The sequence below is a fragment of the Burkholderia sp. Se-20373 genome, assembly GCF_017104705.1.
Lineage (GTDB): Bacteria > Pseudomonadota > Gammaproteobacteria > Burkholderiales > Burkholderiaceae > Burkholderia.
In genome coordinates this window covers 1-57476 of the sequence record NZ_JAAGPH010000029.1, presented here as the reverse complement: position 1 = coordinate 57476, position 57476 = coordinate 1, and the positions used below count along the sequence as shown (strand labels likewise).

The 57476-nt window shown below is 66.4% G+C and carries 50 protein-coding genes and 2 pseudogenes (1 of these 52 running past the window's edge); 26 read left to right on the top strand and 26 right to left on the bottom strand.

Translation table 11 applies throughout. From position 1 onward, the window contains the following. The 10 genes and pseudogenes from G3N96_RS12820 to G3N96_RS12775 all read left to right on the top strand — a co-directional run. Window positions 1-715: the 3' portion of a cyclopropane-fatty-acyl-phospholipid synthase family protein gene (locus G3N96_RS12820; RefSeq protein ID WP_206137445.1), read on the top strand. The gene continues 386 nt to the left of window position 1, outside the view; 715 of the gene's 1101 nt are visible here — the last part of the coding sequence; the start codon falls outside the window, past its left edge; its stop codon occupies window positions 713-715. Beyond that, the gene (locus G3N96_RS12815) at window positions 712-1338 is read left to right on the top strand and encodes a lipocalin family protein (RefSeq protein WP_206137444.1); all 627 of its coding nucleotides are present in this window, start codon (window positions 712-714) and stop codon (window positions 1336-1338) included. Before G3N96_RS12820 ends, G3N96_RS12815 begins: the two co-directional genes overlap by 4 nt. A 92-nt stretch (window positions 1339-1430) precedes the next feature. Continuing rightward, on the top strand, window positions 1431-2735 hold the full coding sequence (locus tag G3N96_RS12810; protein ID WP_206137443.1) for an FAD-dependent oxidoreductase: 1305 nt from the start codon (window positions 1431-1433) through the stop codon (window positions 2733-2735). Further along, on the top strand, window positions 2732-3586 hold the full coding sequence (locus G3N96_RS12805; protein WP_206137442.1) for a DUF1365 domain-containing protein: 855 nt from the start codon (window positions 2732-2734) through the stop codon (window positions 3584-3586). The genes G3N96_RS12810 and G3N96_RS12805 overlap by 4 nt, the downstream gene beginning before the upstream one ends. Then, a complete protein-coding gene (locus G3N96_RS12800; RefSeq protein WP_206137441.1) occupies window positions 3583-4800 on the top strand; it encodes a cyclopropane-fatty-acyl-phospholipid synthase family protein in 1218 nt (405 codons plus the stop codon). Before G3N96_RS12805 ends, G3N96_RS12800 begins: the two co-directional genes overlap by 4 nt. Window position 4801: 1 nt before the next feature. Then, window positions 4802-5335, top strand: a complete 534-nt coding sequence (locus G3N96_RS12795) for a chalcone isomerase family protein (RefSeq protein ID WP_206137440.1) — start codon at window positions 4802-4804, stop codon at window positions 5333-5335. Window positions 5336-5433: 98 nt separating this feature from the next. Next, window positions 5434-5565 (top strand): annotated as a pseudogene (locus G3N96_RS39190) (DUF2256 domain-containing protein); the annotation flags it as partial. Window positions 5566-5990: 425 nt separating this feature from the next. Further along, entirely contained in the window at window positions 5991-6992 is a 1002-nt protein-coding gene (locus G3N96_RS12785) for a hypothetical protein (protein ID WP_241022618.1), read from the top strand. A gap of 133 nt (window positions 6993-7125) precedes the next feature. Beyond that, entirely contained in the window at window positions 7126-7857 is a 732-nt protein-coding gene (locus G3N96_RS12780; RefSeq protein ID WP_124581233.1) for a GTP cyclohydrolase I, read from the top strand. A gap of 115 nt (window positions 7858-7972) precedes the next feature. Next, entirely contained in the window at window positions 7973-8677 is a 705-nt protein-coding gene (locus G3N96_RS12775; RefSeq protein WP_206137439.1) for a sigma-70 family RNA polymerase sigma factor, read from the top strand. Between the two features lie 102 nt (window positions 8678-8779). Here the strand turns inward: G3N96_RS12775 and G3N96_RS12770 are convergent, their stop codons facing one another. Next, a complete protein-coding gene (locus G3N96_RS12770; protein WP_206137438.1) occupies window positions 8780-10309 on the bottom strand; it encodes a cryptochrome/photolyase family protein in 1530 nt (509 codons plus the stop codon). Between the two features lie 213 nt (window positions 10310-10522). Here G3N96_RS12770 and G3N96_RS12765 point away from each other — a divergent pair, with 213 nt between their 5' ends. Then, window positions 10523-11494, top strand: a complete 972-nt coding sequence (locus G3N96_RS12765; RefSeq protein ID WP_206137437.1) for a MerR family transcriptional regulator — start codon at window positions 10523-10525, stop codon at window positions 11492-11494. A gap of 85 nt (window positions 11495-11579) precedes the next feature. Here the strand turns inward: G3N96_RS12765 and G3N96_RS12760 are convergent, their stop codons facing one another. Beyond that, window positions 11580-12539, bottom strand: coding sequence for an alpha/beta hydrolase (locus G3N96_RS12760; RefSeq protein WP_206137436.1), 960 nt, complete (start codon window positions 12537-12539; stop codon window positions 11580-11582). Between the two features lie 360 nt (window positions 12540-12899). On the opposite strand from G3N96_RS12760, the gene G3N96_RS12755 reads away from it, so the two are divergent. The 4 genes from G3N96_RS12755 (at window position 12900) to G3N96_RS12740 (ending at window position 15656) form a co-directional block, all read left to right on the top strand. Then, window positions 12900-13517 (top strand): DUF2878 domain-containing protein, encoded by a 618-nt coding sequence (locus tag G3N96_RS12755; protein WP_206137435.1) that lies wholly within the window; start codon window positions 12900-12902, stop codon window positions 13515-13517. A 266-nt stretch (window positions 13518-13783) separates the two neighbouring features. Beyond that, window positions 13784-14473: a hypothetical protein gene (locus G3N96_RS12750; RefSeq protein WP_206137434.1), complete on the top strand. Its 690-nt coding sequence runs from the start codon at window positions 13784-13786 to the stop codon at window positions 14471-14473. After that, a complete protein-coding gene (locus tag G3N96_RS12745) occupies window positions 14461-15162 on the top strand; it encodes a hypothetical protein (protein ID WP_124581219.1) in 702 nt (233 codons plus the stop codon). Before G3N96_RS12750 ends, G3N96_RS12745 begins: the two co-directional genes overlap by 13 nt. A 179-nt stretch (window positions 15163-15341) precedes the next feature. Further along, window positions 15342-15656 (top strand): hypothetical protein, encoded by a 315-nt coding sequence (locus G3N96_RS12740; RefSeq protein WP_046546935.1) that lies wholly within the window; start codon window positions 15342-15344, stop codon window positions 15654-15656. A 184-nt stretch (window positions 15657-15840) separates the two neighbouring features. Here the strand turns inward: G3N96_RS12740 and G3N96_RS12735 are convergent, their stop codons facing one another. From G3N96_RS12735 to G3N96_RS12725, 3 genes are all read right to left on the bottom strand, one after another. Then, on the bottom strand, window positions 15841-16080 hold the full coding sequence (locus tag G3N96_RS12735) for a hypothetical protein (RefSeq protein ID WP_241022617.1): 240 nt from the start codon (window positions 16078-16080) through the stop codon (window positions 15841-15843). Between the two features lie 385 nt (window positions 16081-16465). Continuing rightward, complete coding sequence (locus G3N96_RS12730; protein WP_206137433.1) at window positions 16466-17758, bottom strand: divalent metal cation transporter; 1293 nt, start codon at window positions 17756-17758, stop codon at window positions 16466-16468. A 103-nt stretch (window positions 17759-17861) separates the two neighbouring features. After that, on the bottom strand, window positions 17862-18245 hold the full coding sequence (locus G3N96_RS12725) for a hypothetical protein (RefSeq protein ID WP_206137432.1): 384 nt from the start codon (window positions 18243-18245) through the stop codon (window positions 17862-17864). Window positions 18246-18497: 252 nt separating this feature from the next. On the opposite strand from G3N96_RS12725, the gene G3N96_RS12720 reads away from it, so the two are divergent. From G3N96_RS12720 to G3N96_RS12710, 3 genes are all read left to right on the top strand, one after another. Next, window positions 18498-18938, top strand: coding sequence for an Hsp20/alpha crystallin family protein (locus tag G3N96_RS12720; protein ID WP_124581215.1), 441 nt, complete (start codon window positions 18498-18500; stop codon window positions 18936-18938). Between the two features lie 15 nt (window positions 18939-18953). Beyond that, a complete protein-coding gene (locus G3N96_RS12715; RefSeq protein WP_089459410.1) occupies window positions 18954-19361 on the top strand; it encodes an Hsp20/alpha crystallin family protein in 408 nt (135 codons plus the stop codon). 190 nt (window positions 19362-19551) lie between these two features. Then, window positions 19552-20115 carry an Hsp20/alpha crystallin family protein gene (locus G3N96_RS12710; RefSeq protein WP_206137431.1) on the top strand — a complete coding sequence of 188 codons (564 nt, stop codon included), beginning with the start codon at window positions 19552-19554 and terminating at the stop codon, window positions 20113-20115. 161 nt (window positions 20116-20276) lie between these two features. On the opposite strand, the gene G3N96_RS12705 is transcribed toward G3N96_RS12710, so the two are convergent. From G3N96_RS12705 to G3N96_RS12680, 6 genes and pseudogenes are all read right to left on the bottom strand, one after another. Further along, complete coding sequence (locus G3N96_RS12705) at window positions 20277-20531, bottom strand: hypothetical protein (RefSeq protein WP_206137430.1); 255 nt, start codon at window positions 20529-20531, stop codon at window positions 20277-20279. A 47-nt stretch (window positions 20532-20578) separates the two neighbouring features. After that, a pseudogene (locus G3N96_RS12700) lies at window positions 20579-20707 on the bottom strand (hypothetical protein); the annotation flags it as partial. Beyond that, complete coding sequence (locus G3N96_RS12695) at window positions 20704-23034, bottom strand: EAL domain-containing protein (protein ID WP_206137429.1); 2331 nt, start codon at window positions 23032-23034, stop codon at window positions 20704-20706. The gene G3N96_RS12695 and the pseudogene G3N96_RS12700, both read right to left, overlap by 4 nt. A gap of 53 nt (window positions 23035-23087) precedes the next feature. Then, window positions 23088-25187, bottom strand: a complete 2100-nt coding sequence (locus tag G3N96_RS12690) for an EAL domain-containing protein (protein ID WP_346778891.1) — start codon at window positions 25185-25187, stop codon at window positions 23088-23090. A 77-nt stretch (window positions 25188-25264) separates the two neighbouring features. Continuing rightward, complete coding sequence (locus G3N96_RS12685) at window positions 25265-25591, bottom strand: hypothetical protein (protein ID WP_206137427.1); 327 nt, start codon at window positions 25589-25591, stop codon at window positions 25265-25267. 113 nt (window positions 25592-25704) lie between these two features. Then, window positions 25705-27402 (bottom strand): M4 family metallopeptidase, encoded by a 1698-nt coding sequence (locus G3N96_RS12680; protein WP_124581207.1) that lies wholly within the window; start codon window positions 27400-27402, stop codon window positions 25705-25707. A gap of 676 nt (window positions 27403-28078) precedes the next feature. Here G3N96_RS12680 and G3N96_RS12675 point away from each other — a divergent pair. After that, window positions 28079-28609 (top strand): toxin, encoded by a 531-nt coding sequence (locus G3N96_RS12675; protein ID WP_124581205.1) that lies wholly within the window; start codon window positions 28079-28081, stop codon window positions 28607-28609. A 23-nt stretch (window positions 28610-28632) separates the two neighbouring features. Here the strand turns inward: G3N96_RS12675 and G3N96_RS12670 are convergent, their stop codons facing one another. After that, window positions 28633-29040 carry a VOC family protein gene (locus G3N96_RS12670; protein WP_206137451.1) on the bottom strand — a complete coding sequence of 136 codons (408 nt, stop codon included), beginning with the start codon at window positions 29038-29040 and terminating at the stop codon, window positions 28633-28635. A 422-nt stretch (window positions 29041-29462) separates the two neighbouring features. Continuing rightward, complete coding sequence (locus tag G3N96_RS12665; protein WP_206137426.1) at window positions 29463-33077, bottom strand: YadA-like family protein; 3615 nt, start codon at window positions 33075-33077, stop codon at window positions 29463-29465. A 1133-nt stretch (window positions 33078-34210) separates the two neighbouring features. Here G3N96_RS12665 and G3N96_RS12660 point away from each other — a divergent pair. Then, entirely contained in the window at window positions 34211-35017 is an 807-nt protein-coding gene (locus tag G3N96_RS12660; RefSeq protein WP_124581199.1) for a response regulator, read from the top strand. Window positions 35018-35038: 21 nt separating this feature from the next. Here G3N96_RS12660 and G3N96_RS12655 read toward each other — a convergent pair whose 3' ends face one another. Continuing rightward, complete coding sequence (locus G3N96_RS12655) at window positions 35039-37231, bottom strand: TonB-dependent siderophore receptor (protein WP_206137425.1); 2193 nt, start codon at window positions 37229-37231, stop codon at window positions 35039-35041. A 443-nt stretch (window positions 37232-37674) separates the two neighbouring features. On the opposite strand from G3N96_RS12655, the gene G3N96_RS12650 reads away from it, so the two are divergent. Then, window positions 37675-38631, top strand: a complete 957-nt coding sequence (locus G3N96_RS12650; RefSeq protein ID WP_206137424.1) for a mannuronate-specific alginate lyase — start codon at window positions 37675-37677, stop codon at window positions 38629-38631. Between the two features lie 31 nt (window positions 38632-38662). On the opposite strand, the gene G3N96_RS12645 is transcribed toward G3N96_RS12650, so the two are convergent. Further along, a complete protein-coding gene (locus tag G3N96_RS12645; protein ID WP_206137423.1) occupies window positions 38663-39688 on the bottom strand; it encodes an AraC family transcriptional regulator in 1026 nt (341 codons plus the stop codon). A 353-nt stretch (window positions 39689-40041) separates the two neighbouring features. Between G3N96_RS12645 and G3N96_RS12640 the strand changes: the two genes are divergently transcribed. The 5 genes from G3N96_RS12640 to G3N96_RS12620 all read left to right on the top strand — a co-directional run bounded on the left by G3N96_RS12640 (window position 40042) and on the right by G3N96_RS12620 (window position 44954). Further along, the gene (locus G3N96_RS12640; protein ID WP_206137422.1) at window positions 40042-41289 is read left to right on the top strand and encodes a dienelactone hydrolase family protein; all 1248 of its coding nucleotides are present in this window, start codon (window positions 40042-40044) and stop codon (window positions 41287-41289) included. 41 nt (window positions 41290-41330) lie between these two features. Then, complete coding sequence (locus G3N96_RS12635; RefSeq protein WP_089429707.1) at window positions 41331-42119, top strand: SDR family oxidoreductase; 789 nt, start codon at window positions 41331-41333, stop codon at window positions 42117-42119. A gap of 70 nt (window positions 42120-42189) precedes the next feature. Next, the gene (locus G3N96_RS12630) at window positions 42190-43428 is read left to right on the top strand and encodes a styrene monooxygenase/indole monooxygenase family protein (RefSeq protein WP_206137421.1); all 1239 of its coding nucleotides are present in this window, start codon (window positions 42190-42192) and stop codon (window positions 43426-43428) included. A 5-nt stretch (window positions 43429-43433) separates the two neighbouring features. Beyond that, entirely contained in the window at window positions 43434-43961 is a 528-nt protein-coding gene (locus G3N96_RS12625) for a flavin reductase family protein (RefSeq protein ID WP_206137420.1), read from the top strand. Window positions 43962-43997: 36 nt separating this feature from the next. Continuing rightward, window positions 43998-44954: a transporter gene (locus G3N96_RS12620; protein ID WP_206137419.1), complete on the top strand. Its 957-nt coding sequence runs from the start codon at window positions 43998-44000 to the stop codon at window positions 44952-44954. Between the two features lie 49 nt (window positions 44955-45003). Here G3N96_RS12620 and G3N96_RS12615 read toward each other — a convergent pair whose 3' ends face one another. The 11 genes from G3N96_RS12615 to G3N96_RS12565 all read right to left on the bottom strand — a co-directional run bounded on the left by G3N96_RS12615 (window position 45004) and on the right by G3N96_RS12565 (window position 57290). Beyond that, the gene (locus G3N96_RS12615) at window positions 45004-45978 is read right to left on the bottom strand and encodes a hypothetical protein (protein ID WP_206137418.1); all 975 of its coding nucleotides are present in this window, start codon (window positions 45976-45978) and stop codon (window positions 45004-45006) included. Beyond that, entirely contained in the window at window positions 45975-46493 is a 519-nt protein-coding gene (locus G3N96_RS12610; protein ID WP_206137417.1) for a (2Fe-2S)-binding protein, read from the bottom strand. The genes G3N96_RS12615 and G3N96_RS12610 overlap by 4 nt, the downstream gene beginning before the upstream one ends. Next, entirely contained in the window at window positions 46490-49225 is a 2736-nt protein-coding gene (locus G3N96_RS12605; protein WP_124581165.1) for a molybdopterin cofactor-binding domain-containing protein, read from the bottom strand. The genes G3N96_RS12610 and G3N96_RS12605 overlap by 4 nt, the downstream gene beginning before the upstream one ends. Window positions 49226-50058: 833 nt before the next feature. Then, window positions 50059-51039 carry a type II secretion system F family protein gene (locus G3N96_RS12600; RefSeq protein ID WP_124581163.1) on the bottom strand — a complete coding sequence of 327 codons (981 nt, stop codon included), beginning with the start codon at window positions 51037-51039 and terminating at the stop codon, window positions 50059-50061. Window positions 51040-51075: 36 nt separating this feature from the next. Then, a complete protein-coding gene (locus G3N96_RS12595; RefSeq protein ID WP_124581161.1) occupies window positions 51076-52053 on the bottom strand; it encodes a type II secretion system F family protein in 978 nt (325 codons plus the stop codon). A 33-nt stretch (window positions 52054-52086) separates the two neighbouring features. Next, window positions 52087-53454, bottom strand: coding sequence for a CpaF family protein (locus G3N96_RS12590; protein ID WP_124581158.1), 1368 nt, complete (start codon window positions 53452-53454; stop codon window positions 52087-52089). A gap of 18 nt (window positions 53455-53472) precedes the next feature. Beyond that, window positions 53473-54681 carry an AAA family ATPase gene (locus G3N96_RS12585; protein WP_206137416.1) on the bottom strand — a complete coding sequence of 403 codons (1209 nt, stop codon included), beginning with the start codon at window positions 54679-54681 and terminating at the stop codon, window positions 53473-53475. Window positions 54682-54703: 22 nt separating this feature from the next. Next, the gene (locus G3N96_RS12580; RefSeq protein WP_206137415.1) at window positions 54704-55147 is read right to left on the bottom strand and encodes a TadE family protein; all 444 of its coding nucleotides are present in this window, start codon (window positions 55145-55147) and stop codon (window positions 54704-54706) included. Next, window positions 55144-55677, bottom strand: coding sequence for a TadE/TadG family type IV pilus assembly protein (locus G3N96_RS12575; protein ID WP_206137414.1), 534 nt, complete (start codon window positions 55675-55677; stop codon window positions 55144-55146). The genes G3N96_RS12580 and G3N96_RS12575 overlap by 4 nt, the downstream gene beginning before the upstream one ends. Before the next feature lie 13 nt (window positions 55678-55690). Then, window positions 55691-56962, bottom strand: coding sequence for a TadE/TadG family type IV pilus assembly protein (locus G3N96_RS12570; protein ID WP_124581151.1), 1272 nt, complete (start codon window positions 56960-56962; stop codon window positions 55691-55693). Window positions 56963-56987: 25 nt separating this feature from the next. Further along, window positions 56988-57290 (bottom strand): hypothetical protein, encoded by a 303-nt coding sequence (locus G3N96_RS12565; RefSeq protein ID WP_124581149.1) that lies wholly within the window; start codon window positions 57288-57290, stop codon window positions 56988-56990. Window positions 57291-57476: the final 186 nt, after the last annotated feature.

Genomic DNA, 57476 nt, shown 5'->3' with positions numbered 1-57476 from the left:
CGCGAGGCTGGCGGACGGCCAGCGCATTCTCGACCTCGGATGCGGCTGGGGTTCGCTGTCGCTCTGGCTCGCCGAGCGGTATCCGGCGGCGCAGATCGTCGGCCTGTCGAATTCGCACGGCCAACGCCACTTCATCGAGCGATGCGCGGCGCAGCGCGGGCTGACGAATCTGCGCATCGTGACCGGCAACGTGGTGGAGTTCGACTTCGATCCCGCGGACGCCGGTTTCGACCGCGTGCTCTCGATCGAGATGTTCGAGCACATGAAGAACTACGGGCAACTGCTCGCCAAAATCGCGCGCTGGATGCACGACGACGGCAAGCTCTTCGTGCACATCTTCGCGCACAAGCTGCTCGCCTATCACTTCGCGGTGCGCGACGACACCGACTGGATGTCGCGCCACTTCTTCACGGGCGGGACGATGCCGTCGGCCGACCTGCTGCTGCGGTTCCAGGACGACGTGCGCATCGCCCGCCAATGGTGGCTCGACGGGACGCACTACGCCCGCACGGCCAATCAGTGGCTCGCGTCGCTCGATGCGGCGCGCGACCGGATCATGCCGATTTTCGAGACGGTCCACGGCGCCGACGCCCGCCTCTGGTTCCAGCGCTGGCGGATGTTCTACATGGCGGTCGCCGAGCTGTTCGGCTATGCCGACGGGCAGGAATGGGGCGTCGCCCACTATCTGTTCGACAAGCGCCGGGTGCTCGCATGAGGGCCGCGATCGCGCATCGGGTTCTCCGCCGCGTCGCCGTCGCCGCCACGGTCGTGACGGCGCTCGCGATCGGAGCCGCCGGGTGCTCGGGCAGCCCGCCGAACCCGAATCCGCGCGCCGCCGTTCCGTTGTCGACCGTACCCGTCGACTTGCCGCGCTACATGGGCCGCTGGTACGTGATCGCGAACATCCCGTATTTCGCGGAACGCGACTACGTCGGCAGCCGGGCCGAGTGGCGCCTGCGCGACGACGGCCGGATCGACGACGCATTCGTCGGCCGCAAAGGCGGCTTCGACCAGCCCGAGAAGCGCTATCGGTTCGTCGACGCCGTGAAGCCCGGCAGCGGCGGTGGCGAATGGCGCGTGCGGCTGTTCTGGCCGGTGTATGTCACGCAACTGACGCTCTATGTCGACCCCGACTACCGGTACACGATCCTCGGCTACCCGGGCAAGACGCTCGGCTGGATCTTCTCGCGCGCGCCGACGATGGACGAGGCCACCTATCGCTCGCTGCTCGCCCGGCTCGATGCGATGGGTTACGACACGTCGCGCTTCAGGCGAGTGCCGCAAACCCCGGACCAGCTCGGCAAGCCGGGCTTCGCGTCGCCCGGCGATCGCGAATGACGGCCGCACCTGCATCCGTCGCGCGCGGTGCGACGTATATCAGCACAAGTGATTCCCGAACCTGCACTTGTGACTGACGGAGACCCTTCGCGATGCACCCGGAACTTTCAATGTCGCGGCCCGGCCGGCGGATCGCCGTCGTCGGCGCCGGCATCGCGGGCCTGGCCAGCGCGTACTTGCTGGCCCGCCGTCACCGCGTGACGCTGTTCGAGGCCGCCGACTATCTCGGCGGTCACACGCACACGGTCGACGTCGATCTCGACGGCGCGCGCCACCCCGTCGACACGGGCTTCCTCGTGTTCAACGACCGGACCTATCCGAACCTGATCGCACTGTTCGACGAACTGGGCGTGGCCGCCCATTCGACCGACATGTCGTTTTCGGTTTCGGTCGACGGCGGCCGGCTCGAATGGGCCGGCAGCAACCTGAACACGGTGTTCGCGCAACGCCGCAACCTGTTCTCGCCGACCTTTCTCGGGATGTTGCGCGACATCCTGCGCTTCAACGCGTCCGCGCACGATCACCTGGAATCGGCGAGCCGGCAGCGTCTTTCGGTCGGGGAACTGCTCACGGCCGGCGGTTACGGCGCATCGTTCCAGCATCACTACCTGCTGCCGATGGCGGCGGCGATCTGGTCGAGCGCGGCCAACGACATCCTGCGTTTTCCGGCGGCGACGTTCCTGCGCTTCTGCCTGAATCACGCGTTGTTGCAGGTCAACAACCGGCCGACCTGGCGCACCGTCGCGGGCGGCGCGCGGCAGTACGTCGAGCGCATCGCCGCGACGCTCGACGACGTGCGGGTGAATACGCCGGTGCGCGCGATACGGCGCGACGACGCGGGCGTGACGGTGGCGACCGATGCAGCCGGTCACGAGCGTTTCGACGCGGTCGTGCTCGCGTGCCATGCGCCGACCAGCCTGGGGCTGCTCGCGGATGCCAGCAAGGCCGAGCGCGACGTGCTCGGCGCCGTGCGCTACCAGCACAACGTCGCGGTGCTTCATACCGATACGGCGTTGCTGCCGCGCCGGCGGCGCGTGTGGTCGGCGTGGAACTACCTGGGCGGCCGGCCGAGGCGCACGGGCGGCGAATCGCCCGTGTGCGTGAGCTACCTGCTCAACCAGTTGCAGCCGCTGCCGTTCCGCTCGCCGGTCGTCGTCACGTTGAATCCGGTCGACGAGCCCGCGCCCGACACCCTGCTCGGCCGCTACGATTACGCACACCCGCTGCTCGACCTCGCGGCGGTGGATGCGCAGCATCGTCTGCCGATGCTGCAGGGGCGGCGCAATACGTGGTATGCGGGAGCGTGGACAGGCTACGGGTTCCATGAGGATGGACTGAAATCGGCGTTGCGCGTCGCCCGCAGCTTCGGCGTCGCGCCGGCCTGGGCTCGCCCATGAATGCGCCCTTTGCCCGCGACGGCGCGGCCGCCCGGCTGCTCGTCGGCACCGTGATGCACGAACGGCTGCGGCCGGTGCGCCATGCTTTCGCGTACCCGATATTCCAGGTCTGCTGCGACGTCGAGCGGCTGGACGAGATCGACGCCGGCTGGTTCGGCATCGATCGCTGGGCCCCGCTCGCGCTCGCTTCCCGCGACTACGGCCCGCGCGACGGCCGCGCGCTCGGCCCGTGGATGCGCGAGGTCCTCGCGCGCGCCGGCATTCCCGCCGACGGCCCGATCTGGCTGCAGACAATCCCGCGCGTCTTCGGCTACGCATTCAATCCGGTGAGCTTCTGGTACTGCTACGACCGCGCGGGCCGGCTGCGCGCGCTGTACGCCGATGTGCGCAATACGTTCGGTGCGCACCACGGCTACCTGCTGAGTGCGATGCGCCACGCGCCGATCGATGCCGATACCGTGCTGGTCTGCCGCAAGACGTTTCATGTCTCGCCGTTTTGCGACATCGTCGGGGATTACGCGTTTCGCGTGCGTCAGTGCGGCGATCATCTGAGCGTGGCGATCGACTATCGCGACGACGACGGTCTGCTGCTGCGCACGGCGATCGGCATGCGGTCCGCGCCGCTGACGGCGGCACGCGCATGGCGCGCGCTGGCCCGGCAGCCGCTGAACGCGATCAACGTCGTCATTCGCATTCATTGGCAAGCGCTGCGGCTGTGGCTCGCGCGCGTGCCGTTCCACGGCAAGACGCCCCCCGGCCGTTCCGCCGCTGCCGATTCGCCATTGTCCCGTTCGCCGGGCGCGTCGCCACACGGCCGCTCGGCGATGTCCGATCACGAGGCTCGCCCATGACCTTGCTGCGCCTGCTGTCTTCCGCCTCGCAACCGGCGATGCCGCTCTCGGCCCGGTTGTTCATCGCGCTGCTTCGGCAAATCCACGACGGTCACCTGACGCTCGTGACGCCCGAAGGCGCGCAGCATGTGTTCGGCGATCCGCACCGCCAGCCGGCCGCGACGCTGCAGGTGCGCGACTGGCGGGCGTGCCGTGCGATCCTGCGCGCGGGCGACATCGGGTTCGCGGAAGCGTATCGCGCCGGCTGGATCGACACGCCCGAACTCGTCGCGCTGCTGCGCCTCGCGATCCGCAACCAGCCGGTGATCGCGAAGACGGTGACCGGCGGCCGCCTGGCACGCCTCTGGTACGTGCTGCGTCACCGGCTGAGGATGAATACGCGGGCCGGCAGCCGCCGCAACATCCACGCGCACTACGATCTCGGCAACGACTTTTACGGATTGTGGCTCGACGACACGTGGACGTATTCGAGCGCCTGCTTCGACGGCGACGCGCAGCGTTCGCTCGCCGACGCGCAAACGGCGAAGTATCAGCGCATCGTCGATTCGCTCGGCCTGCGCGCCGGCATGCACGTGCTCGAGATCGGCTGCGGCTGGGGCGGGTTCGCCGCGCATGCCGCACGGCAAGGCATCCGCGTGCATGGCGTCACCGTCTCGCAGGCGCAATACGCGCTGGCCCGCGAGCGCATGGCGCGCGACGGGCTGTCCGATCGCGTCACGCTCGAATTGCGCGACTATCGCGACGTCGACGGCCAATACGACGCGATCGTGTCGATCGAGATGTTCGAGGCCGTGGGCGAAACGTTCTGGCCGGTGTACTTCGACACGCTCAGGCAGCGCCTGAAGCCCGGTGCGCGCGCGCTGATTCAGTCGATCACGATCATCGAGTCGCTATTCGACGCGTATCGCACGTCGAGCGACTTCATTCGCGAGTTCATCTTTCCCGGCGGGATGCTGCCGAGCCCGGAGCGTTTCGTCGATGCCGCGCGGCGCGCCGGCCTGGCCGCCGAACCGGTGTTCGCGTTCGGTGACGACTACGCGCGCACGCTGCGCACCTGGCGGGCCGCGTTCGAGGCGCGCATCGACTCGGTGCGCGCGCAACGGTTCGACGAGACGTTCATTCGCACCTGGCGCCTCTATCTCGCCTATTGCGAAGCGGGATTTGCCGAGCGTCGGACCGACGTGATGCATTTCATCGTGTCGGCGGGCGGCTGACATGAGGCGCCGGGTTGCGATGCTCGCCGCGGCGGCGGCTGCGGCGCTGGCTGCCCCCTTGTTCGCCGGCGCGAGCTGCGTCGACGACATCGCATCGGCGCGACTGATCGGATCCGGCCGGTTCTGCATCCTGGGCATCTGTCTGTACGACGCCCAGCTGTGGGCGCCCCGGCCGCCGGGCGCGTTCGACACGCCGTTTGCGTTGTCGCTGGCCTATCGTCACGACGTGAAAGGCGAGCGGCTCGTCTCGACGGGCATGGACGAGATCGAGCGCCTCGCACCCGCGCCGTTGCCGGCGACGACGCTCGAAGCATGGCGCCGCGATATCGAACGGGCATTCACCGACGTATCGCGCGGCGACGTGCTGTGCGGCGTGTATGTGCCCGAGCGCGGCGCACGTTTCTACACCAACGGCCGCCTCACGGCCGACGTGACCGACCCGGCGTTCGCGCGCGCATTCTTCGAGATCTGGCTCGACCCGCGCACGCGGGCAAAAGCGTTGCGCCGTCAGTTGCTGGGCGACGATGCGCGCTGATGCGACGGTGAGTAATGGCGACGGGTCCGGTGTATCGACGCGGCAACGTCACTCGGCCGGGCAGTTCGTCAGAGATCCGTCTCGATGCGTGATTCGCCATGGTCGACAAGATGCACTTGCCTGAGAAGATCTGCGAGACCTGCGGCTTGCCTTTCAGCTGGAGAAAGAAATGGAAAGCCGCTTGGGACGAAGTCCGATATTGCTCGGAGCGTTGCCGTCGGAATCGGCGGCCGCGTGCCCGCATGAAGACGAACGCTGCGCGTCGTCGACTTCGCATGGGTGAGCCGGTCGCGAGCAGCACGCGGGCCCGGATAGCGCTTCGATTGGGCCGAGACTGAATGTTCGCCCCTGTTTCGGGCACCGGGAATCGATCGGCACGGGTGCGCGCAGGCGTACTCGTGAGAGCGGCCCTCCCCCTCCCCGCGGCCGTCTGGATTGCTGCATGCCCGGTTGCCTCCAGACGGTTCACTCCGGCTTGTCTCAGTCGCACGACGCCTGCGTGAACGCCCGGCCATGTTCGTTGGCGCGAGCGGCCGCGGGCCGGATCCCGCCGCATCGACTCGCAAATGTGCGACACGATCGATTCATGCATCGAAATCGCACGCCTTCCGGCGTACTTTCCGGCCCATCTTGACCCATATCGGCCACCATCCCATTGACCCAGAAAGTCGTTTCGTATGTGCTGCAGACACGCAATACGCTTGTACAAATGAGCATACACGTGCTAAATGCGCAAATTACCGATGCCAAATCAGTATTTGACGCACAAACTTCCGGTACAAATTATTTCATGAATCACTTTTCCGCTTCACTTTCCGGAAAATTTGCATACAATCCAGCTGTGACGCATGAATCGACCGAGGGAGGCTCCGTGCCAGCACGCAATCACGACATCAAGCCGCGCCGGTTTCCGGCGTGTCCGGCTTCATTGATGGCGCGCGTGTCCGTCGCCCCGGCACGCAGCCCGTCACACCACGCCGGTGCGGCGCTCGACCGGCCGATTGCATCGCACCTGCGGGTCGCCGCGCAGCAGCGCGGCCAACGCTGCCGGCGCCGCTCGCCGCAGGTGACCGACCGGTGTAGAGGCGCCAGCCCGAACGGTGCACTGCCCGAACGGCGATCGAACCCCGTCACGGCTCGTGCATGTCCGACGCTGCTCGTCACCGGCGGCCTGACCGCCTCCGACGAAACGATCGAGCAAGTCGGCCTGCACGTCAGCGAGCGCGTCGAATCGGTGTCGCGGGCGCTACGACAGCCCGGCCAGGCCGTCGACGCGCTGATCGCCGAGGTTTCGTCGTTGCAGATGAATCTGGCGATTCAATTCGTGTCGCTGGCCCAGGCGCGCCATGTCCGCGCGGCCGCGATCATCTATGAGTACGGCAGCGTGCAGGCCCTCGCGTTGATCCGCCTGGCAGGGTTCCACCTGTTTCACTCGGTGGGCGGCCGCATCGACCACGCGTTCGTCCTGACCACGTTGCAACAATCCGCCGCAGTCATGCTCGCAGGCAGGCCGACGGCGAACGACTCCATGGTGCGGTTCTGCCGGGACGTCGGCGGCTGCCCCCCCGCAACGCCAGTGAGTCCGTCGTGCGGGATCAGGGCCGGATCTCCGGTGACGTTGCCGGACCGCCATGCACGTCCGCGCGCGCGCAGGTGAGCGGCACGCGGTCGACGCGTCGTCGAAATAGCGGCGGCGTTCGCCCGATTTTTACGCAACGAATACAGCCAAATCATCGCGTCGTCTCAGTCGCGATCCATCACATCCCCCCAACCTCGAGAAACGAACCGAAATGGGCAATCTGATCGACGCTCCCGAGCACACCTTGACTGCGATCGACGAGGGCATTCCTCTGTCGCACATCATCCGTCGCCGGCTCGAGAACGCGGGCGCGCGCTTCCATGCAAACGACAACATCGCCGCGCACCTGCGCGACGGCGAACTCGATGCCCTGCAGAACGAAGTTACGCAGGGAATGGAAGCCGTGCTGCGCTCGCTCGTGATCGATGTCGACAACGACCACAACACGCGGGAAACCGCGCGGCGCGTCGCGAAGATGTTCATCCGCGAAGTGTTCGCGGGCCGCTACGACGCGGCGCCGGCCGTCACCGAATTCCCGAACGTCGAGCGGCTGGACGAGCTGCTGATCGTCGGGCCGCTGCGCGTGCGCAGTGCCTGCTCGCATCATCTTTGCCCGATCATGGGACGCATCTGGATCGGCGTGCTGCCCAGCGCCGCGTCGAACCTGATCGGCCTGTCGAAGTACGGCAGGCTGGTGAACTGGGTCATGACGCGCCCGCAGATCCAGGAAGAAGCGGTCAAGCAGATCGCCGACCTCCTCGAATCGCGCATCTCGCCCGATGGGCTTGCCGTCGTCCTCGAGGCCGAGCACTTCTGCATGCATTGGCGCGGCACCAAGGACGACCAGGCAAAAATGACCAACAGCGTGATGCGCGGGAAATTTCTCGCGGACGCATCGCTTCGCCGAGAGTTTCTCGCGTTGTTGTCCGGAAAGCATGCGTAAAGCGCGCGACAGGCATTCGCGACGAATGCGCCGGCACCGTGCCCGGCCATGCGCCGCGCCGCTCGTCAGCGCGTGCGCGTAACTGCAGGAAGCGCAACGCCATACGGAGTTCCCGATGAACTGCTCGCACGACTCACTCCGCCCGTCGTCCGGCCAGGGTCGATCGACGACGACGCATTCAGGCAGGCAGCCGCGCCGGGGCGCGTCCCGCGCGCGGTCGCGTCCCGGCGGCAGAACCGAACTCACCGCCGATGCGGTCGTTCAGCCCGACGAAGCATCCGACGCGCAGGCGGAGCTCGACCAATTGCTGTCGCGCGTCGCCGCCGGCGACGAGCATGCGTTCGCACAGCTGTATCGATTGACGGCGGCGCGGCTGTACGGCGCGATCGTCCGCATGATCCGCGACCGCCACGAAGCGGAAGACCTGCTTCAGGACGTGTTCACGACGGCGTGGCGTCGCGCCGATTCATTCGACGCCGGACGCGGCACGGCGATGACATGGCTGATGACGCTCGCACGCAATCGGACCATCGACCGGATCCGGCAGCACCGCGAGCTACCGCTCGACGACGAACTGGCGCTGTCGATCCCCGACGAAAGCCCGACGCCCGATCTCGGTGCGCAGGCGAGCCAGGAGCGCCTGCGTCTGGAGCGCGGGCTCGCGCATCTGGGCGAGCGGCAGGCGTATGTACTGCGGGAAGCGTTTCATGGCGGCGCGTCCTATGCGGAGCTGGCCGAACGCATGCAGGTGCCGCTCGGCACGATGAAGAGCTGGATTCGCCGCAGCCTGATGCGACTCAAGGTGTATCTCGAGCAATGAGCGCGCGAATCGCTTCGCAATCCGAAGCGAAAGGCGAATCCACGCCGCACGCGCATGCTTCGTACGCGCCATTTTCGACGGCGGCGGCCGATGCGGAACGGCCTACAGCGAGTCGATATTCCGCACCACGCTGTCCGCCTGCATGCGAATCGCTTCGAGCGCCTCGTCATCAAAGCGCGCGAGCTGCCGATAGACCATCCCAAGCCGGTGGTTGTGCTGCAGCGCACCGCGGTGCCGGTCGAAAAAGTCCCAATACAGCGCGTTGAACGGGCATGCGCGCGCGCCGGTTCGGGCATGGCGGTCGTACGCGCAGCCCTTACAGTAATTGCTCATCCGATGGATGTACGCGGCACTGGAAACGTAGGGCTTGGTCGCCATTGCCCCGCCGTCGGCGTATTGACTCATGCCGAGCGTGTTCGGCATCTCGACCCATTCGAGCGCATCGATATAGACACCGAGATACCATTCATGCACCTCGTGCGGATCCAGCCCGGCCAGCAGTGCAAAGTTGCCGATCACCATCAGCCGCTGGATATGGTGCGCATGCGCGTCTTCGAGCGACTGCCGCAGCGCATGCGACATGCAGGCCATGCGCGTGCGACAATCCCAGAACCAATGCGGCAACGGGCGACGATGACCGAACGCATTGCTGTTTTCATAGCCCGGCATGCGTGCCCAGTACACGCCGCGCACGAACTCGCGCCAGCCCAGTATCTGCCGGATGAACCCTTCGACCGCGGCAAGCGGCGCCGCACCGCTGCGATACGCGTGCTCGGCTCGCGCGACGACTTCGCGCGGATTCAACATTTTCACGTTGAGCGCGAACGACAGCATCGAGTGGAACAGGCGCCGCGCGCTCCCGTGCATCGCGTCCTGGAACTGCCCGAAGAACGGCAGTGCGTGCAGGATGAAGGCGTCGAGGCCGGCAAGCGCTTCGGCTCGATCGATGGGCCAGCGGAAGTCGCCGGCCGACGGCTCCCCGAAGCTGCGCACGCCCGCCGCAACGATCTGTTGCCACAGCGCGCGATGATCGTGATGCGGACGCCAGTCGGCCGGTTCCGCGGGCGAGCCGGACCACGCCTGGCGGTTCTCGGCATCGTAGTTCCACTGCCCGCCTGCCGGCCGCCCTTCCCCGTCGAGCAAGACACGATGCCGCACGCGCATGCTCCGGTAGAAGCGATCCATGATCCATGATCGGCCGGCTCCGAGCACCTGCGCGACCTCGTCGCGCGTCGTATGGAAATGGCCGGTATCGACCGCGCGAACCGGCACGCTCGCCGCTGCCGCATAGGCGCTCAGTTGCTGGTCGACACGCCATTCGTCCGGCAGCAGATACTCGATGCACGCTGCGCCGTGAAGCTCGGCGACACTGTCCAGGTTGGCGGGAATGGCCTGACGATTGAGCGGGTCGTCGATCTCGATGTAGTGCACGCGATGGCCCGCATCGCGCAACAGCGTCGCGAAGCGGCGCATCGCCGCAAAGATGGCAATCAGCTTCTGGGCGTGATGGAGCGTGTAGTCGGTTTCCTGCCGAACTTCCATCAGCACGTAGATCGTTTCGGCCCGGACATCGGAAAACCAATGATGATTCGGGTCCAGCTGATCGCCGAGGACAAGCCTTAAAGTCTTCATGGGACGCTTCGCGATTGATGATCGCCGCCTGGGTTGTCGAGACACCTGCATCGCCACTTCGCGGCACCGCTGCGAAGCATTCTAGCCGGCTCGCGCTTCACGAACCACCTTTTCGGACGAAAATCCGCACGTTGAATCACTTTCCTGCTTCGTATTTCACGCAAACTGCGTACAATCCTGAGACAACGGTACGTCAACTTCAGGAGAGCAACGATGCCCCCTCGCAAGGATCGCGATACGCCCCATCGCTATCGCAGCGGCGAGGCCGCGCGCCTGGCTCGCATGCCGGCAGCCACGCTGAGAATCTGGGAACGGCGCTATGGGGTGGTTGCTCCGCCCAAAACGCCGTCCGGCCAACGGATGTACTCGGACGACGACGTCCAGCGAATTCGTTTGCTGAAGACGCTCGTCAATCAGGGCCACGCGATCGGCTCGATTGCCAGCCTGAGCCACGAGGAACTCGAGGCGCTGTCGTTGACGAATACGCGTGACGCGGCGTTTCACGAGGCAAGCGTGAGCCTCGCGGTCGTCGGCGCGCTGTCGATCCCGGAAGCCGCGATAGAGCGAATGGGAATCCGGATCGCCGCGCGAATCGACTCGCTCGACGGCGCGAGCGCGGATGCGGATACGCCAGTCGACGCCCTCATCGCGACGACCACGTCGCTCCATGAGGATGTCGTTTCGCAACTCGCTGCCGTGGCGCAACAGCTCAACGCGCACGCCGTGGCCGTCGTATACGGGTTCGGCACGGCAGAGGCGGTCGAGCTGGCGCGTCTGTCGGGGTTCGAGCTGTTCCGGTCGACGGAAGGCCAGACCAACCCGATCGCCATCATGTCGAAACTGGCACAAGCCGTCGTCAAGTCGCGCCAAGCGAATGACGCGGATCGCGGGCTCTGGCTGCGCACCCGGCGACGCTTCGACGATGCGACGCTCGCGTCGCTCAGCGGCCTGTCCACCACCGTCAAATGCGAGTGTCCGCGTCATCTGTCCGAATTGATCATGCAGCTCGGCGCGTTCGAGCGATACAGCGACGAATGCGTGTCGCGATCGCCGGCCGATGCGCTGCTGCATCGCCACCTTGGCGACGCCGCGAATCGGGCAGCCGAATTGCTCGAAACGGCGCTGGCCGTCATTCTTCGCGAAGAGGGATTGGGCGGGACGACGCCGGATCTGAAGGCGCTGTAGCACGGCGCGCGCCGCCGGCCGTTCCGGCCCGCCCACGACGACAGGCGGCGATGCGCTTTCACGTGCAATGCGGGGCTTGCCTCGATCACCGAGCCGAAACCGAAGCACGAGCCACTGCGGCAGGCGATGTCGGCGGTCCGCTCGTGGTGCCGGCATTCGACGCATTCGCGATGCGATCCACGAACGCGGAGAGATCGTCGAGCACGGGCGCCACGCCTCGCAACGGCGCGCCCAGCACACCGACGATCGACGCATGGCTCACGTTCCTGTAACGCATGACCACGACGGTATCGCCCTTGTCTTGCAGCGCGCGCGCGAAGCGGGTCGTGTTGCCGGGCTCGACCACGGTGTCGTTCTCCGCGACGGCCAGCCACATCGGCGGCTCCGTACCCTCGATGGATCGAATGGGCTGGCTCGCGGCGCGCGCTTCCTCCGGGAAGATCCTTTCAAGCGTCGCGTCACGCAGCGGCAGGAAATCGTAAGCCCCTGCCAGGCCGATCACGCCGGCGATATCGCTCTTGCGCATCTCCCGTGCCGCCAGATAGCGGCCGTCGGTCGCGAGCAACGCGGCAATCTGTGCGCCGGCAGAGTGCCCCATCAGAAACAGGCGACGTGGATCGCCGCCGAACGCAACCGCGTGCTCGCGTGCCCACGCCACCGCCTGCGCCGCATCGTCGATGAAACCGGGAAAGGTGGCCGCCGGATACGTCCTGTAGTCGGGTAAGACGGCAACAAAGCCCCGCGACGCGAGCGCCTCGCCCACGAACAGATAGTCGTTGCGCTCGCCCGACTGCCAGCTTCCGCCGTAAAAGAACACGACCACCGGCGCGCCCGCGCTCGCATCGGCCGGCCAGTGACGCAAGACGCGCGTGGGCAAGTAGACGTCGAGCACGTGGCGTTCGCCGGATCCGTACGGGATACCGGCGAACAGGCTGAACGTGTAGCTCGGCGTCAGCGCATTCAGGAGCCGCACCGGGCTGCACGCGGCGAGGAGACCGGCCGCGAGCAGCACCGACAGGACGACAAGTCCGGCTTTCATGTTCATGAAGATCCCCATCCCCGACGATTCCGGCCGCATCCGCCGCCTTGTCTGTCGTTTACGGAGCGTGCGCGCAAGCGGATGCATGCATCGCACGGCAACCGCCCCCCCCCCCGCAACGACATCCCGATCTTCCCTGCGCAAGTGCATCCGTCCGCAATGGAGAGCCGTATACGCAATGGACAAGTGAATCAACGCGGAATGCCGACAATCGCTCCCTGCGCAGCAATCGTGCGGTGGTGGATCCGCTCGTCGACGATAGTGAGAGCCGTCTTCCATGAACGTTCAACCTGCCGCTTTCCCCAAGATGCAACGTCGACCGGGCGGCATGGCGAGCATGCCGTTACCGATCCCGCGCGAACGATCATGAGAAGCACTCCCAATCAACTGACATCCAGCACGCAGAAGTCTGATGCCGTTCGCGTGTACGTCTATCTGGTGACAACCCAAACAGGATGGCTGGTCTGCGTGATGACGGCCGCAGCGCATCACGCCGCGTGGGGTGTTATCTATGCGCTGATCGCGACAGCCGGCCATCTCCTCTTCGCGCGTCGCCCCACATCCGAGGCGCGGATCGTGATTACGGTCACGGTGTCCGGATGGTTATGGGACAGCGCCGTTGCCCATTCCGGCCTGCTCGTGTACCCGAATGGCGTTTTTCTCGAAGGGACAGCGCCGTACTGGCTCGCGGGGCTGTGGGCGCTGTTCGCGATTCAACTCAATACCGTGCTGCGCTGGCTTCGAGCGCGACCGCTCATCTCGGCGCTCGTCGGCGCATTCGCGGGCCCGGCGTCCTTTCGCGCCGGTGCGGCGCTGGGGGCCGTTCATTTCAAGGATCCGGCTGCAGCGCTCGTCGTCATCGCAACCGGCTGGGCGTTCATCTTGCCGGCCGCGCTGGCGATTGCCAGCCATTCGGATGGCGTAACGAACCATTCTCCTGCGCCAATCGGCGCAGTCGACATGAACGACGCCCGCGCCGGATAGAGTCGGGAGCCTCGCAAGCCGGCTTTATCTCCGATCATGCGAAGCATGCGAATGGTTCACAGTGACGATGCCAAAAACGAGTCGTCGAACAAGTTCTTTAGCGAATTCGGATGGGGAAAATTCTCGCATTACCTTCTCCATCACTGCAAACCCGCCCGTGCATCCGCTCCCGCTCCTCCACCGTATCTGCGTATGTCATCCAGCCAAGGTGCTCGGTGTCCCACCTCGGGAAATGGCGTCGCGATGGCATCCAGAGGAGACAACTCATGAAGCTTTTCATCGGTATCGTCGTTGCCGCAGCGGCGCCGTTCGCGCTCAGCGCTTGCGGAGGCGAAGACGACATTGCGCCCGTGGCAGCCCAACATCCGGAGAATCTGGCCATCTGGACCGCGCTCGGCGGTGATTCGGCGGCCCCCGGCGTGGTGGCCGGCGTGGTCAATGCAGCGGTTGCAGGCCTGTTGGCGGACCCGGTCGAAGCGCCCTATTTTGCGGCTGTATCCGGTAATGCGACCCACAGCAGTGCAGCCCATGACACCCCGGCACGGCTTGAAGCCTGTCTCACGCTGCAGTTTGAATCGCTCCTCGGCGGTCCGTACACCTACCCAGGCCCCGTGAAGGTGGCCGGAGACATCGACGCCCAGCCGGAGATGTGTCAAGACATGACGACGGCCCATAACGACGTCGGCGTTCCAGGCTGCGTGTTCGACCAGTTCATGGTGGATCTCGTCGCGACGCTGCAAAGCAAGCTCTCGGCCGAGGATTTTGCCGCACTGACGTCGACGACAAATGGAACGTACACGCTCACCGAGAAAAACACGGCCGGCATCCCGGTCGGCACAAAATTCCAGTTCAGTGCGGTACCCACCCTCTTCAACCTGCGTCATACCATCATCAGCGCCACACCCGGCGGCCCGGTGTACCTTCCCCCGACGGTTGCAACATCATGTACGGGCTGACGGCGGTGCGAAGCACCCACGTGATCGCGTGGGTCGCTGCGGCACTCTCCGTGAGTGTCGCCGGGATCGGCGGGTTGCACACGACACAAGGGCGACGGCTCCTCACCGAGCTGGGCGTGAAGTGTCCCGTGGATTCCGTCGATTCCCGAACGGTGCTGTCGATTCGCAACAAGGCGATTTTGCAGGAGAAAGGTGTATCGGCGGCCGCCCACCGTCCTGCGTTCGGCCTGCAGCTCGATCGCAGTACGGAGGCGGAAGTGTCGGAAAGAATGTCGCGATACAACGCGCAGTGCGTCGAATTGACCCGAGGCTTGCGCTACCTGCGCTGTCGAGGCGTGCCTGCCGAATCGCTCGGCTCGAATGGCCCACCCGTGAGCGAAATATGGTTCAGTTTCGCGCCTGATCGCACGTTGATGGCCATCAATGTGTACCGTCGCGACATGTCCGCAGATGAAACGCGACGGAGCTGGCAGATCGCCGTGCGGAATCTGCACGATGTGCTCGGCGCACCCACATCCGTGTCGGGAGATACGACGCTGGAATCGCTGATAGGCAAACCCGTGGCGGTTGCACGGGTGAGCTACGCCTATTCGGATTACGTAGCGACGGTCACCGCATCCCACCTGCCATACGGCGGGCTGGCAGTCCGCGAACAGTACATGTCTACCGCGGTCAGGCAAGAGGGATAAACCGGGCTCGTGAACAGGAGGCTCGATGTCACGCAGGTACAACGAGAATAGGATCAAGATCTCGAGTGGGGCACTCGGCTCGGGCTGACGACATAAACCCGTCCAGGAATTCCGCCGCGCGACGCTCGGTGCATCCTCGCGCGGCGTTAGAATAGCGCCCCTTCTCACAGGAGACGAAAATGTCCTGGTTCGTTTACGAAGTGCCCGAATACCACGAAGACGCTGCGCGCATCGAGCCCTTCAGTGACCTGCGTAGCCGTGTGCTGCAAATCAGTGGCCCGGCCATGGCCGACGAACTGGAAAGCGTTCGCGAGAACGCCGCGGCGACGGTCGACAGCCCCGAGCGCCCGCTGCGCACGCCGGAAAATCCGCATGTCTTTCCGATCCCTTACGCCGACTCCATGATCCTGGTCGGGTTCATCTTCGATCTGAAACGCGAATTCCGGCAACTGGTCGTGTCACCCGTGGAAATGCCCTGGTTGAAAGACGCATAAAGATGGAGTGGGCACGCACCGATGCGCGTCGCGGTTTCGTTGCGTCACGGCCGCGGTCCGGCTGGCCGGCGGGCTTGTTTATCGCCAACCTCGCCGTGCCGGCCATGAGCCGGTTTGACATTGAAAAAGCCGCCGGACGGCGCGATCGCCGCAATCGCGCGGCGGCTCGTCCGGCGTCACCGGATTATCGTTCGCTGACCTTCACGCGCGGCAGCCATTCGGCCTCGGCGCCCTGCGTGCCTTTCAGATGAGCAGGCGTCGCGTCCTGCGTATGCGCGTCGAAGCGGCGTGCCGCCTCGGTGTCGAGATGCCGGCCATCGAACGTCGACTGGCGACGAGTAATCATGTTGATGCGAAGGCGTTTTGCCGCCATGGTCGGTATTCCTTGAGAAAAACGGTACTTCGCCGACTGGCGAAATGCCATAGATTTACGCGAGAAAGATGTCGCTGCGATGACGCGGCGCGCGGGGCGAATCCCCCGCGATCGCATGGCTTGCCGCCTGCACCGCAGCGGCCGGTGCCCGGGCCGCCCGCTCCATCGCCTCAAGGTAGCGATGGACGCAAGCCACTCGTGATGGACAAGCAGCAGCGCGTCGAGTTCAGTTTGCCCGGCGGTCGCCAAGGTCACGCGTCACCGCTCTGCGCCCCTTCGTCCTTTTGCCGTTCCAGGTGACGACCTGTGCCGAATGAATCGGCTATGTCGAATACCGAAACCGAACGGCACCCGCCACGCATCGGGGGCCGCCATGCGGGAATAGGACGCCGAGCCAATCGATCTTTTCGGCGACTTCCGAGCCGCCTGCCGGACTTCAGCCCGGCACAAAAATCCCCGCGGCTGCAATTGCCATTGCAAGGGTTGCAAGCCACCCCCCCCAAGCAAGCGGTCCCGCAATGGCGAACTCACCCATGATCCGCTTGCTCCGAGCCATCAGCATCATGATGACCATGATGGGGACCGCCGTTACCCCGTTGATCACCGCGCTCCAGTACAACGCCCGGATCGGATCGAAATGCATGAACGTGATGGCAACGCCCCCCACGGTTGCCAGTGCGATGACCGCATAGAATTCTCGCGCGAGCGTCAACTTCAGGGCGAGGCTGTTGCGCCAGCGGAATGTGCCGGCGGCCGCGTAGGCGGTCGATCCGGCGAGCACCGGCAGCGCCAGCAGGCCGGTGCCGACGATCCCGAGCGCGAACAGCATATAAGCGAAGCGACCCGCGATCGGCGCAAGGGCCCGCGCGGCGTCAGCCGACGTCTTGACCTCGATGTGGTGCGCATGCAGCGTCGCCGCGGCGGTGAGCACGATGAAGAAGGCAATGACATTCGATACGCCCATCCCCAGCCAGGTATCGAAACTGATTCGGCGCAGTTGCGCGGGGGCCTGGCGGGGAACGCGGCGAAGCGGCCCCTCGCGCGGCGCGGATTGCAGTTCCTCGACTTCCTGCGAGGCCTGCCAGAAGAACAGGTACGGGCTGATGGTCGTGCCGAGGACAGCGACGACCGTCGTGAGGTAGTCCGGCGTCAGCACGATATGCGGCCATACGATCGCACGGCCCACCTCGCTCCACCGGATCGGGACGATCAACGCCACCGCCACATAAGCGAGCAGGATCAGCGCCGTCCACTTGAGAAGGCGTGCGTACCGTTCATAGGGAACGAACACCTGAAGCACGACCGACAGGCCACCCAGCCCGACCACGTAGAGCTGGTGCGGCCCGGGGAGCAGCAAGCCGGCCGCGGCGCCCATCGCCGACAGGTCGGCGGCGATGTTAATGACGTTGGCGATCATCAGCAGCACGACCGCGCTGTAGAGCAGCCACATCGGGTAGTGAGCCCGCATGTTCGATGCCAGCCCCTTGCCGGTCACTCGCCCGATCCGCGCGCTCACCAGTTGGATGGCCGTCATGAGCGGGTAGGTCAGGAGGAGCGTCCACAGCAATTCGAATCCGAACTGCGCGCCGGCTTGCGAATACGTACCAATGCCCGACGGATCGTCGTCGGCCGCGCCGGTAATCAAGCCGGGGCCAAGCCGACGTACCCAGTTCGGACCGGTGGGCTTATGCGCGGTTTTATCGAATTCGAGCGGTTCAGGGTCGTTCATGATGGCGGCCTCCCGATTCGGCCTCAGCAATTCACGTACCCGTCCCTTGCGGTCGCCATCCGATACGCGCTATCGGTGCGCCGCCCCGTGCCGCCCCGGCCGATCATTGGATCGGCGACGTCGTACCCAGCTTCTCCGACAGCATCCGCTCATACACGCCGAAGTGCAGATCGACCTCCTTTTGCGTGACGGGCGTGACCGTGATGTTGATCTGGTCGGGCAACAGGCCCAGCACCACCGCGACGGCCGCTTCGAGTTGCGGCGCACAAGACTTGTCCTCCGCCATGGTGGTGCCAACGACGACGTCGTAAGTCTTTTCCTGCCGGCAGACGACCTCGACGAGTCGCGCCCGCGCACTCATGTTGTTGTCGATCGCAAGCCGGACGACCTCCGCCACGGTGCGCATCGACTCGGTCGGAAACCCCCTCGTCGAACGCAGCCGAATACGGTGTCTGCCGAGCGTGATCCAGTCCGTGTCGAATTCCATGGTGTCCTCCGCAACGCAGTACCGATTCGCCGCGATGATAGGGTCCCGCGCAACAATTTCAAGGGCAAAAAATGACGTTTCCCCCTTGAAATTCTCCGCAGACTTCCTATCTTAAGTTTCGCTCAGGCAGACGCGGGTCGCTTCATTCCGCGTGCTGCGTGTTTCGATTTGTTTGCCATGCAGTCCGGCAGGCGAACTGGAGCGCGTAGGCCCGTTCGCCTCCATGCTGCGACAAGCCAGGAGGATAAGATCATGAGCGATCTCTATTTCGGAACCGACCTCTTCAGCGAGTTCGACCGCCTGCAGCAACAGATCGCGCAACGCTTCGGCGGTTTCCCGTCCAGCATTCGCGCGAGCCGTTTCGGCACGTTCCCTCAGATCAATATCGGTGCGACAGACGATTCCATCGAGATCGTCGCGTTCGCGCCCGGCGTCGACCCCGCCGCGCTCGACGTGTCGATCGACAAGGGGCTGCTGACCATTGGCGGCGAACGCAAACCGGCACAACCCGACGCCGGGGGGGAGCGGCGCACCTATGCGCAAGAGCGCTTTGCCGGAACGTTCCGGCGGGTCATCGAGCTGCCCGAGGCCGCCGATCCCGACAAGGTCCAGGCGCACTACGAAAACGGATGTCTATCCATCAGGATTGGCAAGCGCGAATCGTCCCGGCCGCGCGCCATCGCTATCCAGTAAGAGAAGGAGCCGATCATGAACGACACGACCCAATTGGCAGAACGCGACTCGTCTACCGTGGCGCGTCGCGAAACCGGACAGCCCGTGCGCCGCATGACACTCGTGCCGGCCGTCGACGTCTACGAGGACAGTCAAGGCGTCACACTGTGGGCCGATTTGCCCGGCGTGACGAAGGACAAGCTGGACGTGAAGGTTCACGACAGCAGCCTCCTGATCGAAGCCGAGGCCATGGTGCCGACGCCGGCCAATCTGCGGCTCCAGCATGCCGAGGTTCGGGAGCCGCATTTCGCCCGCACGTTTACGCTGTCGGCGGATCTCGACTCGTCCAGGATCGAGGCGAGCCTTCAGGACGGGGTGCTGAAGCTGACCATCCCGCGCCGCGACGAAGCACGTCCACGACGCATCGAAATCAAGACCCGCTGACGCGTCATGAGCCACGGCGCAGCACGCGCCCCTGCGTCGACGCAGAACAGGATCAGCGACGCTTCGCTGCCTGAGTCGACGCAGGCGCATGGGTGAGGACACGCGATCCCGTGACACGAATCACGGCGCGTGTCCGCACCGGACGGCGACGCCAGGCTCGAAACCGACTGGAGATCAACCGGAGGACGCCATGAATGCCGATCCGAAAAAGTGGAACCCCTTCAAGTTCCTTCGCGGGGCTACCCGCAAGTCCGACGCGGAAGGCCCGGACAGTCCGCCGACAGGCGAGCCGGGGCGGGCGTCGTGGCCCGACATTTCGCGGCTGTTTTCACGAGAACCATGGCGCGCCATGGAGGAATTCCTTCATGACCCGTTCGCCGGCCACGGCGCGCTCGAACGGTGGTTCGGCGACTTCAGTTCGTCGCGCTTCCAGCCGCGCATCGACGTCGTCGATGAAGGCCCGGTGCTGCGCGTGACCGCCGAACTGCCCGGAATGGAGCGCGAAGATCTGAAGGTGAGCGTCGAGGACGGGGCGATCGTGCTGCGCGGAGAGAAAAGGCAGGACGTGCGCAGCGAAGAAAACGGCTGCTACCGGCTGGAGCGCGCCCATGGACGCTTCGTGCGCACGATCCCGATGCCGGACGATGCCGACCCTGAGCACAGCTTGGCAAAGTTCGACAACGGTGTTCTCACGTTGACCGTCCCGAAATCGGAGCCGACCAGGTCCACCAGTCGCACGATCGATATCGGCTGACGTAGCCCAGACCGGGCACCCCGGCGGGAATCCTTGCGGCGAACCGGCGAGCGAGCTGCGGTTGCCTGGCATCCACCCGGCCAAATCAGGATCGGGAGGACAACTGATGGATGCCAGCGCGCGTCATACGCCGCGTGGCGGCTGGAACCGGCCTGGCCGATTCAGTCTTCATCCATCAGATAGCGAATCACGAGTGCCGGATCGGCGATATCGAGGATCAGTCGGCGAAGAATCCGTCGGCGCATGTGGTCCGCGTCGAGGCTCCAGGGCGCCCCCTTCTCGTTGAGATAACGGGTGATGGCGTCCCGGTGATCGGCGTTTGCCGGCAAGTCGAGCCGAACGGCCAGCAGTCCTGCCACGACGTCGTCCAGCTCGATGTCGAGCGGTTTCGAGTCAATGCAAAGTTCGAGTTTCATGTCGATCATCGGCAAAAAGGCGCGCCGCATGATTGGCGGGCAGCCTGCAGCCGGCCACTGCCGACCGCGACGACTTCACCCTGCTCGGGCTTTTCCGCGGCCGAATCGGGAATCACGATGCCCGAGGCCGTCGTCCGCTGCGTCTCGATTCGCCTGGCCGTTCCGCCACCGCTCACGCCTGCCTGGCCGTGGCCTGCGCCGCCAGCGCGGCCCGCTCGATCCAGCGGATGGCCGGCGCATCCTGCTCGCCCGGCGCGGGCTTGCCGATCAGGAAGCCCTGCACCTCGCGGCAGCCGGCATCCGTGATGCACGCCAGCTGCTCCTCCGTCTCGACGCCCTCCGCGACGGTCGTCACGCCGAGACGCTTGCCGAGATCGGCCACCGTGCGCACGACGGCCGCGCAGTCCGGGCGCGTGACCGCATCGCGCACGAAGCTGCCGTCGATCTTGATCTTGTCGAACGGGAACGCGCGCAGATGCGCGAGCGACGAGAAGCCGGTGCCGAAGTCGTCGAGGGCGACGCGCACGCCCATCGAACGCAGTGCGCGCAGGTCCGCGATGGCCTTGCCCTCGTCGTGCAGCAGCGCGGTTTCCGTCACCTCGATTTCCAGCCGGTCGGGCGCGAGGCCCGCGCCGGCCAGCGCCGCCGCGAAGATCGGCGCGATCGTGCCGTGGCCGAGCTGCCCCGCCGACACGTTGACGGCCACGCGCGCACCGTCGGGCCAGCGCGCCGCCTCCCGGCACGCTTGCTCGAGCACGAAGCGGCCGAGCCGGTCGATCAGGCCGCCGCGTTCGGCCACCGGAATGAAGCAGCCCGGCGAAATCCAGCCGGCGCGCGGATGATGCCAGCGCAGCAGCGCCTCGCGCGCCGTGATCTGGCGGGTGAGGACATCGACGATCGGCTGGTAGAACACGTACAGCCCCTGGTTCTCGTCCAGCGCAACGCGCAGCTTCGATTCGAGCGCAACCCGCTCCTGCGCGCTCGTTTCCATGTCCGGCGAAAACATCCGGTAGGTGCCCTTCCCGGCTTTCTTGGCCGCATACAGCGCCATGTCCGCGCGGGACAGCAGCGCGCCGGCGTCGTTGCCGTGATGCGGCGCCAGCACGCAGCCGATCGATGCGCCGATGCGGAACGGCCGGTCGGGCGACGGCGCATAGGGCGCGACGAGCGTGTCGACGAGCCGCGCGGCCGCGCCCATCGCGCGGTCCGCGTCGGTGTCGCGCAGCAGCACCGCGAATTCGTCGCCGCCGATGCGCCCCAGCATCATCCCCGGCTCGGGGCACTGCCCGCGCAGGCGCTCCGCGACCTGGCGCAGCACCGCGTCGCCCGCCGAATGCCCGCACGCGTCGTTGATCAGCTTGAAACCGTCGAGGTCGATGAAGAGCAGCGCGAGCAGCTTGTCCGAGCGGCGCAGGCTCGCGTCGAATTCGGCCAGGAAGGTCGCGCGGTTCGGCAGGCCGGTGAGCGAATCGTGATGCGCGAGCTGGTGAATGCGCGCCTCCGCCTCAGCCTGCTGCGTGACGATCGACCACGACAGCATCGGGCCGATGTAGCGCCCCTGGGCGTCGCGCACGGCCGAGACCTGGATGTCGAGCACTTCCGGCCCGAGCGGAATGCGGGCCCGATGCGGCAGGTTCGCCGGATCGGCGAGCAGGCGGCGCTGGTGCTGCGGGTGCGGGTGGAAGAAGTCGATCGACGCGCCGAGCGCGTCGTCCGCGCGGATCGGCAGCAGGTGCTCGATCGAGCGCAGCAGGTTGCGCGACGTCGCGTTCAGGTAGTTGATGCGGAACGTCTCCGGGTCGACCGTCATCACGGCCACCGGCATGTCGTCGATCATCCGCATCAGCCGCGTCTGCGCCTGCTCGCGCAGACGCGATTCGTCCTGCGCGTCGACGGTGCGCAGGACGCTCCGGTAGTTGACGGAGATGACGGCGATCAGCGACGCCGACACGAAGGCCATGTTGACCGCCGTGGCGACGAGTGTCGGCTGGCCGGTCGAGATGAAGAACACGATGAACGCGACGTTGACGATCAAGGCCACGCTCAGCGCGGCCGTCCGCAGGTACATCAGGCTGAAGACGCACCCGATCATCGTGATCGCCATGTAGAACGCCACCTGGGCCTTTTGCCACGCATCGCCGTACGGGAACAGCAGCAGCGCCCAGGTGGTGAACGTCACGGCGACCGGGATCACCAGCCAGTTCGTGACCGTGAGCGCGCGCATCACGGTGTCGGGCGTCGGCGCCAGCAGCCGGGTGCGGTGCCAGTGCAGCAGCCGCGCGAGCGCCGCGAGCGTCATCGCGGCCGGCATCGCGACCGACAGCCACCACGGCGTGCTGCCGAGGTGCGTGACGGCGAGGCTCCAGGTGCTCGAGATGAGGATCAGGTACGACACCGGGATCTGGCCGGCGAATACCCGGTATTGCGCCGCGAGCAGGTCCGGGTTCCGGTCCGGCGCCGCGAGGCTTGCCAGTCTTGCCATCCGTGCGTAGAGGATTTTCATGTGAGCCTGCCGGCGGCAACCCGGGCGCGGGCGGCCGTGTCCGGCGTCGAGGGTTACCCGCGCGGGTCCGGGTCGAGACCGGCCGCGACGGCCGATTCGGACGCAGGAGCCGCCGTGCGGACGCGGTTGGCGCCGGTCAGCGCAATCTGCCCGCTGCCGACGATCTCGTTGAGGGGGGCCGGCCGGCCGAGCAGGAAGCCCTGTGCTTCGTCGCAGCCTTCGTCGGCCAGCAGCGCCAGCTGGTCGCGCGTCTCGATGCCTTCGGCCAGGATCGGAATGCCCAGGCTCTTGCCGAGCGCGAGCACGGCGCGGATGATCGCGCGATCCTGCGGTTTCGCTTCCGCGTCGGCGACGAACGACTGGTCGAGCTTGATGCGGTCGAACGGGAACGAGCGCAGCGTGTCGAGCGACGAATAGCCGGTACCGAAATCGTCGAGCGCGATGCTCACGCCCAGCGCCTTGATCTGCCGCAACGTGTCGAGCGCACGCTCGCGGCCGGCGAAGATCGTCGATTCGGTCAGCTCCAGCTGCAGGCGCGACGCCGGCAGGCGGGTGGCTTCGAGCACGTCCGCCACGAGCGCCGTCAGGTCCGCGTGCATGAACTGCACGGCCGATACGTTCACCGCGACCGCATAGGGCGGCTCCCACGTGGCCGCCCGCGCGCAGGCCTCGCGCAGCACCCATGCGCCGATGTCCAGGATCACGCCGTTTTCCTCGGCGAGCGGAATGAACTCGGCGGGCGGAATCGTGCCGAGCGTCGCATGCTGCCAGCGCAGCAGCGCCTCGTAGCCGCGGATCTCGCCGGTCGCGAGCGACGTCTGCACCTGGTAGTGGATGCTCAGCTGGTTGTCGGCCACCGCACGGCGCAGGTCGGCCGCGAGGCTGCGGCGCGCGCGGACGATCAGGTCCATCGCCGGCTCGTAGAAGCAGATCGATTGCGCGATGCTGCCCTTCGCGCGGTACATCGCGAGGTCCGCGTTGTTGATGAGGATGGCCTTGGTGGCGGCGTCGTCCGGGTAGATGGCAACGCCGAAGCTCGCGCCCGGCACGACCTCGTAGTCGTCCAGCCTGACCGGCTTGTAGAGCGCCGGCTCGAGCCGTTCGAGCAGATCCATCAGGCGTGTGTCGTCGTCCATCCGGCAGAGCGCCGCGAATTCGTCGCCGCCGATGCGGGCGACGAATTCGCCTTCGCGCAGCAGGTTCGCCATGCGGCGCGCGAGGATGCGCAGCACCTCGTCGCCGGCGTGGTGGCCACGCAGGTCGTTGATTTCCTTGAAGCGGTTCAGGTCGATGCCGATCAGCGCGAGCTTCGTGCGTTGTTCCTGCGCCAGCGCGATTTCGAGGTCGAGCCGCTCGTTGAAGCTGGCCCGGTTGGGCAGGCCGGTCAGCATGTCGCTCAGCGCCAGCCGGCGCAGGTGTTCGAGCGATTCGGCCCGCACGTTGCTGTCGATCACGTAGCTCACGAGCCCCGTGCAGACGATCACGAGCGACGTGCCCGCGACCGCCAGCGCGAGCGGACGCAGCTCGCTCATGTCGGTCCAGTTGCCGTCGAGCATCAGCGGCGTGATGCGCAGCGCGGACATCCCGGTGAAATGCAGCGCGAGGATCGCGAGCGACAGCACGCCGGCCATCTGGTTGACGGCGTGCGGCGACGGCCGCATCGCGAGGTGCAGCGCAAGCGCGGCGAGCGTCATCGCCAGGACCACCGACGCGATCAGGTAGCCGACGTCCCACGACACGATCCCCTCGACGCGCCACGCGAGCATGCCGGTGTAGTGCATCAGCACGATCGCCACGCCGACGATCGCGCCGCCGAGCGCGGGCGCGACCTTGACGATGCGGCAGGTCGTCAGCGCGAAGCCGATCGTGCTGCCCACGACCGCGATGAGCAGCGACACGAGCGTGAGCGGCAGGTCGAAGTGCACGGGCGCGCCGGCTTCGAAGCCGAGCATCGCGATGAAGTGCGTGCACCAGATCGCCACGCCGGCCGAAATGGCCGTCAGCACCTGCCAGCCGAGCCGCTGCGTGCCGACGGTGTTCACCGTGCGCTGGAACAGGCGCGCGGTGACCCACGAGCCGCCTGCGCACAGCAGTGCGGCAAGCAACACCAGCCAGTGGTTGTGCCGATGAACGATGCACCCGAAAACTGTCACCAAAACCTTTCTTCCCCTATCCGTCGCATGGGCCGATGCCATGCCCGATCGACGCGGCGGGAGCCATGCCGCTTCGATCAGGCGCGCCCACCAGATATCGGCATGTGATGAATAAACTGAACGCCGCGCGGCCGCGCGCAAACGATTGCCGGCAGATATTTTTTTGGAAAAAAGTGCCGGAACGAGGCGGGGTGGGTAGCGGTGGTTCGGGCTGCGACGGCGCCCGAGAATATCGCGCTCAAACGGCACGCCGGCGAACCGGTGATCGACAGGACGGAACGCGGGCGTTCCGACGAACGGCGCGACGGGTGACGCGTCGCGACGAGATCCGCGAGACAGGCGGCGGGTGGAATGAAAACCGGATGCTGAAAATCGACCGCCTGCAATCGCAGGCGGTCGATCAACGGCTGGCCACTATTCGCCCGGGCATCGCGTGGCTTCGACCGGTTCGCCCTTCTTCGAGGCGAAGGGTCCACCACGCGCGCGCCGGGCGTTCAACGCATTCACACAACCGCCATCAATTCACCCCGACCGCACTCCACGCGCGCGCGACCGCGGCGCTTTCGGCCGAGTTCGTGCCATACAGGTCGTTCGCCGCCTGGATCGACGCACGACGCGCGTTCGGGTAGCTCGAGTTGGCGTTCAGGTACACGGTCAGCGTCCGGTACCAGATCTTCCCGGCCTTCTCGCGACCCACGCCGCTGAAGGTCGTGTCGCCGTTGCAGACCAGCTGCGCCTTCGTCAGGCCGGTATCGGTCGACGGCACCGTCGGGCCTTCCGCGAGCAGGTAGAACAGGCGGTTGCCGACGCCCGACGTGAAATGCGGATCGTGGCGCGGATTCGACCACGAGAATCCGCCGGACGGGTAGCAGCTGAACGACCGGCCGTCGAGATCCTGCTTGTACATCTTGCGCAGGCCGCCGCTCACCACGCGCGCCCCGATCACGTAGTTGCCGGGATCGTTCGGGTTGTTGGCGTAGTACTTCACGAGCGTGCCGAAGATGTCGGACGTCGACTCGTTCAGGCCGCCCGCGTCGCCCGAGTAGTTCAGGTTGGCCGTGGCCTCGGTCACGCCGTGACTCATCTCGTGTCCGGCGACGTCCACCGACACGACCGGTTTCGGCAGGCTGGTGCCGGGCTGGCCGTCTCCGTACACCATCACGTGCGAATCCAGCCATGCCGCATTCGCGCCGGTCGTGCCGCTGCCCGTGTTGAATACGACGTGCGCGTAGCTCTTCACGCCGCGGCCGTCATTGAAGATGCCGTTGCGGTTGTGCGTCGTCTTGTAGTAGTCCCAAGTCAGCGCGAGACCATAGTCGATGTCGGCGGCGACTGTCTGACGGTCGGTGGTCGTATTGTTGCCCCACACGTTCGTGCTGCTCGTGAAGATCGGCAGGTCGGTCGCCTGCTCGACGTCGTCCGAGGTCAGCCCGCGGCCGTCGTAGACCGAGCCGGAGCCGCGGCTCGGATCGAGCATCCGATATGCGTTCGTGCCCGTCTGGTCGGTGGTGAGCGTCAGGTTGCCGTAGTACAGCGAGCGGCCGGTGCCGGTCGCGGCGGCCGTCTTGATCAGGTCCTGCGCGTCGAGCACGGTGCCGGTGCGCGCATCGACGTAGTACAGCACCGCGTCGCCATGCACGTCGGTCGCCTTGCCGTAGACGCGCACCGCGTAGGCCAGCGTCGGCGTGACGTCGCGTGCGAACACGACGAGTTCCGCGTCATCGACGCGGCGCACGTCCGAGTTGAAACGCGCGGCTGCGATGCGCTTGACCCGGGCAGCGCCGATGTCGGGTGCGTTGCGTACGACCGCGCGGTCACCCACCTTGCCGATCGTGCCGGCGAGATTGATCGGCGCGAGCTGGGTCACGCTCGCCTGCTTCAACTGCCCCTTGCTCGAATGGACGACCACGTCGCCACCGATCACGGGCAGGCCCGCGTAGAAGCGGTCGAAACGCACGTGCTCGGTGCCGTCGGGGTCGACGATCACGTCGCGCACCTGGAACTGATCGCCATCCGCCGGCGCGCTCGCCTGCGGCCCTGCGAACTTCAACGTACGTGCCGCGCCGCCGGCTGCGAGGCTGAAGGCGGACGGGTTCTGCTGGATCAGTTGCAGTGCCTTGTCGACCGTAGCCGACGGGTCGCCGGCCTGGGCAAAAGCACTGAGACTCGCGACGGTAATCGCGGAGATGGACAGCAGACGAGACAGTTTCTTCATGTAATCCCCCGGCTTATAAGTGGGTGATGTTCGAGGAATGCATCAAGTACAGACTTTGATGTAAGACATGTCACGAACCGCAGAGGGATGCTAGAGGGTCATTTTTATAATTACAAGATATTTTCCGACAGTTTATTTTTTACTGTCATCGTCGTTAATCGAGTCATGGTTTGGTGAGAAATTTGAAATGGTCTCGTCGGCTGCGATAGCGGGATCGACAAGGTTGCGTCGGGGGGAATGTGCCGGAGAGGCCGGTGCTGCCTGGGAAAGGCCGTACGTGGCGCGGGTCGGGCAGGACGGATGACGTAAAGCCGGGGTAAAGCGCCGGACACTACTTGCTTTATTAAATATTTATTGGGATTGTTACCATTGCCGGCGAGCCAATGAAACGCTTAATAGCCCTTCGATTCTCTATTTAGACGGCGATGCCTTTGAATTCGTAGTTAAAGGCTGCCGAGCGACGCACGAGATAATGCTTTCTACGAATCGTTCGCTTCGGCGGCGCGTTCGTGCGCATCGCTGACGGCGGTTGCCATGCTGTTCGGAAACCGTGACCGTTGCACGGGCAACCATCGGGGAACGGTGTGCCGGCGGCGTCGAACCGATCGAGGAGGCAGCGCCATGTCGGGGCATGAGGCACAATACGCGGCTTCAAAATTCAACCGCGGCCAAACCCATGCGCGTCGTCGTCGTTGGAACCAGCGGAGCGGGGAAATCCACTTTCTCCAGCGCGCTGGCGGCAGCAGCCGGCTGCCCTTACATCGAGCTGGATCGCCTCTACTGGGGCCCCGACTGGACAGCCGTGCCGCCGGCGCAGTTCGAGAGCGCCGTGCTGGCCGCGACGGCCGGCGACCGCTGGGTCGCCGACGGCAACTACAGCGCCGTGCGCGACGTGCTCTGGTCGAGCGCCACGCACGTGGTCTGGCTCAACTTCGGACGCCGGACGGTATTCTCCCGGGTGCTCTGGCGCACGTTGAGCCGCGGGCTCATGCGCACCGAGCTTTCGCACGGCAACCGCGAATCGCTGCGGATGGCGTTCTCGCGGGAGTCGGTGCTGCTGTGGTCGTACACCACGTTCGCCAGGAATCGCATCAAGTTCGCCGCCCTGCGGGACGACCCGACCTTCGCGCATCTGCACTGGACGGAAATCACCCGGCCGTCGCACACCCGCGCGGTCATCGACAGGCTGGCCCGCGCCGGCGGTTGAGCGCGGTGCGACGCGTACCTGGATCAGTCGTCGAACGTGCCTCGATATTCCGGCGCGGCATCCGCGCGCGTGTTCAGTTCGAACATCACGCCGCCCGGTGCGCGGCAGAAGAAACGCGAACCGCGCCCGTTGTTGAAGACGTCCGTCACCATCTCGACGCCCTCTTCCCTGAAGCGCTCGAACAACGTGCGAACCTCATCGAGGCTCGGCAGTTCGAACCCGACGTGGAAATTCGCCGGCCATGCCGGCATATCGTCGCTGACGTGATCGATCACCACGTCGAAGCCCGGGCGCTTGAGGATCCAGGATTGTTCCCAGCTTCCCGCGATCGTGAAGCCGAGGTGCCGCTCGAAGAAGCGGGCCGTCGCCCGTGTGTCGGCCGACGGGAAGCTCAGGTGGTTGAGCTTCATGGTTTGCGTAATGGCAGTCATTGCGAGTCCCTGTGATGCGTGGATCGGCGGAGGCCCCATGCCGTTCCGCCCGACGCATTCAGAATACGAGCCGGCGCTCACGTTCGACAACTCGCATTGGCCGCACGTCCGGACCGCCCGCGAACCCGCATGAAACCGTGGGCCGGGGCGTGGTTGTGATCGCCGCGGATCGCGCTATTCGCATTTGGCCGGGACCGGCCGGAACACCCTCGTTTCGCTTGTTTGCCGCGTGAACCCCGGGCGCAAGGCAAGCGGCAAGGACTACCGAGCGCGCGTGGCGCATCCAGGTCGCGCTGCGTGACGCGTCAAGCGTCGATGGCCCGAGGGTGACGAACTCACCCCGGGCCACGGATTTCCCGCCGGTGCCGGACATCACGACCACTGCCCGGCACCACCAGTCGATCATTGCTGCGCGGACAACGTCAGAACTGGTAACCCGCGCCCACCACCGCGCCGAAGTCCGAACGCGCATTGCCCGTCACCGACGCCTTGACGACCCAGCGGTTGCTTTCCGTCACGTACGAGTAGCCGGCGGCGAAACCCTGCTGGCCGTGATAGTTCGACGTCGCCGCCGAGACCATCGAGCGGCCCGCGCCCGTCGGTTGCGGCAGGCCGGCCACGGCCATCGCCGATGCCACGCCGCCGTACATGTCCTTCTTCAGGTCGTTGAACGAGTTGTACACCTGGCCGATGCGCTGGTCGGTGTAGCCCTTCGCCTGATTCGACGCGGCCGACAGGTTGTCATTCAGTTGCTGCACGTTCACCGCGTCGGTGGGCGCGGTGCCGGCCGCGACGTTCGTGACCTGGCGCTCGCTGCCCTTCGCGCCGACCGAGAACGAATTGTCGCGATCGGCGACGGAGCCCTGGCCGACCGCCACCGCGTTCTTGCCGGTCGCGGTTGCCGTCGACCCGATCGAACCCGCATCGGCACGCGCGATCCACGACGTGTTCGCATCGGTCACCGCCGCACGGATCTGGTCATTGGCCGCGACGTTCTTCAGCGCATTGTTGAACTGGCCCATGTTGACCGCGTCGTTGTTGTTCACGCCCGCCGCGACGCCGGTCAGCACGCGGTCGCCCGACGTGCCGGAGAAGTTCACGCTGGTGCCGCCGCTGTCCTTCCCGACCGTGATCGCGCCGTTCGGATCCTGCTGCTGCACGAGGCCGGCCTTGCCGTTCGCGATGTTGGTCACGTTACCCTGCAGGTTCGTGATGTCGGTCGTGTTCTTCGCAACCTGCTGGTTGGTCGCGTGGAGCTGCGAGCCGTTCACCGCGTCCGTGCTGGTTGCGCTGAGCGTCCCGGCCTGCACGTTGGTGATGCGTGTGCCGCCGGCACCGCCGAGCGTGATCGAACTCTTCGAGCTGTCGTCGTACTGCACCGCGAGCGCGCCGAGCTGGTTGAGACTCGACTGCACACCCTTCAGCTGCTTCACGTTCACCGCGTCCGTATCGTCGGTGCCCGCGGCGACGTTCTTCAGCACGACGGCCGCATTCGTGTCGCCGCCGATCAGCGATACCGAATTCAGCCGGTTGCCGTTCGTGTCGACGTCGTACTTGACGACGTTCTTCACGGCCTCGCCCGCCTGGTTGGACACCTGCGTGATCTGCTGTTCGAGCGACGACTTCACGCCCGACAACTGGCCGCCGTTCACCGCGTCCGTGCTGCCCGCGGCGATGTTGCCGTCGGCCACGTTCGTCAGCTTCGTCGGTGCGCCGCCGCGCGCCGCGTTGTAGGCGCCGGCCTTCGGGTCGAACTGGAGCGCGTCCTGTTGCAGCCCGGCGATCGCGGCCGTGTTGCCGGCGATGTTCGTTTCGGCGTTGCCGATGCGCGTTTCGTGATTCTCGAGCGTAGTCGTGTTGCTGCCGACGCGGCCGTCGAGGTTCGTGAGCGCGTCGCCGACGTTGTTGAACGAACCGCCGCCGACTTTATAGGCCGGCGCGCTGATCGAACCGTCCGGATTCGCCGTTGCACCACCGCCCAGCGCGGCTGCCGTGCCGTCGGTCGCGCGGCGCAGTTGCGCGCCGTTCACCGCGTCCGTGCTGGCGGCCGCGACGTTGCCTGCCGCGATATTGGTCAGTCGCACCGCACTCCCGCCGTTGCCTGCGCCGAGCGAAACCTGCTTCTTGCTCGCGTCGTCGTACTTCACCGCAAGCGCGTCGAGCTGGCTCGTGCCGTCCTGAATCGCCGCGTTCAACTGGTCGACGTTGACGGCATCCGTGCCGTTCTTGCCGGCCGCGACGTTGCCGATGCGTTGCGGTCCGTTGCCGCCATGGCTCGCGTCGTAGGTGCCCAGGGTCGCGTTCCACTGGAGTGCGTCCTGCTGAAGCGCGGCGATGTTGCCCGTATTCGTCGTCACCTGGTTGCCGAGCGTCGTCACGTTGTTGCCGACATTCGTGATCGACTGGTTCAGCGTGTCGGTCGCCTTGCCGAGCTGGCCGACGTTCACCGCGTCGCTCGCGGCAATGCCGTCCGCCACGTTGTGCAGGCCCACCGGCGACTGCGCGCCCTTGCCGCCGAGCGTCACGCCGCCGTGCGCGTCATCGTCGTACTGCACGGCGTTCTTCGTCGCATTGCCGATCTGGTTCGTGACCGACGTGCTCAGGTTGCCGAGCGTCGTGCTGAGGTTGTTCGTCACGCTCGTGCTGAGCGACGACAGGCCGCCGTTCAGTTGCCCGACGTTCACCGCATCGGTATTCGCGACACCGGCCGCGACGTTGTGCAGCGTCGTGCCGTTCGTACCGGCGAACGTCACCGAGTCGAAGCCGCTTTGGCCGTCGTACTTAACGTTGCGTGTGTCGGCTGCCTGCAGGTTGCTGATGTTCGTCGTCGCCGTGCTCAGCGACGTGTTGATGCCGGTGACGCTGGCCTGCAGGTTCGTGATGTTCGACGCCGCCGTCGAAATGGACGTCTGCAGCGGCGCGACGCTGCCCTTCAACTGGCCGACGTTGACCGCATCGGTGTCGGCGACGCCGGCCGCGACGCCGTTGATCGTCGTGCCGTTGGCGCCGTCGAGCGCGATCGCCGCATGCGAATCGTCGGTGTATTTCACGACGTTCTTCGTTGCGGTCACGATGCTGGTGCTGAGGCTGTTGCCCACGTTGGTCACGCGCTGGTCGACGTTCGAGATCGTGGTCGACAGCGAATTGCCGACCGACGTCACGCGCGCGTCGACCGTGGCGATGCTCGTGCTGAGCGTGCCGTTCACGTTCTTCAATTGCTGGACGTTGACGGCGTCCGTATCGGCCGCGCCGGCCGCGACGTTCTTGAGCTGGCGCTCGTTGCCGATCGCGCCGAACGACACCGCGCCGCCAACCGGCGCGGCCGTGCCGCCGAACACCGGCGTGCCGCCATTGTTCGCACCGACGCTGCCGGAACCGATCGCCACCTGGTTATTGTCGTTCGTCTGCGCACCTGCGCCGATCGCGACGGATTGCGTGCCGCCGGCGCGCGTCTGGGTGGCCGCGTCATACGACGCGCCGGCCGACACGCCGTCGCTCGACGTCGGGTTGGCGCCGCCGATCGCCACCGAGCGATCGCCGCTGGCGAGCGCCGAGTGGCCCAGCGCGATCGAGCTCGTGCCGTGCGCATCGGCGACGTTGCCGAGCGCCATCGAGAAATCGCCGACCGCGGCCGACTGGCGGCCGATGGCGAGCGCCGTGTTGCCTTGCGCGACGGCTACCGTGCCGATGGCCGTGGCCGAGTTCGCCAGCGCCTGCGCACCGACGCCGACCGCGATCGCGCCGCCGCTGCTCGTGCCGCCATTGCTGCTTGCATTCGACTGGTCGCCGATCGCGATCCCGCTGGTGCCGGCCTTGGCATTCGTGCCCATCTTGACGTTTGCCGTGCTCACGGCCACGTAACTCCCGCTCTTGGTCGCGACACACAACGGGTTCGTGCCGTCGATGCACTGACCGCTCAGCGCGTTGTCCGGGTTGCCGCGATCGACGAAATTGTCCGCATGCGCGGCACCCGAGATCAGGACACCTGCACCCGTGAACATGGCGGTGGCAAGCGCCGAAATCTGCTTCCTCTTCATGGTCTTCTGCTCCGTTTTGTAGCGTTTGGTTTGAATAGGGACTACTTACTTTTGTTGAAGACTTCAGCTGCGATTGCGATGGCGACTTCAGTGCGGAACCCGATGCCCGTGCGCGGCTCGAGCGTGCCGAAGACGGCACGCATCGTCCGCCCGTGGCGACGGGACGTTCGAAAGCGCGGGCACGTCGTTCGTGCGACGGCCCGTTCCGTTAATCCAGGTAATGCATTAGGAATGCATATCGTTTTATATGGGCGAATTCGCCCAGCGACTGAATCCGGAGATTCAACCCGCCGTTATGGACACCCCTGATTTGATGTCGCGCCGACCGCGACCTACCCCGCTTCTTTTATTTCATCCACGGCAACCGGATTTTCGCTTGCGCGCAACGGACATGCGTTCGGAGTCACATCAATTGATGCCTCGGACCCGAACCGCACAACGTCCGTCACAACCCGCCGTGCCTTGCGTTGCTCGGTGCAACCCTGCACTCAAAGTTCGGACGAATTATGAGACACGATTTAAAATTATTGAAGACGACATTCTTCATAGATTGTAAAATTCAATATATTCAAGCAGTTGCACTAAAAACACGCATCTCGCAAACGATTTCGCGCCATCGAAATTAATCGAGATGTTTTGCCGGGCGGATAAAATCTTTGCTGAGGCGGATTAAAAAAAGATTCATCAAAATATTTTTTCAAAAAGGCCGTGGAACTACGCGATTGCACGTGGCGGCGCAAATGAAAATGGCGGAAATGGACAGGCATCGGTGCGCCATACTGTAGGCACAATTCACGATACACGATGAAGCATCCGAAAAGCGGAATGAAGCAGATAGAGTCAATGCGTCTGGCAAGAATTGAAATATGCCCCTACAATTCGGCTCGCCTCGATACCGGCGGGCGCGCATTTCTCAGCGCGCGACGACGGCAACGCTCCGCGCCTTTACCGGGTCAGCGATCAAAACCCGCCATGCAAGGCATTACGCCGACCGGTTGTCCGTCGTGTCGTGGGGCGACATTCGAATATCGATGTGCTTGTACGTCGCCATAGCGCAGCTTCCGACGATTGATCCGAACCGGGCCGGCCACCCGCAGGAACGCAGCCAGCAGCCATTCCAGAACAGGTGCACGATGCATCCATCGATCTCCGCATTGGGCGACGCCCATATCCTGATCGTCGACGATCAGCCCGACCAGCTTCGCTTGCTGATCGACATCCTGCGCGGCACCGGGTGCCGGATCAGCATTGCATCCGACGGGCTGCAGGCGTGCCAGCGCGCGCAGGCGCTCATGCCCGACCTGATCCTGATGGATGTCCGCATGCCGCGCATGGACGGCTTCACCGCGTGCCGGCTGCTTGCCGCCGATCCGCTGACGTGCGCGATTCCGGTGATTTTCCTGACCGTGGCCGGCGCGTTGCACGAGCGCCTCGAGGGGTTCGACATCGGCTGCGTCGACTATGTGGTCAAGCCGTTCGAGCCCGCCGAAGTGCTCGCGCGGATTCGCGTCCAGCTCGCACGCGAGAAGCGCGAGCGGCCCGTCGACGTGGACAGCCCGTTCGTGGCCGGCAAGGACGACGACATCATCGTGCGCGCGGCCATCCGCCACCTGGCACGGACGCTGAACGACCCGCCGACGGTGGAGCAGCTGGCCCGCGCGGTCGGCACGCACGAAAAGCGGCTGTCACGCGCGTTTCGCGACAACCTCGGCCAGACGGTATTCGAGTACTTGCGGCACGAGCGGCTGCGGATCGCGCAGGACCTGCTGGATTCGACGTCGCTCAGCATCGCCAGCATCGCGAAGGAGATCGGCTTTTCCACGCCGGCGAATTTCGCAACCGCATTCCGCGAACGTTTCGGCCTCACGCCGACCGAGTGGCGGCGCCAGCGTCACGCCGGCGAACGCGCCGTGCGCCGGGAACCGCAACGCGACGCGTAGGACCGTTCCGCGCGTTCGCGTCTACCAGTTGTATTTCGCGGTGGCCAGCACGGTCCGCTCGTTGCCGAACACGCAGACTGTGTACGACGTGCAGCCGCTGACATAACGCCGGTCGAACAGGTTCGCGACGTTCAGCGCGAACCGCCAGTGCGGCATCTCGTAGTGCAGCGCCAGGTCGACCAACGTCACGCTCGGCACGGTCAGCGAGTTGTCGGGTGCGCCGGCCGACGCGCTCTGGTAGCGCACGCCGCCGCCGACCCCGAGGCCCGACAGCACACCCGTGCGCCAGGTCCAGTCGGCCCACATCGACGCCATCTGCCGCGGCAGCGGCACCGCCACCGGCCAGTGGTTCAGCGACGCGTCGTTCGCCTGCACGTTCTTGACGTCCTGGTACACATACGACGCGACGACCGACAACTCGCGAGTGACCTTGCCGACCGCGCTCAGCTCGATTCCGCGCGAGCGCACCTTGCCGGTCTGCACGGACGTCGTGCCGGTCGGGTCGAGACTCACCGGTGTCGGCGTCGCGACGTTGGTCTGATCGATCTGATAGAGGGCCGCACTCAGCAGCAGGTTCCTGCCGGGCGGCTGCCAGCGCAGCCCGGCTTCCGTCTGCTTGCCGCGCGTCGGCTTCGGCATGCCGCCGCCATACATCCGCACGCCGATGACGGGATCGAACGACGTCGAATAGCTCACGTACGGCGACAGCCCGGCGTCGCCCTGATAGGTGAGCCCGACGCGCCCGGAGAACGCGCTGACGTCCTGCCGCGCCTGCGTGCCGGCCGTCCGGTCGTCGAACCGCGCATTGACGAAATCCTCGCGGCCGCCGAGCGTCAGCGTCCAGCGCTGCCAGCGGATCTGGTCCTGCGCATACACGCCGAACGTGTTCATCGCCGTGTACTGGTCGACGTGGCCGAGCGACGTCGGCCCGGAGAAAATCGCGTCCGTGACGGGCCGGTAGACGGGGTGATACAGGTTGAGCGACGGCGCCAGCGCGAGCCACACGCTGTTGGTCGTCGTCTGCCGGTCATATTGCGCACCGAGCAGCAGCGTATGTTCGAGCGGCCCCGTGCCGAAGCGCGCCTGCGCGTGGTTGTCGATGTCGAACCGGCTGTAGTTGAGCTGGAACAGCCCCGCATAACGCATCATGTCGGTGGTGCTGTGGGGCACGTAGCCGATACCGAACACCGTCGCGTCGTCGAGCGACAGGTGCGACCAGCGCACGTCCTGGTGCAGCGACCAGATCGCATTCACGCGATGCTCCAGCGCGTAGCCGAGCGACCACTGCTTCTTGCGGTAGTCGTTGAACCCGGGCGCGCCCATGTAGATGTCCTGCGACAGCCGGCCGTTCGGGTTCGGCAACACGGTGCCCGACGCGGGCAGGAAGTTCGACGAAATATCGCTGCCGTCCTGCAGGAACGTCGCCGAGAGCGTCAGCGACGTATCGGCGGTCGGTCGCCATCGGAACGACGGCGCCAGCGCGACGCGCCGGTCGCCGTTCGGGCCGGTGACCGCGTTGCCGTCGCGCGCCACGCCGACGAAGCGGTACGCATAGCGGCCGTCCGGGTCGAGCGTATCGCCGACATCGAGCATGAATTGCTTGCGCGCGTCGTTGCCGATCTGCACGCCGGCTTCGCGGACGCGCTCGCCGTCGGCGAGCTTCGTGTGCGCGTCGACGATCGCGCCGGGTTCGCCCGCGCCGTACAGCACCGAGGTCGGCCCGCGCAGCACGGCGATCGAGTCGATCGTGTACGGGTCGACGCGCCAGTTCGCGATCACGGCCGTATTCGGCGCGGCGACGCCGTCGACGTACAGCGTCGGCGTGAAGCCGCGCAGCGCCGCATACCAGTCGGTGCGGCTGTCGGCGCCGAACGTGGCAAATCCCGGCACGTAGCGCAGCGCCTGGTTCAGGTCGGTCGCGCCGGTCATCTCGATCTGCTGCGCGGTCACGAGATTGACCGTTTGCGGGATCTCGGCCACCGGCGTGTCGGTCTTCGTGCCGGCCGTGGTGCGCAGCCCGACGAGCCCGCTCGACGCGCGGTCGCCCTTCCCCGTCACGTCGATCGTCGGCAGCACGGCCGCCGCCGCGCCGGCCGGCGGCGTGACTGCCGCCCCCGATGCCTGCGCGTGTGCGCCGCCTGCCGCCGCCATGACCCACGCGCTCCCGGCCGCGATCGCCCTCGCGCGTCGTGCCGCGCCCGTCCCCGTTACCATCGTTCCTTGCTCCGTCGTGCTGGTGGCCGATTCGGCCCGATCGCGGCGCGACGCACCGCCGGCGTCCGCCCTGGGTTGTCATGCTTGGGATGCTGGTTGCGCGCGAGTCGGCATGCGCCTGCCCATGGCGTCGTTCACGAGCGCAGCGATGATACCGGGCGAATAGGGCGCAGTCTCTAAAAAAAGTGCGTCGTCGGCCGGCGCGTGGAAGACGGGGCCGGCCCGGCGTCGATGCAGCCGGCGGGCGCCTGGCAAGGCGGATGAAAGACGGGGGCGCTAGACTGCCTGCGCCACGGGAAACCGCCGCGGGCTGCACGGCCCGCGCGCGTCATCGGGGTTCGTCGTGCCTGGGCGGCCGCGCGCGTCCCGCATCGCGAGGTTGTCCGCCCCCGGTTCGGCTTCCGTGTTTGCCGCGTCACCGTCACGTCACCACCGAGGACCGTATGCGCCGCCTGTCGACTCGCCCCCTGCTCGCCGCGTGGCTCGCGGTGAGCGCACTATGCTGTGCCGCGCCGCCGGCGCGCGCCTGTGACATCCCGGCCGCCGTTACGACGATCGATCCGCCCGGCTACTATGACGACGCCGCCGGCTATGCGCGCGCGGTCAAGCCGATGCGCGATTTCATTTCACGGCTCAATGCATCGGCGGACAAGGGTGACTGGTCATGCGCAGTGAGCCTGCTGGAAAGCTGGGCGCGGGCCGACGCGCTGATGGGCCGGATCACCGGTTACCAGGGCGATTACGAGCGTTCGTGGGCCGGCACTGACTTCGCGATGGTGATCCTGCGCATGCCGCACGACGTACGCGACGCGAACCGCGCGCGGTTCGACGCGATCGATCCGTGGCTCGAACGCATCGCGATCGCCACCCGCGACGCGCAAGCGATCAACCATCTGCACAACAACCTCGTGTACTGGGCCGGACTCGACCTGATCGCCATCGGCACCGTGACCGGCAACGCGAGCCTCGTCGATTCGGGGCTGCTGCGGGTACGCGAAGGCATCCGCGACATCGGCCCCGACGGTTCGCTGGCACGGGAAGTCAAACGCGGCAATCGCGCGCTGCACTATCACACGTTCGCGCTGCTCCCGCTCGTGTTCGCGGCGGAACTCGTGCAGCCGCGCCATATCGATCTCTATCGGGAAAACGACGGCGCGATCGGCCGCCTGGCGAACCTGGTCATCAACGCGGTCGACGCTCCCGCGAGCTTCACGGCCATCACGCCGGTCAGGCAGGACCTGTTTCCGTGGACGTTCCGCGATGAACTGAGCTGGGTCGAGCCGTACTACGCGCGCTTTCACGACGCGCGGCTGCCGGCGATCATCGCGCCGCGCCGCCCGTTCACCGAATGGCGGCTCGGCGGGGATGTGACGGCGGTCTGGGGCGTGTCGCTGCCGTAGCGAATCGGCGAGCGGGCTGCCGCGTGAGCCGCTAGGCGCGCCCGCGCCGCATCCTGAGCGTCGCCGACGGCGATTCTCCGAACGCCCGCTTGTACTCGATCGCGAACCGCCCGAGGTGCGCGAAGCCCCATTTCAGCGCGACGTCCGTCACCGACGCGAGCCCCGGCGACGCATCGGCCAGCAGTTCCTCGCGCACATGGTGCAGCCGCAACTGTCGCACGAAGCCCATCGGCGTGGTGCCGTGGCGATGGCGAAAACCGGCGAACAGCGTGCTCGGGCTGACGCCGGCGAGTTCGGCGAGCCGTTCGATCGTCAGCGGCTCGTCGAGATGCGCTCGGATGTAGTCCTCGACGCGCCGCACGTAGAACGGCGCAATCGCCACCGGCAGGTGCCGCGTGCCGTTGCGCGCGCTGTTCGGGTGGCCGTGCAGCAGCAGGTTGAGCAGCGTCGATTCGAGCTGCTCGAACGCGAGCGGATGACGCAGCGGATGCGCGTCCGTCGCGATCGCGCCGGCGAGAATCGGCAGCATCTGCATCAGACACGCGCCCTGCGACGACGACAGGCTGAATTCCGGCTCGAATTCGACCGGCGCGCGCCGGTCGTCGCCGAAATGCCGCTGCGCGTGGCGCTCCATCACTTCGCGCTCGATCCGCAGGATGACTTGCGGACACGCGTCGCCCCAACGCATCTTCAGCGGCAGCGTCGGCGAGATCAGCGACGCGGTGCCCGGCGACGACACGAAACGCGCCGATCCGCACTCGATCTCCGCGTCGCCGCGCAACGGGATCTGCAACAGGAAGAAGTGCTCGAGCGGGCCGGGCTCGATGCTGACGCCGCCGCCATAATCGAGCAGGTTCAACGACAGGTTGCCCCAGCGCGCGTGATGCATGCAGCTGTGCAGCGCGCGCGATTCGCCGGTCGGCGTGAGCCGGTGCGGCTTGAAGACGTCGGCGACGCGTGCGCGCACCTCGTCGACGTCGTTCGACTGCAGCAGCAGGTTGTCGTGATTGAAACAGGCCGTATCCGGCAGCCAGCCCGTTTCGGAAAATTGCGCCATCGAAGTTCTCCCGTCATGCTCGATTGCACTCGCGCCGTGCATGCGTTCCCGATAGGGGGGCATTCGCCGCACGATCCGGATAGCGCCCGGAGTATCCGGACAGTCCGGCCGCCCAAGCACGCAAGTCCCGCCCACATGACGCAAGAAGCGGACCGTTCGCGCATCGTAGAAAACTGTGCGAACGTTCCGCATCCGCACATACCCGCAGTCAGCCGCGCGCCTGCCCACGCGCGGCGGCCGGTGCAACAGGTTTCCGGAATTCGCGGATACCGGCCGAAGAAAGCGGATAGAAGTGCCCATTTCGTCCGCCAATACTGGGCCCGTCGCAGCAAAAAACTGGAATGGAGGGACACATGCAAGGACGTCACATCGAGATTCCGTCGCCGGACGGCGGCACGTTTCGCGCCTACCTGAGCACGCCGGCCGGCGGCAAGGGGCCCGGCATCGTGCTGTGCCACGAGATCTTCGGCGCGAACGCGACGATGCGCGAAGCGGCCGACTACTACGCGGAGGAAGGCTATACGGTGCTCGTGCCCGACCTGTTCTGGCGCCAGGCGCCGGGGATCGAACTCGGTTACACGGCCGCCGACATGGAACGCGCGATGGCCCTTTATCAGGAATACGACGAGAACAAGGGCGTCGAGGATGTCGGCGCTGCGCTGGGCGCACTCAAGCAATTACCGGAATGTACTGGCGAAGCCGGCGTGCTCGGCTATTGCCTCGGCGGCAAGCTCGCGTATCTCGCCGCATGCCGGCTGCCGGACGTGGCCGCGGCGGTCAGCTACTACGGCGTGGGCATCGAGCAGGCGCTCGACGAGGCGTCGCACCTGCACGGCCGGCTCGTGCTGCAGATCGCGGGCCAGGACCGCTTCTGCCCGCCCGACGCGCAGCAGCGCATTGCCGACGCGCTGGCCGGGCGCGACGGCGTCGACGTGTATGTGTATCCCGGGGTCGATCACGCGTTCGCGCGCGCCGGCGGCGATCATTTCGACAAGGCCGCCGCGAGCATGGCCCATCAGCGCGCGATCGCCGCGTTCCGTGCCGCGCTCGGCCCGCACTACGATCTGTCCACACTGTGGGAAGCGCATCTGAAACACGAATTCGACACGCGCAACGTCGATGCCACGATGGCGACGATGGTCGCCGAACCGTACGTCAACCATATTCCGACGCTGACAGGCGGCGTCGGCCACGACGAGCTCAAGCGCTTCTACACGCATCATTTCGTGCACGCGAATCCGCCGGACACGACGATCACGCCGATCTCGCGCACGGTCGGCGCGAGCCAGATCGTCGACGAGCTGCTGTTCTGCTTCACGCACACCACCGAGATCGACTGGATGCTGCCGGGCGTCGCGCCGACCGGCAAGCGCGTCGAGATTCCGCTCGTCGCGATCGTCAAGTTTCGCGGCGACAAGCTCTATCACGAGCACATCTACTGGGACCAGGCGAGCGTGCTCGTGCAGATCGGCCTGCTCGATCCGGCCGGCCTCCCGGTCGCGGGCGTCGAAACGGCCCGCAAGCTGCTCGACGAAACCGTGCCGTCGAACGGCCTGATGCGCCGCTGGCAGGACAGCGAACCATCGGCGGGTGCGCATTGACGCAACAACTTCCCTCACCCAACGATTTCCGGAGACACCCCATGACTGCCCTTGCTGGCAAAGTCGCGATCGTCACCGGCGGCGCCACGCTGATCGGCGCCGCGGTCGCGCAAGACCTGAGCCGCGCCGGTGCGTGCGTCGCGATCCTCGATCTCGATGCGGAGAACGGCGCGCGCGTGGCCGATTCGCTCGGCGAACGCGCGATGTTCGTCGCGCTCGACATCACCGACGATCGCGCGATCGAGCATGCGGTCGCGGCCATCGTCGAGCGGTTCGGCGCGATCGACGTGCTCGTCAACCTCGCATGCAGCTACGTCGATAACGGGATCCAGGCGACCCGCAACGACTGGCTCGCCGCGATGGACGTCAACGTCGTGTCGGCCGCGATGCTCGCGAAGGCCGTGCACCCGCAGATGGTCCGGCGCGGCGGCGGCGCGATCGTGAACTTCAGCTCGATCTCGGCCCAGTGCGCGCAAACCGGCCGCTGGCTGTACCCCACGTCGAAGGCGGCGATCCGCCAGCTCACGCGCAGCATGGCGATGGATCTCGCACCCGACCGCATTCGCGTCAACTCGGTGTCGCCGGGCTGGACGTGGTCGCGCGTGATGGACGAGCTGACGCACGGCGACCGTGCCAAGACCGATCGCGTCGCCGCGCCGTTCCACCTGCTCGGCCGGGTCGGCGATCCGTCCGAGGTCGCGCAGGTCGTGACGTTCCTGTGCAGCGACGCGGCGAGCTTCGTGACCGGCGCCGACTACGCGGTGGATGGCGGCTATGCCGCGATGGGCCCCGAACAGGCGGTGCCGGCCATTCCGCGTCTCGCGGAGTGACCGTTCCTCAGCGCCGCTTCCCGCCATCATTTCGATCCCGGCCGGCATCCGGCCAACCAAGGACATACTCATGAGACGCATCGCCATCGTCGGCGCCGGCCAGTCCGGCCTGCAACTCGCCTTCGCCCTGCTCGACCAGGGCTATCACGTCACACTCGCGACCAACCGCGACGCGGAACAGATCCGCACCGGCAAGGTCATGTCGAGCCAGTGCATGTTCCACACGTCGTTGCAGATCGAGCGCGACCTCGGCCTGAACGCGTGGGAGGAAGCGTGCCCGTCCGTCGAAGGGATCGGCATCGCGGTGCCGCATCCGGACGGCAACGGCCGCAAGGTGATCGACTGGCCGTCGCGGCTGACGCGCTATGCGCAGTCGGTCGACCAGCGCGTGAAGATGGCCGACTGGCTCGACGGCGTGAAGCGCCGGGGCGCGGACGTACGCATTGCCGATATCGGCGTGCCGGAACTCGAGGAGCTGGCGGGCAGCCACGACCTCGTGCTGCTCGCGGCCGGCAAGGGCGAGATCGTCAACCTGCTCGGCCGCGACGACACGCGCAGCGCGTTCGACCGCCCGCAACGCGCGCTGGCCCTCACCTACGTGAAAGGGATGACGCCGAGCCAGCCGTATTCGCGCGTGCGCTTCAACCTGCTGCCGGGCATCGGCGAGTATTTCGTGTTCCCCGCGCTGACCACGACGGGCCCCTGCGAAATCATGGTGTTCGAAGGCATTCCGGGCGGCCCGCTCGACTGCTGGGCCGACGTGAAGACGCCCGACCAGCATCTGGACCGCAGCCTGTCGTTTCTGCAGCAGTACGTACCATGGGAATTCGAGCGCTGCCGCGACGTCGAGCTCACCGATCCGAACGGCACGCTCGCCGGACGCTTCACGCCGACGGTGCGCAAGCCGTTCTTCCGGCTGCCGTCGGGCCGCACGGTATTCGGGATGGCCGATGCGGTGGTCGTCAACGATCCGATCACCGGCCAGGGATCGAACAATGCCGCGAAATGCGCGAAAGCGTATTTCGATGCGATCGTCGCGCGCGACGCCGCACCGTTCGGCGAAGACTGGATGCAGCAGACGTTCGAAGGCTACTGGGCGTATGCGCAGCACGTCGTGCGCTGGACCAACTCGCTGCTCACGCCGCCACCACCGCACATCCTCGAGCTGCTCGGCGCGGCCGGCCAGTTGCCGTCGCTCGCCGCGGCGATCGTCGACGGCTTCGACGATCCGCGCCGGTTCTCGCCGTGGTGGTTCGAGCCGTCGGCGTGCGCGGCGATGATCCGCGAACACAGCGCACGCACGGAGTAACCGGCATGGAAACGACCGCTACCGATCGCCCGGCCCTCGACCCGCTGCAGTTGCGCGCCGCGTTCGGGCAATTCCCGACCGGCGTGACCGTGATCACCACGTGCGCGGCCGACGGACGCAAGGTGGGCCTCACCGCCAATTCGTTCTCGTCGCTGTCGCTCGATCCGCCGCTCGTGCTGTGGAGCCTGCGCAAGGTCGCGCCGAGCCGCCCGGATTTCGTCGCGGCCACCCATTTCGCGATCAACATCCTCGCGCACGACCAGATCGACCTGTCGCGCCGCTTCGCGACGCCCAGCGCCGACAAGTTCGACGGCGTGCTTCACGTCGACTCGGAGACCGGCGGCGTGCCCTGCCTCGACGGCGCGAGCGCGCGCTTCGTGTGCCGCAACGTCGGTCATTACGAAGGCGGCGATCACCTGCTCTTCATCGGCCAGATCGAACAGTTCGACACGTTCGTCAAGGCGCCGCTCGTGTTCCACGCCGGTCAGTATCGCGCGATCGCCGATCATCCCGATCTTTTTCGTGCCGTTTGATTAGTTATACAAATAAATCAACAGGAGAAGGTGAACATGAAACTCGGCTCTCGCATGCGCGTCGTCGCAGGCCTCACGATCGCCGGCATGGCCGCAGGCGCGCCGGCCGGCGCGACCGACCTGCCGGCGGTCAACCTCGGCATGACCAGCTTCCTCGACGGGATGCCGCCGGCCGGCTCCGGCTGGTACGGCACGCAGTACCTGCAGTACTACACGGCCGGCCGCGTCAACGACAACGCGGGCAACAAGGTCGGGCTGCCGAAGCAGGACATCGACCTGTTCGCGGGGCTGAGCCAGCTCGTCTATCAGTCGCCGAGGACGTTCGCGGGCATGCATCCCGGCCTCGACGTGATCCTGCCGTGGATCGCGTCCGCGCGAACCGACGACGGCCTCGGCAACGTCGCGCTGAATGCGCGCGCCGGCTTCGGCGATCTGCTGATCGGCCCGTTCATCCAGTTCGACCCGGTGATGGGCGCGCAAGGCCCGCGCTTCGCGCAGCGCGTGGAATTCCAGTTCATCGCGCCGACCGGCGCGTACGATCCGTCGCGCGCGATCAACCCCGGCAGCCATGTCTGGTCGTTCGACCCGTACTGGGCGGCGACGCTGTGGCTCACGCCCAAATGGACCGTGTCGTGGCGGCTGCATTATCTGTGGAACGCGACCAACCATCAGCCGGCCACGTCGCTCGGCCCGGACGTGACGTCGACGCAGGCCGGCCAGGCGATCCACGCGAACTTCGCGACCGAGTATGAAGTGCGCCCCGGCCTGCGGCTGGGGCTCAACGGCTACTGGCTGCGCCAGACCACCGACATGAAGGAAAACGGGCAGGACGTGCCGGGCACGCGGGAGGCCGTGTTCGCGATCGGCCCGGGGGCGATGGTTAGCTTCTCGCCGCAGGATCATCTGATGTTCAACGCGTACTTCGAAACCTATGCGCGCAACCGGCCGCAAGGCACGCGGATGGTGCTGCGGTACGTGCATCACTTTCAGTGACGACCGCGACCGGCTGAACGGGCACGACGTTCCACCGCTCGTCGGCCTCTTACTTCGCCGCCTGCGCCGCCGGCGTAAAGGTGCACATCGGATCGTTCTTGCCCCGCGCCGAACAGCAGGCGAGCAGGTCGCTCACCGACTTCACGTTGGCCGCGTTCCACTCGTCGCGGCTGCGGTTGTTGTCGATCGGCATCCAGTGCGTCAGCGGATAGCTGCTCGCCAGCTGGTTGCTGCCTTTGGGCGGCGGCAGTAACCCGGCGGCGAGCGGCACGTAGATCTTGCAACTGTTCTGGTCGCCGATCCGGTGGCAGCCGATGCAGGTGTTGCCGGGCGTGCTGATCGCGTGCGACGTCCATGACGCGAAGTCGGCACCGAGATTGACGTACTTGCCCCACGGATCGGTCGGCACGCGATTCCATACCTGCCCGATCCACGGGCTGTACATGACCGGGCTCGCATCGTGGCACGACACGCAGCGCTTCGTCGCGGTCGCAGCCGGTTTCCACCAGAATTCCGCGGCCGACGGACGACCGGGCGGCGGGGTCTTCTCGTTCGGCGGCGGCACGCGCGACGCGTCCATGCCGCCCGTGCCGCCCTTGTCCGCATGAAACCAGCAGGTCTTGCCGTTGCGCACGTGGTGCAGCACGATGTCGACTTCGTCGTAATACGGGCTGCGGTTCTCGCGGATCTGCTTGCGACGGCAAAACGCCGAGATCTGCGTGTCGCCGTGAGACAGGTCGAGGATCTTCGAGTAAGGCGTGCATTGCCCGGAGGTCGGCGCGTCGTACGGCAGCAGCGCCGGGCGATCGCAGGTCATGTGCGCCGTGTACCGCGCGGGCACGCTGCCGTTGACGGTAATCGGCACGTCCGTCCCGCTGTTGCAGTCGAACGCCGGAATCTCGCCGATTTCGTCGGTGCACTGCTGCGCGTATTCGTGCAGGGAGGCATCGGCGCCTTCCGCGGCAAACGTGGCGGGCGCGGCCAGCAGCATCGCCAGCGCCGCGATGCAGGTCCTGATCGTCATGCCGCCTCCTTCGTGTAGCGCATCGCCACCTTGCGAATGGCCTCGATGTACTTGACGTAGCCGGTGCATCGGCACACGTTGCCGCCCACCCACGTCTCGATCATCGCGTCCAGCTCGGCGGCGGGCACCGGCTGCGCGCGCAGATGATCGAGCATCGCGGTCGCGGCCATCAGGAATCCCGACGCGCAGTAGCCGCACTGGAACGCGAACGATTCGAGAAAACTCTGCTGCAGCGGCGACAGCGTGCCGCCCTGCGCGAGCCCTTCGATCGTGTACACATGCATGCCGGCGATCGCGCTGACCGGCGTCGAGCACGACAGCGTCTTTTCCATCGGCGCGTCGGGCGTGTTGCGCACGCCGACCGTGCACGCCCGGCACACGCCGATGCCGCAGCACAGCTTCGTGCCGGTCAGGTCCTGTCGTTCATGCAGGAAGTCGATGAGGTTCATGTCGGCGTCGGCGGCGGCTGCCTCGACGGGCTGGCCGTTCACGACCATGCGGACCGGATCGCTCATTGCAGTGCCTCCCGAATCTTGTCCGGCGTAACCGGCGTCACCCTGAACCGCTTCCCGGTCGCCATCGCCAGCGCATTGAGCAGCGCCGGCGCGATCGGGCACATCACCGCTTCCGCGATGCCGCGCGCATTCGCGGGATCGTTGCCGGGCGGCGGCAGCGCGATCAGCTCCTGCTCGGGAATGTCGGGCAGGCGCGTCACCTCGTAGCGGTCGAGGTTCCATCGGCCGCCACCCGGGCCGTCCGGGCCGAGCGGACACGTCTCGGTCAGCACGTTGCCGATCCCCATCGCGACCGCGCCCTGCGACTGTCCTTCGACGAGCTCCGGCGACAGTTGCCGCCCGACGCTCACCGCCGACACCACGCGCTCGACCTTCACGCGCCCGTTCGCCGGATCGACGGACACGCCGACGAGCGACGCCGATGGCGCATAGGTCGTGCGTCCGTAGAGGCTCGTGTCGACCGGCGGCGCCTGCAGCGTGCGGTACAGCGGCGTCAGGAAGTAGGGATCGAGGCCGACCGCCACGTAGTCGTAGTCGATTTGCGCACTGCCCGACGCGAACGGATAGGTGCCCTTCCAGAAGTAGCCGGCATAGCTCGCATGCACGGCCGCCACCGTCTGCAGGCCCAGCTTCGTGATGGTGCCGAGCAGCGCCGGCCACGAAATCGGCGCGAGGCCGTTCGCGACGAGCGCACCATTGGCCCAGCGTACGTCCTCGGCGCGCACGGGCACGCCCCACCACGCACGGGCAGCCGGCAGCACGCTCTGCAGGAACAACGCCTGTGCCGCTCCCTTTACTGCGTGGTACTGATGGAATGCGCCGAGACAGGCGCTCGACGAACCGTACGTGTAGCGCACCGTCTTCGGATTGGCCGACGGGTTGCTCGAACGCGTGAGCCCGAGTGCATTGAACGGCCCGATCTCGCTCATGGCGATCGTCTGCGCGTTCTGCCCGAGAAATTCGGACGGCGCGAGCCCCAGCGTCGTGGCCGCGCCGTTGCCCATGTCGGTGTACGGCGTGACCACGCGCAGCCGGCTGTCGGGCAGGATCTGCACCATCCCGAACATGCCGTCACCGGACGTGCCGTAGGCCTCGTTCGCCATCGCGAGTCCCACGCCGTAGCGCAGATGACGCGCACCGCGTTCCGCGCGGGTGCGCTCGCGTTCGCGCCACAGCGGGTGCTGTTCGAGCCGGTCGAGCAGCGCGTCGAGCTGCAGGTCGAACAGGATCGGCGCGCCCGTGATCGCGCGCCCCTTGCCGAGCCCCGGCGTGCCGCCGAGAAAATTGGCGCGACGGATCGCGAACGGCGAGAGCCCGAGCCGGCGCGCGGCCTCGTCCATCAGCGTCTCGACGGCCATGAACGCCTGCGGGCCGCCGAAGCCGCGCTGCGATCCGCCGAACACTTCCCGCGTGTAAGTCGAGGCCGCCTGCGCGCGTGCGCGCGGAATCTCGTAGCAGCTCATCGCGCTCAGCGCGGCGAGCTGCGCGACGTACGGCGACAGGTTCTTCTTGCCGCCGCCGTTCATCAGGAAATCGCACGTGATCGCTTCGAGCTTGCCGCGCCGGTTGAACCACAGCGATTCGGAGAACTGCGTCTCGCAGCGCTTCAAGCCGACCTGGAACTGCTCGTAGCGCGACTGCTGCCAGCGTAGCGCGCCCTTCGCGAACGGCGCCGCGAGCGCGAGATAGAGCGGGAAATAGGACTTGTCGCGCCCGCCGAAGCCGCCGCCCGGATAGCATGCGATGACGTGGGCCTCCTTGACCGCGACGTCGCTACCCTGGAACAGCCCGAGCGCGCCGGTCGCATCGTCGTTCGCCGACTGCGTACCGAGCACGAGGCTCATTTTCGCGCTGGACGCGTCGTACCATGCGAGCCCCGCTTCGGGTTCCATGAACATCGGGTCCATCGCCGGCGTCTCGAATCCTTCGTTGCCGGTCGCGCGCACGCCGATCCACGCGCCGGCGGCCGCGTTGCGGGCAATCGTCGCGTCGATGTTGGCGACCGCCTCCTCGCGTTGCTTCAGGTATTCGGCGGTCGGCTTGCCGTTGCTGTCGGTCTGGTAGTTGTCGACGTAGTTGAAGCCGCGTTCGTCGTCGCGCACATAGATCGTCACGGGGGAAAACGGCACGGCCTGCGCGGCCGTCGGGCGCGTGACCGGCGCGCCGTAGCGGATCACGCCGCGGTTGAAATCGAGCAGCTTCTTCGCACGACGATAGACATCGAAATTCTCGAACACCAGCAGCGCGGCCGGTTGTCCGTAGCAATCCGCCGGGTGGCCGGTGCGCGCGAGCCAGTAGATGTCCTGGTTCGCGATCGGGTCGGCCTCGGGCGCCAGCGGAATCCGTCGCGCGCTCAGCAGCGCGTTGTCGACGACGGCGATCGGCCGCAATTCGGCCGGCAGCACCCCGAGGTCATAGCCTTCGTACACGGCGTCGACCCGATCGCACCGCAACGCATAGAGCCAGTTCTCCTGCTGCGGCCAGCCGACGAAGTCGCGCGACTTGAAGTCACGTGCGTAGATCTTCTGGCCCGTGACCTTCGGGATGCCGTCGATGCGCCAGCGCGCCTTGCCGGGCACCGGCGCCCAGCCCGGCCCGGCCGCGTCGTCGTCCGCCTGCCCGGCGGCGCCGAGCGCCAGCGCCGGCAAATGGGTGATCGAGATCGCGACGAGCGCGCCGCTCCCGGCCAGCTTCAGAAACGTCCGGCGTGTCACAGGCACATCGATGGCCATGCTGGGTCCCTCGTTCGAATGGTCGTGCCGGCACGGCCGACGCGCGACGCGACGCCGGCCGTGTGCGGGCCGCTTCGCGTGTGCTTCGCCGTGCGGGATGTCGGTGCGGAAACGGTCTTGCGGACGCGGTCGCGTGCCGGTGGTCAGGAATCGGGGGGAAGCGGACCGGGGAACGTGCGCGGCGGATTCGCGCGAACGCCGCGGGCCCGCGGATGGCTGCTGGATGAAGCGTCAGGCCGCCTGCTTGCCATTGCTTGCTTGTTCATGTTTCCCCCGGCCTTGATCGTGCGTGACTGGCCTGTTTTCCGTATTGTCGGGCAGTCTCTGGATTTTCAAGTGTTGTTGTTCGGTATTGCCGGCACGTGTAACGTTTGCGTCGTCAGTACCGCGATGCAGCCATGATTTTCAATAATGTAGAAATTCGGGCCGGATATTTCAAGGAGATTTTCGGATGGCGCGCAGCGGTGCGCAAAAAACGAACGAGAAGCCATTGCAATGAACGACCAAGTCAACAATCCCGCGGATCATTGCCGTCGTTCAATATCAGGCGCGGCATCGCCGTGCCGTTTCATTCGAGCGCACAACGCGATGCCGGCACACTTCGCCGGCATTCAGGTTAGCAGTAGGGGGCAGCCGCTGAGGCGGTGGACTACGGCTCGTTCCATGGCCGACCATGGGTCCAGGATGCCTTGACGCCGCTATGGTCAACCTGTCTCGCGGCGCCGCCTGGGGAGGGAGCCTCCATGAAGCCTGTTACCGTGCCGGCCGGCGGGGGTGGCCGGCCGGCACGCAAAACCTTGATCGACGCAACCGGCGCAACGCCGCTGCGTCACTCACTGCCCGATGCCCACGAACGTCGGCAGCAGCACGCGATAGACGTGGATCATCGCCGGCCCGAGCAGCACCATCATCAGTGCGGGGAAAATGCAGAAGATCAGCGGGAACAGCAGCTTCAGCGCGATCTTCGCGGCCCGCTCTTCCGCGCGCATCCGCCGCCGCGTGCGCAGCAGGTCGGACAGCACGCGCAGCGATTCGCTGATGCTCGTGCCGAAGCGGTCGGCCTGGATCAGCATCGCGCAGAACGACTCGATGTCCTCCACGCCGGTACGCAGCGCGAGATTGCGCAGCGCCGTCTCCTTCGTGAAGCCGGAGCGCATCTCGAGCAGCAGCAGGTCGAGTTCGCTCGCGACCACCTCGCTGCTGAACCGCAGCTCCTCGCTCACCTTCATCAGCGCCGCATCGAGCCCGAGCCCCGCTTCGACGCACACCGTCAGCAGGTCGAGCGCATCCGGGAAATCCTCGAAGATCTTCCGCTGGCGCACCTTGACCCGCTGCGACATCACGATGTTCGGAATGTAGTAGCCGATCCCGGCGAGCGCGACGAGGATCGCCGACAGGATCACGCGTTCGTCGCCGAGCGACGTCGGGATCAGCACCAGCAGCGCCGCGCACGGCAACCCGAGCGCGAGCGCCGTCTTCGCGGTGAAATACAGCGCGGCCGCGCTCTGGTTGCGCCAGCCGGCATTCATCAGCCGGATGCGCAGCGGCGAATTCTCCCAGCCCTCCTTCGGCACCGACAGCTTCGAGATCGGCGTGGACAGCTCGACCAGCTTCGCGACCCAGCGCGACGCCAGGTCGTCGCCGTCGCCCGTGCCCGCCGCGCCGGCCGCGCCCGCCCCGGCCCCGCCGGCCTGCTGGATCCGGCGCTGGATGCTGCGCGGCGCGAACAGCAGCATCGCGACGAGCGCGCCGCCGGCCACGAAGAGGAACAAGCCGCCCAGCATCACGGCCTGGACTACGCTCAGGTTTTGCATGACAGCCTCGCAACGGTTCGTTATGCGGCTTGCGCGTCAGACGCGAATGCGGACGATACGGCGGATCCAGATCAGCCCGAACAGCATCGACACCAGCATCGTGCCGACCATCCGGATCCCCGCCGGGTCCTCCCAGAGCACCGACAGGAATTCGCGGTTCAGCAGCGCCATCACCGCGGCGGTGCCGAACGGCAGCAGCCCGAGAATCCATGCCGACAGCCGCCCTTCCGCCGACAGCACGCGCACCTTGTCGAACAGCTTGAAGCGCTCGCGGATCAGCGCGGCGATGCTGTCGAGCAGCTCGGCCAGGTTGCCGCCCGTCTCGCGCTGGATCAGCACCGCGATCACGAAGTAGCGCAGGTCCTGCACCGGCACGCGCGTGACGAGGTTCAGCAGTGCGTCGTGCAGCGACACGCCGTAGTTGACCTCGTCGAACGTGACGCGGAACTCGCCGCCCATCGGCTCGGGAAACTCGTCGCCGACCATCCCGAGCGTGCTCGTGAACGAGTGGCCGGACCGCAGCGCGCGCGCGATCATGTCGCAGATGTCCGGCAACTGCCGCTCGAGCTTGCGCATCCGCTTCCCGCGGCAGCGCATCACGTACATCATCGGCAGGCATCCGGCGAACAGCGCGACCGGCAGCGCGGCGAGCTGCGGCAACGTCGCGAAGCTCAGCGCCAGCCACGCGAACGCCGCGAACACCCCGCTGAGCATGATCAGCTTCGGCAGCGTCCAGTCGAGGCCCGATTGCTGGATCACGAGATCGAGCCGATGCACGCGCGGCATGCGCAGCAGCAGCCGGTCGAACGGCTTCGATTCGTCGAGCATCCGCTTCTTCAGGATCGACAGCCGTTCCTGCTGGACGTTGCCGCCGGCCGACATCGAGCGGATGCGCGATTCGATCCGGCGCGCGGCCGCGCCGTGCCGCGCGTTCCACCATTGATAACCGCCTTCGATCGCGAGGACCACCGCGACGAAGGTGAGAATCACAAAACCGTAAAAGATCGTGTTCATGAAGCCTCCCCGGCAGCGAACGGCGCCCTGTCGTCAGTTCGTCTCGTACCGCTGAGACGGGTCGTACAGCGAATCCGGCAGGTTGATGCCGAACGCCTGCAGCCGCTCGACGAACTTCGGCCGCACGCCCGTCGCGCAGAAGTGGCCGCGTACCGAACCGTCGCGGTCCACGCCCGTGCGCTTGAACGTGAAGATCTCCTGCATGTTGATGATGTCGCCTTCCATCCCGGTCAGTTCCTGGATGCTGACGATCTTGCGCCTGCCGTCGGTCAGCCGCGCGGCCTGCACGACCACCGAGATCGCCGACGTGATCTGCTGGCGCATCGTCTTCGGCGGCAGCGTCAGGCCGGAGACGCTGACCATGTTCTCGAGCCGCGTCAGCGCGTCGCGCGGGGTGTTCGCGTGGATCGTCGCGAGCGAGCCTTCGTGGCCGGTGTTCATCGCGTTGAGCATGTCGAGCGCTTCCGCGCCGCGCACTTCGCCGAGGATGATCCGGTCCGGGCGCATCCGCAGCGCGTTGCGCACCAGCGTGCGCTGCGTGATCTCGCCCTTGCCCTCGATGTTCGGCGGCCGGGTTTCGAGCCGCAGCACGTGCGGCTGCTGAAGCTGCAGTTCGGCGGCATCCTCGATCGTCACGATCCGCTCGTTGCGCGGAATGAAGCCGGACAGGATGTTGAGCAGCGTCGTCTTGCCGCTGCCGGTGCCGCCCGACACCAGCACGTTCACCTTCGCGCGCGACAGCGCATCGAGCAGCTCGGCCATCGGCGGCGTCAGGCTGTGGTAGCGCACGAGGTCGTCCATCTTCAGCGGATTGACCGCGAAACGCCGGATCGACATCAGCGGCCCGTCGATCGCGGACGGCGGGATGATCGCGTTCACGCGCGAGCCGTCGGGCAACCGCGCATCGACCATCGGACTCGATTCGTCGATGCGGCGCCCGACGCGCGACACGATCTTCTCGATCACCTTCATCAGGTGCGCGTCGTCGTAGAACGTCACGTCGGTCAGTTCGAGCTGGCCGAAGCGTTCGACATAGACCTGCCGGTACGTGTTCACGAGGATGTCGGAAATGTTCGGATCGCGCAGCAGCGCTTCGAGCGGGCCAAAACCGAACATCTCGTCGTACACGTCGATCGCGAGCTGCCGCCGCTCGATGTCGTTCGCGGGCAGCCGCTCCTCGTCGAGGATGCGCGTGATCAGCAGGCCGATCTCCATGCGGACCGATTCCTGCGGCATCCGCGACAGGCGCTCGAGCTCGACACGTTCGAGCACGGCCAGGTGGATTTCGCGGCGCAGCTTCTGGTATGCGTCGCGCACCGACGAATGGGCCGGGCCGGCCGGTTCGCTGCCCGTCGCCAGCGGCTGGGCCCGTTGCAAGGACATCTGTTCGCGCAATGACATGATGGTTCCCCGAAAGATTTACATGGACTTGAGCTTCGGCGTGGCCTTGCGGCCGAACAGCCGGGACATCAGCGGTTCGCTGTGCGTCGCGCCGTGCCCCGCGCGCACCTCCCCTTCGACGAGTTGCTTCGCATACCCTTGCAACGCACGGACGACCCCCGTGCCGCGCGCGACCCGCGACACCGGATGGCCCTGGTTGATCGCTTCGAGCACGGTGTCGACATCGTCGGGAATCGTGCAGGCCGCGTGCAGGCCGAGCACTTCCTCGAGCGCCGTGCGGGTGCGGTCGCTTGCGCGCGTCGCGCGGTTCACGATCAGCCGCATCTGGTCGGTCGAGTAGCCGAGCGACACGAGGATCTCCAGCAACCGGCGGCCCGCCCGCACGTGCGGCATCGCGGGCTGCAGCACGAGCGCGATCTGGTCGCTGCGATCCAGCGCGACCATCGACAGCGGATTGATGCAGACGCCGACGTCGAAGATCACGTAGTCGTAACGCGGCGCGGCGACGCCGAGGATCCATTCGAGCGCGTCCTCGCGCATCTCGGCGGCCTTGACCGGGTCGCCTGCACCCGCGAGCACGTGGAAGTTTTCCGTCACGTGCGCGACGCTCGCGTCGAGGAACGCGCTGTCGAGCCGTTCGATCTGCGCGCACAGCTGCGGCAGCGTCGACGGCGGGGTCTCGTCGCTGACGAGGAACGCCGCGTCGGCGAACTGCTGGTTCAGGTCGATCAGCAGCACGCGGCGCTTGAAGCCTTCCGCGATCTCGAACGCGAGGTTGCTGGCCGCGAAGCTCGTGCCGGCCCCGCCCTTGCACGACATGAACGACACGATCCGCGTGTCGTCCGTGTCGCGCCGCGTGCTTTGCGCGGCGGCCCGTTCGAGCGCGTGGCCGAGCGCCTGCGGGTCGAGCGGCCACTGCAGCACGTCGCGGGCGCCCGCACGCATCGCGTCGAGCAGCACGTGCGGCGACGTGTCCGCCGTCACGAGAATGCAGGTCAGGCTCGCGTGCGCGCGGCAGATCCGTTCGATCGCCGACAGTTCGGACGGGTCGAGCGACGTGCCGTCGACCAGCAGGATGTCGAACGCGTCGAGCCCGTCGGTGCGATGTTCGATCTGCGACGGGCGGCCGGTCGCGCGTGTCGCGCGATAGTGTCCGCAGTCGGCCACGAGGCGCGCGATCTGCGAAAGACGCGCGGTGTCGTCGGAAGCTACGAGGATGTTGATCATGTCGTGTGCCTCGCCTGTTCGATCAATTGCAGTTGGCGCCGCCGGTCGCGGAAGTCAGGCTTTCGCGCGGCAGTGTCGTCGTGAACGGCGGCATCGTCACCGTGATGTTCACGAACGGGATCATCGTCTTGACGGTGACGTTCGTGACGCTGACCGTCACGAACGCGCACGAATTCACGTCGCAGCTTGCGGGCGAGTAGTTCACCGACACGTTCGCGGTCTGCAGCAGCGGCAGCAGCGATCTCACCCGCTTCACGACGCCGGCCGCATTCACGTCGCACACCACCGCCGTGCGCGCGCCGAGGCGCACGGCTTCGCTCGCGGTGCCCCAGTAGAACAGCACGCGGCCGAATTCGAAGATGCCGATCAGCAGCATGATCAGGATCGATGCGATCAGCGCGAACTCGACGATCGCCGAGCCGCGTTGGGCACGCCGGCGTGACGGAAGGGCATGGCGCGCGTTCATGACACTTGCCTCATCACGGTGACGATGTTGTTGAAGGTGATCGACGGCAGCCCCGGGAACGCGGGGATCGGCTGGTACTTGTAGCCCGTGATCTTCACTTCGACGACGTTGATCGCGCCCGTCGCGGTGCCGCCCGACGCGTTGTTGTTCGAGTCGTAGGTCGGCAGGTTCGCGAACTGCGACGGATCGGACGCGTCGCTGCAGCCGGTCGTGCGCTGCGCGTCGCAGATCGTCACCATCGACGTCTTGAGCCCCGGCACCAGCTCGGTGCCGGCCGCGCCGCACGTCGTGCTGCCGTAGACGACGAGGCACTGCGCCTGCGTGGCCGGATACGCGCTGTCGCTCGGCAACCAGACCGACAGGTAGCGCGCCGCGTCGCGCGTCGCCTTGGTCAGCGTCTCGAACTGGTAGATCGCGCGGCCGAACTCGGCCACGCCGGTCGCGAGCATGATCATCGGCATCAGCACGAGCGCGAACTCGACGGCGACGGCGCCGCAGGTGCGCGAACGGCGAAACGGGGGCTTTTTCATGATCCGCTCTCCGCTATTGAACGAGCATCGGGACCTGGGTCCCGGACGCGCTGCCGCTGCCCGGCAAGCCGTGCGTCGCGCACGGATTGTTGCCGGAGACCGACGAGCCGAGGTATTCGAGGTGCGCGACGATCGCGCCGCTGCCGGAGCTGAACGGCAGCGGATCGAGCATCAGCACGCAATCCCATTGCGTGACGTGCACCTTGCCGCTGCTGCCCTTCAGCGTCGAACAGTCGCCTTCCGGCGCGAGCGCGACACGGCGGTCGCCGCCGAACGTCTGGTAGTTGCTCGCCGTCGCGGTACCGTTGGTGTTGATCCCGCTGCCCGTCGGCGGCGCGCCGTCGCCCTGGTAGGACTTGAAGGCTGCGCGGTCGGCCACGAACTGCGTGTACGCATCGCCCTTGATGCCGGCCGTTCCGGGCGGCCCGTAGTTCGGGCCGACATACGCATAGCCGGTGAAGTCGGGCTGGCCGCTGGAGCCGTTCGCGCCATTCGTATAGATGCCGAAGCGCGTATTCCAGGCGCGCAGCGACGCCGACTTCAGGCCCGTGGTCGCGAGATCCGGCGGGCTCGTGATGTTGCAGGTATTGCCCGACAGCTCGCTCGCGAGGGTCGGTTCGTTCGTCGAACCGTCGAGCGCCGCCCAGCCGAAGTTGCCCGGCCCGTAAGTCGACGACGACCCGGACGGCGACGAAATCCAGTCGCCCACCTTGTACGCCGGATCGGACGGGCCGCGACACACGAACACCGGGATCGCGCAGGTCGTCTGCCCGCCGCCGACGGTGGCGATCGCGCTGGCCGACACTTCCGCCGCGTTCGCGAGCTTCGTGCCCGGCAACACGTTCAGTATCTCGATGAACCAGTGCGCGATGTTGCTCAACGTGGCGGTGCACTGCACGTACTTGATGTTCGCCGGCGTCGTGACCGAGTTCTTCGTCAGGAACGCGTTGGTCAGCGAGTCGCTGAACGTGACGTTCGCGTTCGTCGACATCTGCACCGACTTGTTCTGGAAGAACACGAAGTTCAGGTGGCCGGCGGCGATGCCGTCCGCCTCGGCCACCGACAGGCTGATGGCCGAAGTCAGGTCACGCGCAGCCGACAGCGCGCACGCATCGGCGCTGTTCTGCAGTTCGCTGCGCGTGACGTACAGCTTGCCGAGATCCAGCGCGAGTCCGACGAACCCGATCATCACCGCCAGTGCGAGACCGACGATGATCGCGACGGCACCGCGCTGGCGATGCAGGCTGCGACGCATGACTTTCGGATGGCGAGCTGCGCTGTTCATGGCGTTCTCCCTGAGCGTGCCGTCGTTACTGGGTGGACTTGCCGATGCCGATCACGAACGCATTGGCGGGCGGCACGGTCTGCTTGAACGACTTGTCGTAGTTGTCGAGCGCGGCCGCGGCGGCGCTGCCGTCGACCCCCGGCGTCGACACCGAGGCCGCGTGTTCGGCGGCATGCGGGTCGATGATCTGGGCCTGGGTCACGGCGCGGACCGAATCGCCGAAGCGGGTGTCCCACACCGGGGTCGACGACATGCAGCCGGCAAGCGCGAACGCGAGCGGTGCGGCGAGCGCCACGCGGCGCACGATGACGAGGTAGGCGGATTTCATGAGCGTCCCCTTGGATGGCTTCAACGATCGGTGGATTCGGGTGCCGCGCTCACGCGCACGACCTGCTGCGCATGGGCCGCCGCGGGTGTCCGGCGCTTCGGCTGCCCCGCCGGCTGGGCCGGCGTGTCGGGGCCGGCTGCCGCAAGACGTGCGGCGGCGGCTTCGATACGCGCGATGCGGGCCGCG

Bases quoted from the DNA above. Each gene is read 5' to 3' on its own strand.
- G3N96_RS12815 (WP_206137444.1), top strand. From the start codon at position 712: ATGAGGGCCGCGATCGCGCATCGGGTTCTCCGCCGCGTCGCCGTCGCC.
- G3N96_RS12810 (WP_206137443.1), top strand. From the start codon at position 1,431: ATGCACCCGGAACTTTCAATGTCGCGGCCCGGCCGGCGGATCGCCGTC.
- G3N96_RS12805 (WP_206137442.1), top strand. From the start codon at position 2,732: ATGAATGCGCCCTTTGCCCGCGACGGCGCGGCCGCCCGGCTGCTCGTC.
- G3N96_RS12800 (WP_206137441.1), top strand. From the start codon at position 3,583: ATGACCTTGCTGCGCCTGCTGTCTTCCGCCTCGCAACCGGCGATGCCG.
- G3N96_RS12795 (WP_206137440.1), top strand. From the start codon at position 4,802: ATGAGGCGCCGGGTTGCGATGCTCGCCGCGGCGGCGGCTGCGGCGCTG.
- G3N96_RS12780 (WP_124581233.1), top strand. From the start codon at position 7,126: ATGGGCAATCTGATCGACGCTCCCGAGCACACCTTGACTGCGATCGAC.
- G3N96_RS12775 (WP_206137439.1), top strand. From the start codon at position 7,973: ATGAACTGCTCGCACGACTCACTCCGCCCGTCGTCCGGCCAGGGTCGA.
- G3N96_RS12770 (WP_206137438.1), bottom strand. From the start codon at position 10,309: ATGAAGACTTTAAGGCTTGTCCTCGGCGATCAGCTGGACCCGAATCAT.
- G3N96_RS12765 (WP_206137437.1), top strand. From the start codon at position 10,523: ATGCCCCCTCGCAAGGATCGCGATACGCCCCATCGCTATCGCAGCGGC.
- G3N96_RS12760 (WP_206137436.1), bottom strand. From the start codon at position 12,539: ATGAACATGAAAGCCGGACTTGTCGTCCTGTCGGTGCTGCTCGCGGCC.
- G3N96_RS12755 (WP_206137435.1), top strand. From the start codon at position 12,900: ATGAGAAGCACTCCCAATCAACTGACATCCAGCACGCAGAAGTCTGAT.
- G3N96_RS12750 (WP_206137434.1), top strand. From the start codon at position 13,784: ATGAAGCTTTTCATCGGTATCGTCGTTGCCGCAGCGGCGCCGTTCGCG.
- G3N96_RS12745 (WP_124581219.1), top strand. From the start codon at position 14,461: ATGTACGGGCTGACGGCGGTGCGAAGCACCCACGTGATCGCGTGGGTC.
- G3N96_RS12740 (WP_046546935.1), top strand. From the start codon at position 15,342: ATGTCCTGGTTCGTTTACGAAGTGCCCGAATACCACGAAGACGCTGCG.
- G3N96_RS12735 (WP_241022617.1), bottom strand. From the start codon at position 16,080: ATGGCATTTCGCCAGTCGGCGAAGTACCGTTTTTCTCAAGGAATACCG.
- G3N96_RS12730 (WP_206137433.1), bottom strand. From the start codon at position 17,758: ATGAACGACCCTGAACCGCTCGAATTCGATAAAACCGCGCATAAGCCC.
- G3N96_RS12725 (WP_206137432.1), bottom strand. From the start codon at position 18,245: ATGGAATTCGACACGGACTGGATCACGCTCGGCAGACACCGTATTCGG.
- G3N96_RS12720 (WP_124581215.1), top strand. From the start codon at position 18,498: ATGAGCGATCTCTATTTCGGAACCGACCTCTTCAGCGAGTTCGACCGC.
- G3N96_RS12715 (WP_089459410.1), top strand. From the start codon at position 18,954: ATGAACGACACGACCCAATTGGCAGAACGCGACTCGTCTACCGTGGCG.
- G3N96_RS12710 (WP_206137431.1), top strand. From the start codon at position 19,552: ATGAATGCCGATCCGAAAAAGTGGAACCCCTTCAAGTTCCTTCGCGGG.
- G3N96_RS12705 (WP_206137430.1), bottom strand. From the start codon at position 20,531: ATGAAACTCGAACTTTGCATTGACTCGAAACCGCTCGACATCGAGCTG.
- G3N96_RS12695 (WP_206137429.1), bottom strand. From the start codon at position 23,034: ATGAAAATCCTCTACGCACGGATGGCAAGACTGGCAAGCCTCGCGGCG.
- G3N96_RS12680 (WP_124581207.1), bottom strand. From the start codon at position 27,402: ATGAAGAAACTGTCTCGTCTGCTGTCCATCTCCGCGATTACCGTCGCG.
- G3N96_RS12675 (WP_124581205.1), top strand. From the start codon at position 28,079: ATGCGCGTCGTCGTCGTTGGAACCAGCGGAGCGGGGAAATCCACTTTC.
- G3N96_RS12670 (WP_206137451.1), bottom strand. From the start codon at position 29,040: ATGACTGCCATTACGCAAACCATGAAGCTCAACCACCTGAGCTTCCCG.
- G3N96_RS12665 (WP_206137426.1), bottom strand. From the start codon at position 33,077: ATGAAGAGGAAGCAGATTTCGGCGCTTGCCACCGCCATGTTCACGGGT.
- G3N96_RS12660 (WP_124581199.1), top strand. From the start codon at position 34,211: ATGCATCCATCGATCTCCGCATTGGGCGACGCCCATATCCTGATCGTC.
- G3N96_RS12655 (WP_206137425.1), bottom strand. From the start codon at position 37,231: ATGGTAACGGGGACGGGCGCGGCACGACGCGCGAGGGCGATCGCGGCC.
- G3N96_RS12650 (WP_206137424.1), top strand. From the start codon at position 37,675: ATGCGCCGCCTGTCGACTCGCCCCCTGCTCGCCGCGTGGCTCGCGGTG.
- G3N96_RS12645 (WP_206137423.1), bottom strand. From the start codon at position 39,688: ATGGCGCAATTTTCCGAAACGGGCTGGCTGCCGGATACGGCCTGTTTC.
- G3N96_RS12640 (WP_206137422.1), top strand. From the start codon at position 40,042: ATGCAAGGACGTCACATCGAGATTCCGTCGCCGGACGGCGGCACGTTT.
- G3N96_RS12635 (WP_089429707.1), top strand. From the start codon at position 41,331: ATGACTGCCCTTGCTGGCAAAGTCGCGATCGTCACCGGCGGCGCCACG.
- G3N96_RS12630 (WP_206137421.1), top strand. From the start codon at position 42,190: ATGAGACGCATCGCCATCGTCGGCGCCGGCCAGTCCGGCCTGCAACTC.
- G3N96_RS12625 (WP_206137420.1), top strand. From the start codon at position 43,434: ATGGAAACGACCGCTACCGATCGCCCGGCCCTCGACCCGCTGCAGTTG.
- G3N96_RS12620 (WP_206137419.1), top strand. From the start codon at position 43,998: ATGAAACTCGGCTCTCGCATGCGCGTCGTCGCAGGCCTCACGATCGCC.
- G3N96_RS12615 (WP_206137418.1), bottom strand. From the start codon at position 45,978: ATGACGATCAGGACCTGCATCGCGGCGCTGGCGATGCTGCTGGCCGCG.
- G3N96_RS12610 (WP_206137417.1), bottom strand. From the start codon at position 46,493: ATGAGCGATCCGGTCCGCATGGTCGTGAACGGCCAGCCCGTCGAGGCA.
- G3N96_RS12605 (WP_124581165.1), bottom strand. From the start codon at position 49,225: ATGGCCATCGATGTGCCTGTGACACGCCGGACGTTTCTGAAGCTGGCC.
- G3N96_RS12600 (WP_124581163.1), bottom strand. From the start codon at position 51,039: ATGCAAAACCTGAGCGTAGTCCAGGCCGTGATGCTGGGCGGCTTGTTC.
- G3N96_RS12595 (WP_124581161.1), bottom strand. From the start codon at position 52,053: ATGAACACGATCTTTTACGGTTTTGTGATTCTCACCTTCGTCGCGGTG.
- G3N96_RS12590 (WP_124581158.1), bottom strand. From the start codon at position 53,454: ATGTCATTGCGCGAACAGATGTCCTTGCAACGGGCCCAGCCGCTGGCG.
- G3N96_RS12585 (WP_206137416.1), bottom strand. From the start codon at position 54,681: ATGATCAACATCCTCGTAGCTTCCGACGACACCGCGCGTCTTTCGCAG.
- G3N96_RS12580 (WP_206137415.1), bottom strand. From the start codon at position 55,147: ATGAACGCGCGCCATGCCCTTCCGTCACGCCGGCGTGCCCAACGCGGC.
- G3N96_RS12575 (WP_206137414.1), bottom strand. From the start codon at position 55,677: ATGAAAAAGCCCCCGTTTCGCCGTTCGCGCACCTGCGGCGCCGTCGCC.
- G3N96_RS12570 (WP_124581151.1), bottom strand. From the start codon at position 56,962: ATGAACAGCGCAGCTCGCCATCCGAAAGTCATGCGTCGCAGCCTGCAT.
- G3N96_RS12565 (WP_124581149.1), bottom strand. From the start codon at position 57,290: ATGAAATCCGCCTACCTCGTCATCGTGCGCCGCGTGGCGCTCGCCGCA.